The organism is Cyanobium sp. LEGE 06113 (assembly GCF_015207615.1).
In genome coordinates this window covers 1-54,439 of the sequence record NZ_JADEWM010000009.1, presented here as the reverse complement: position 1 = coordinate 54,439, position 54,439 = coordinate 1, and the positions used below count along the sequence as shown (strand labels likewise).

Annotated in this window: 56 protein-coding genes, 1 tRNA gene and 2 pseudogenes (1 of these 59 cut by a window edge); 34 read left to right on the top strand and 25 right to left on the bottom strand. The window is 70.3% G+C overall.

The window, feature by feature from the left end:
• The 6 genes and pseudogenes from IQ220_RS13660 to IQ220_RS13635 all read left to right on the top strand — a co-directional run.
• Positions 1-891 carry the 3' portion of a YcjF family protein gene (locus IQ220_RS13660; protein ID WP_228009232.1) on the top strand. It extends 543 nt beyond the left edge of the window, so 891 of the gene's 1,434 nt are visible here — the last part of the coding sequence; the start codon falls outside the window, past its left edge; the stop codon is at positions 889-891.
• Positions 892-1,056: 165 nt separating this feature from the next.
• A complete protein-coding gene (gene psbA / locus IQ220_RS13655) occupies positions 1,057-2,133 on the top strand; it encodes a photosystem II q(b) protein (protein ID WP_186696524.1) in 1,077 nt (358 codons plus the stop codon).
• A 218-nt stretch (positions 2,134-2,351) separates the two neighbouring features.
• Positions 2,352-3,335, top strand: a complete 984-nt coding sequence (locus IQ220_RS13650) for a metal ABC transporter substrate-binding protein (RefSeq protein ID WP_193915749.1) — start codon at positions 2,352-2,354, stop codon at positions 3,333-3,335.
• On the top strand, positions 3,332-4,126 hold the full coding sequence (locus IQ220_RS13645) for a metal ABC transporter ATP-binding protein (RefSeq protein ID WP_193915746.1): 795 nt from the start codon (positions 3,332-3,334) through the stop codon (positions 4,124-4,126). Before IQ220_RS13650 ends, IQ220_RS13645 begins: the two co-directional genes overlap by 4 nt.
• A pseudogene (locus tag IQ220_RS13640) lies at positions 4,123-4,982 on the top strand (metal ABC transporter permease). Before IQ220_RS13645 ends, IQ220_RS13640 begins: the two are co-directional and overlap by 4 nt.
• 36 nt (positions 4,983-5,018) lie before the next feature.
• Positions 5,019-6,212, top strand: a complete 1,194-nt coding sequence (locus IQ220_RS13635) for a DUF4336 domain-containing protein (RefSeq protein WP_193915743.1) — start codon at positions 5,019-5,021, stop codon at positions 6,210-6,212.
• 30 nt (positions 6,213-6,242) lie between these two features.
• Here IQ220_RS13635 and IQ220_RS13630 read toward each other — a convergent pair whose 3' ends face one another.
• Complete coding sequence (locus IQ220_RS13630; protein WP_186696519.1) at positions 6,243-6,605, bottom strand: DUF760 domain-containing protein; 363 nt, start codon at positions 6,603-6,605, stop codon at positions 6,243-6,245.
• Between the two features lie 31 nt (positions 6,606-6,636).
• Positions 6,637-7,260, bottom strand: coding sequence for a signal peptidase I (lepB, locus tag IQ220_RS13625; protein ID WP_370561475.1), 624 nt, complete (start codon positions 7,258-7,260; stop codon positions 6,637-6,639).
• 95 nt (positions 7,261-7,355) lie between these two features.
• Between lepB and menD the strand changes: the two genes are divergently transcribed.
• The 6 genes from menD (at position 7,356) to murF (ending at position 14,307) form a co-directional block, all read left to right on the top strand.
• Positions 7,356-9,119, top strand: coding sequence for a 2-succinyl-5-enolpyruvyl-6-hydroxy-3-cyclohexene-1-carboxylic-acid synthase (menD, locus tag IQ220_RS13620; protein ID WP_370566489.1), 1,764 nt, complete (start codon positions 7,356-7,358; stop codon positions 9,117-9,119).
• Entirely contained in the window at positions 9,116-9,961 is an 846-nt protein-coding gene (gene menB / locus IQ220_RS13615; protein ID WP_193915736.1) for a 1,4-dihydroxy-2-naphthoyl-CoA synthase, read from the top strand. Before menD ends, menB begins: the two co-directional genes overlap by 4 nt.
• Positions 9,962-10,050: 89 nt before the next feature.
• Positions 10,051-10,533 carry a L,D-transpeptidase gene (locus IQ220_RS13610; RefSeq protein ID WP_193915845.1) on the top strand — a complete coding sequence of 161 codons (483 nt, stop codon included), beginning with the start codon at positions 10,051-10,053 and terminating at the stop codon, positions 10,531-10,533.
• A 42-nt stretch (positions 10,534-10,575) separates the two neighbouring features.
• Entirely contained in the window at positions 10,576-12,048 is a 1,473-nt protein-coding gene (glgA, locus tag IQ220_RS13605) for a glycogen synthase GlgA (protein WP_186696516.1), read from the top strand.
• Between the two features lie 31 nt (positions 12,049-12,079).
• On the top strand, positions 12,080-12,874 hold the full coding sequence (locus IQ220_RS13600) for a hypothetical protein (protein ID WP_193915733.1): 795 nt from the start codon (positions 12,080-12,082) through the stop codon (positions 12,872-12,874).
• Positions 12,875-12,882: 8 nt separating this feature from the next.
• Positions 12,883-14,307 carry a UDP-N-acetylmuramoyl-tripeptide--D-alanyl-D-alanine ligase gene (murF, locus tag IQ220_RS13595; protein WP_193915730.1) on the top strand — a complete coding sequence of 475 codons (1,425 nt, stop codon included), beginning with the start codon at positions 12,883-12,885 and terminating at the stop codon, positions 14,305-14,307.
• A 25-nt stretch (positions 14,308-14,332) separates the two neighbouring features.
• Here the strand turns inward: murF and glmU are convergent, their stop codons facing one another.
• The 5 genes from glmU to IQ220_RS13570 are packed head-to-tail and all read right to left on the bottom strand — an operon-like array spanning position 14,333 to position 19,996.
• Positions 14,333-15,685 carry a bifunctional UDP-N-acetylglucosamine diphosphorylase/glucosamine-1-phosphate N-acetyltransferase GlmU gene (gene glmU, locus IQ220_RS13590; protein WP_193915727.1) on the bottom strand — a complete coding sequence of 451 codons (1,353 nt, stop codon included), beginning with the start codon at positions 15,683-15,685 and terminating at the stop codon, positions 14,333-14,335.
• Between the two features lie 26 nt (positions 15,686-15,711).
• Entirely contained in the window at positions 15,712-16,638 is a 927-nt protein-coding gene (locus IQ220_RS13585; protein ID WP_193915724.1) for an MnmC family methyltransferase, read from the bottom strand.
• Positions 16,613-17,935, bottom strand: coding sequence for a 3-phosphoshikimate 1-carboxyvinyltransferase (aroA, locus tag IQ220_RS13580; RefSeq protein ID WP_193915721.1), 1,323 nt, complete (start codon positions 17,933-17,935; stop codon positions 16,613-16,615). The genes IQ220_RS13585 and aroA overlap by 26 nt, the downstream gene beginning before the upstream one ends.
• A 43-nt stretch (positions 17,936-17,978) precedes the next feature.
• On the bottom strand, positions 17,979-18,410 hold the full coding sequence (locus IQ220_RS13575; protein WP_193915718.1) for an Rrf2 family transcriptional regulator: 432 nt from the start codon (positions 18,408-18,410) through the stop codon (positions 17,979-17,981).
• Positions 18,410-19,996 carry a UbiD family decarboxylase gene (locus IQ220_RS13570; protein ID WP_193915715.1) on the bottom strand — a complete coding sequence of 529 codons (1,587 nt, stop codon included), beginning with the start codon at positions 19,994-19,996 and terminating at the stop codon, positions 18,410-18,412. The genes IQ220_RS13575 and IQ220_RS13570 overlap by 1 nt, the downstream gene beginning before the upstream one ends.
• A 144-nt stretch (positions 19,997-20,140) precedes the next feature.
• Here IQ220_RS13570 and IQ220_RS13565 point away from each other — a divergent pair, with 144 nt between their 5' ends.
• From IQ220_RS13565 to sds, 5 genes are read left to right on the top strand one after another with little or no spacing between them, the layout of a single operon-like run.
• Positions 20,141-20,896 (top strand): 2-phosphosulfolactate phosphatase family protein, encoded by a 756-nt coding sequence (locus IQ220_RS13565; RefSeq protein WP_186700445.1) that lies wholly within the window; start codon positions 20,141-20,143, stop codon positions 20,894-20,896.
• Positions 20,897-20,938: 42 nt separating this feature from the next.
• Complete coding sequence (locus IQ220_RS13560) at positions 20,939-21,757, top strand: carbon-nitrogen hydrolase family protein (RefSeq protein ID WP_186696508.1); 819 nt, start codon at positions 20,939-20,941, stop codon at positions 21,755-21,757.
• 12 nt (positions 21,758-21,769) lie between these two features.
• A complete protein-coding gene (locus IQ220_RS13555) occupies positions 21,770-22,873 on the top strand; it encodes an N-acetylmuramoyl-L-alanine amidase (RefSeq protein ID WP_186696507.1) in 1,104 nt (367 codons plus the stop codon).
• Positions 22,873-23,697, top strand: coding sequence for a glutamate racemase (gene murI, locus IQ220_RS13550; RefSeq protein WP_186696506.1), 825 nt, complete (start codon positions 22,873-22,875; stop codon positions 23,695-23,697). The genes IQ220_RS13555 and murI overlap by 1 nt, the downstream gene beginning before the upstream one ends.
• A 23-nt stretch (positions 23,698-23,720) precedes the next feature.
• Complete coding sequence (gene sds / locus IQ220_RS13545; RefSeq protein ID WP_186696505.1) at positions 23,721-24,692, top strand: solanesyl diphosphate synthase; 972 nt, start codon at positions 23,721-23,723, stop codon at positions 24,690-24,692.
• 28 nt (positions 24,693-24,720) lie between these two features.
• Here the strand turns inward: sds and IQ220_RS13540 are convergent, their stop codons facing one another.
• The gene (locus IQ220_RS13540; RefSeq protein ID WP_186696504.1) at positions 24,721-25,386 is read right to left on the bottom strand and encodes an HAD family phosphatase; all 666 of its coding nucleotides are present in this window, start codon (positions 25,384-25,386) and stop codon (positions 24,721-24,723) included.
• A gap of 27 nt (positions 25,387-25,413) precedes the next feature.
• Positions 25,414-25,884, bottom strand: coding sequence for a hypothetical protein (locus tag IQ220_RS13535; protein ID WP_193915712.1), 471 nt, complete (start codon positions 25,882-25,884; stop codon positions 25,414-25,416).
• A 19-nt stretch (positions 25,885-25,903) separates the two neighbouring features.
• Here IQ220_RS13535 and acs point away from each other — a divergent pair, with 19 nt between their 5' ends.
• On the top strand, positions 25,904-27,871 hold the full coding sequence (gene acs, locus IQ220_RS13530; protein WP_186696502.1) for an acetate--CoA ligase: 1,968 nt from the start codon (positions 25,904-25,906) through the stop codon (positions 27,869-27,871).
• Positions 27,872-27,891: 20 nt separating this feature from the next.
• Here the strand turns inward: acs and IQ220_RS13525 are convergent, their stop codons facing one another.
• Positions 27,892-28,659: a DUF1350 family protein gene (locus IQ220_RS13525; RefSeq protein ID WP_186699970.1), complete on the bottom strand. Its 768-nt coding sequence runs from the start codon at positions 28,657-28,659 to the stop codon at positions 27,892-27,894.
• Positions 28,660-28,689: 30 nt separating this feature from the next.
• Positions 28,690-29,148, bottom strand: a complete 459-nt coding sequence (locus IQ220_RS13520) for a peroxiredoxin (protein ID WP_186699969.1) — start codon at positions 29,146-29,148, stop codon at positions 28,690-28,692.
• 92 nt (positions 29,149-29,240) lie between these two features.
• Between IQ220_RS13520 and IQ220_RS13515 the strand changes: the two genes are divergently transcribed.
• Together IQ220_RS13515 and IQ220_RS13510 are read left to right on the top strand one after the other, a co-directional pair.
• On the top strand, positions 29,241-30,137 hold the full coding sequence (locus tag IQ220_RS13515) for an exonuclease domain-containing protein (protein ID WP_225875882.1): 897 nt from the start codon (positions 29,241-29,243) through the stop codon (positions 30,135-30,137).
• Positions 30,138-30,276: 139 nt separating this feature from the next.
• Positions 30,277-30,633, top strand: a complete 357-nt coding sequence (locus IQ220_RS13510; protein WP_225875921.1) for a hypothetical protein — start codon at positions 30,277-30,279, stop codon at positions 30,631-30,633.
• Here IQ220_RS13510 and IQ220_RS13505 read toward each other — a convergent pair.
• The 7 genes and pseudogenes from IQ220_RS13505 to IQ220_RS13475 form a co-directional block, all read right to left on the bottom strand.
• Positions 30,615-30,688 (bottom strand) — tRNA-Pro (locus IQ220_RS13505). The two genes, IQ220_RS13510 and IQ220_RS13505, sit on opposite strands and share 19 nt — an antisense overlap.
• A 15-nt stretch (positions 30,689-30,703) precedes the next feature.
• Entirely contained in the window at positions 30,704-31,060 is a 357-nt protein-coding gene (locus IQ220_RS13500) for a Rho termination factor N-terminal domain-containing protein (RefSeq protein ID WP_186699967.1), read from the bottom strand.
• Complete coding sequence (locus IQ220_RS13495) at positions 31,057-31,239, bottom strand: hypothetical protein (RefSeq protein WP_186699965.1); 183 nt, start codon at positions 31,237-31,239, stop codon at positions 31,057-31,059. The genes IQ220_RS13500 and IQ220_RS13495 overlap by 4 nt, the downstream gene beginning before the upstream one ends.
• A 22-nt stretch (positions 31,240-31,261) precedes the next feature.
• On the bottom strand, positions 31,262-31,561 hold the full coding sequence (locus IQ220_RS13490) for a hypothetical protein (RefSeq protein WP_186699963.1): 300 nt from the start codon (positions 31,559-31,561) through the stop codon (positions 31,262-31,264).
• Between the two features lie 10 nt (positions 31,562-31,571).
• Positions 31,572-32,300 (bottom strand): peptide-methionine (S)-S-oxide reductase MsrA, encoded by a 729-nt coding sequence (msrA, locus tag IQ220_RS13485; protein ID WP_193915709.1) that lies wholly within the window; start codon positions 32,298-32,300, stop codon positions 31,572-31,574.
• A 28-nt stretch (positions 32,301-32,328) separates the two neighbouring features.
• The gene (locus IQ220_RS13480; RefSeq protein ID WP_186699959.1) at positions 32,329-32,616 is read right to left on the bottom strand and encodes a hypothetical protein; all 288 of its coding nucleotides are present in this window, start codon (positions 32,614-32,616) and stop codon (positions 32,329-32,331) included.
• 117 nt (positions 32,617-32,733) lie between these two features.
• Positions 32,734-34,526: pseudogene (locus IQ220_RS13475) on the bottom strand (ABC transporter ATP-binding protein).
• A gap of 73 nt (positions 34,527-34,599) precedes the next feature.
• Here IQ220_RS13475 and IQ220_RS13470 point away from each other — a divergent pair.
• From IQ220_RS13470 to IQ220_RS13430, 9 genes are all read left to right on the top strand, one after another.
• Complete coding sequence (locus IQ220_RS13470) at positions 34,600-34,905, top strand: DUF3288 family protein (RefSeq protein ID WP_193915706.1); 306 nt, start codon at positions 34,600-34,602, stop codon at positions 34,903-34,905.
• Positions 34,906-35,094: 189 nt separating this feature from the next.
• On the top strand, positions 35,095-36,177 hold the full coding sequence (gene trpD / locus IQ220_RS13465; RefSeq protein ID WP_186699954.1) for an anthranilate phosphoribosyltransferase: 1,083 nt from the start codon (positions 35,095-35,097) through the stop codon (positions 36,175-36,177).
• A gap of 164 nt (positions 36,178-36,341) precedes the next feature.
• The gene (gene carA / locus IQ220_RS13460) at positions 36,342-37,481 is read left to right on the top strand and encodes a glutamine-hydrolyzing carbamoyl-phosphate synthase small subunit (protein WP_193815661.1); all 1,140 of its coding nucleotides are present in this window, start codon (positions 36,342-36,344) and stop codon (positions 37,479-37,481) included.
• Between the two features lie 115 nt (positions 37,482-37,596).
• Complete coding sequence (locus tag IQ220_RS13455) at positions 37,597-37,935, top strand: STAS domain-containing protein (protein ID WP_370561729.1); 339 nt, start codon at positions 37,597-37,599, stop codon at positions 37,933-37,935.
• Positions 37,916-38,350, top strand: coding sequence for a ribonuclease III domain-containing protein (locus tag IQ220_RS13450; protein WP_370566483.1), 435 nt, complete (start codon positions 37,916-37,918; stop codon positions 38,348-38,350). The genes IQ220_RS13455 and IQ220_RS13450 overlap by 20 nt, the downstream gene beginning before the upstream one ends.
• Before the next feature lie 486 nt (positions 38,351-38,836).
• On the top strand, positions 38,837-39,973 hold the full coding sequence (gene rlmB / locus IQ220_RS13445; RefSeq protein ID WP_370566482.1) for a 23S rRNA (guanosine(2251)-2'-O)-methyltransferase RlmB: 1,137 nt from the start codon (positions 38,837-38,839) through the stop codon (positions 39,971-39,973).
• Between the two features lie 63 nt (positions 39,974-40,036).
• Positions 40,037-40,276 carry a DUF1816 domain-containing protein gene (locus IQ220_RS13440; RefSeq protein WP_186699950.1) on the top strand — a complete coding sequence of 80 codons (240 nt, stop codon included), beginning with the start codon at positions 40,037-40,039 and terminating at the stop codon, positions 40,274-40,276.
• A 30-nt stretch (positions 40,277-40,306) separates the two neighbouring features.
• Positions 40,307-41,767, top strand: coding sequence for an Asp-tRNA(Asn)/Glu-tRNA(Gln) amidotransferase subunit GatA (gene gatA / locus IQ220_RS13435; protein ID WP_193915703.1), 1,461 nt, complete (start codon positions 40,307-40,309; stop codon positions 41,765-41,767).
• A gap of 61 nt (positions 41,768-41,828) precedes the next feature.
• On the top strand, positions 41,829-45,365 hold the full coding sequence (locus IQ220_RS13430; protein ID WP_193915700.1) for a DNA polymerase III subunit alpha: 3,537 nt from the start codon (positions 41,829-41,831) through the stop codon (positions 45,363-45,365).
• Here the strand turns inward: IQ220_RS13430 and IQ220_RS13425 are convergent.
• From IQ220_RS13425 to ruvA, 3 genes are all read right to left on the bottom strand, one after another.
• Positions 45,362-45,808 (bottom strand): PAM68 family protein, encoded by a 447-nt coding sequence (locus IQ220_RS13425; protein WP_186699947.1) that lies wholly within the window; start codon positions 45,806-45,808, stop codon positions 45,362-45,364. The two genes, IQ220_RS13430 and IQ220_RS13425, sit on opposite strands and share 4 nt — an antisense overlap.
• 35 nt (positions 45,809-45,843) lie before the next feature.
• Positions 45,844-46,113 carry a 30S ribosomal protein S15 gene (gene rpsO / locus IQ220_RS13420; RefSeq protein WP_186699945.1) on the bottom strand — a complete coding sequence of 90 codons (270 nt, stop codon included), beginning with the start codon at positions 46,111-46,113 and terminating at the stop codon, positions 45,844-45,846.
• 97 nt (positions 46,114-46,210) lie between these two features.
• A complete protein-coding gene (gene ruvA / locus IQ220_RS13415; RefSeq protein WP_193915697.1) occupies positions 46,211-46,855 on the bottom strand; it encodes a Holliday junction branch migration protein RuvA in 645 nt (214 codons plus the stop codon).
• A gap of 21 nt (positions 46,856-46,876) precedes the next feature.
• Here ruvA and IQ220_RS13410 point away from each other — a divergent pair, with 21 nt between their 5' ends.
• Positions 46,877-47,323, top strand: a complete 447-nt coding sequence (locus IQ220_RS13410; protein ID WP_193915694.1) for a hypothetical protein — start codon at positions 46,877-46,879, stop codon at positions 47,321-47,323.
• Here IQ220_RS13410 and IQ220_RS13405 read toward each other — a convergent pair.
• Positions 47,301-48,536, bottom strand: coding sequence for a YbfB/YjiJ family MFS transporter (locus tag IQ220_RS13405; RefSeq protein ID WP_193915691.1), 1,236 nt, complete (start codon positions 48,534-48,536; stop codon positions 47,301-47,303). The genes IQ220_RS13410 and IQ220_RS13405 overlap by 23 nt on opposite strands.
• A 2-nt stretch (positions 48,537-48,538) precedes the next feature.
• Complete coding sequence (locus tag IQ220_RS13400) at positions 48,539-49,513, bottom strand: DMT family transporter (protein WP_370566481.1); 975 nt, start codon at positions 49,511-49,513, stop codon at positions 48,539-48,541.
• On the opposite strand from IQ220_RS13400, the gene dnaG reads away from it, so the two are divergent.
• Entirely contained in the window at positions 49,443-51,593 is a 2,151-nt protein-coding gene (gene dnaG / locus IQ220_RS13395; RefSeq protein ID WP_193915685.1) for a DNA primase, read from the top strand. The two genes, IQ220_RS13400 and dnaG, sit on opposite strands and share 71 nt — an antisense overlap.
• Here the strand turns inward: dnaG and IQ220_RS13390 are convergent.
• Complete coding sequence (locus IQ220_RS13390; RefSeq protein WP_193915682.1) at positions 51,506-52,555, bottom strand: AI-2E family transporter; 1,050 nt, start codon at positions 52,553-52,555, stop codon at positions 51,506-51,508. The genes dnaG and IQ220_RS13390 overlap by 88 nt on opposite strands.
• A gap of 55 nt (positions 52,556-52,610) precedes the next feature.
• Positions 52,611-52,829 carry a hypothetical protein gene (locus tag IQ220_RS13385; protein ID WP_193915679.1) on the bottom strand — a complete coding sequence of 73 codons (219 nt, stop codon included), beginning with the start codon at positions 52,827-52,829 and terminating at the stop codon, positions 52,611-52,613.
• Between the two features lie 170 nt (positions 52,830-52,999).
• Here IQ220_RS13385 and IQ220_RS16140 point away from each other — a divergent pair, with 170 nt between their 5' ends.
• The 3 genes from IQ220_RS16140 (at position 53,000) to IQ220_RS13375 (ending at position 54,111) form a co-directional block, all read left to right on the top strand.
• Complete coding sequence (locus IQ220_RS16140) at positions 53,000-53,134, top strand: hypothetical protein (RefSeq protein WP_255510977.1); 135 nt, start codon at positions 53,000-53,002, stop codon at positions 53,132-53,134.
• Positions 53,135-53,380: 246 nt separating this feature from the next.
• Positions 53,381-53,734, top strand: a complete 354-nt coding sequence (locus IQ220_RS13380; protein WP_228009231.1) for a hypothetical protein — start codon at positions 53,381-53,383, stop codon at positions 53,732-53,734.
• Positions 53,731-54,111, top strand: coding sequence for a hypothetical protein (locus tag IQ220_RS13375; RefSeq protein ID WP_193915676.1), 381 nt, complete (start codon positions 53,731-53,733; stop codon positions 54,109-54,111). The genes IQ220_RS13380 and IQ220_RS13375 overlap by 4 nt, the downstream gene beginning before the upstream one ends.
• Positions 54,112-54,439: the final 328 nt, after the last annotated feature.

Sequence of the window (54,439 nt, the reverse complement as noted above, 5' to 3'; positions counted from 1 at the left end):
TGGAGTGACAGCTGGACCTGGCCTGAGCCCCTGGCATCGGCCGACGCTCTCATCTACTGGCTGCGGATGCCCCTGGGGGCTGCAGACCTGCGCTGGATTGAGGCCCTGCCGCCGGGCCTGCCCACCTGGCTGCTGGTGGAGCACGACGAGGGCTCCGAGCCCGCCGCCCTGGCCGAGGAGCTGAAGGCCCAGCTGCCCCTGGGACCAGCCCACAATCTTCTGTTCTGGTCGCCCCAGGCGACGTCGCTGCAGCGGCTGCTGGCGCCCCTGGCCACCCAGCTCGGACGGCGGGCTGCGGCCCTGCGCCATGACCGCCAGCTGCGGGGGCTGCGCAATCTGCACGACCGCTGGCAGGTGGAGCTGGAAGCGCTGCGGCGCCAGCGCTTCATCAGCTTGCAGCAACGCACCCAGTGGCTGGTGGCCGCTGGCGTGGTGGCGGCACCGCTGCCCTCTCTGGATCTGGTGGTGCTGGCGGTGGCCAACGGCCTGATGCTGCAGGAGATGGCCAGGCTCTGGCAGTGTCCCTGGACGGCGGAGCAGCTGCGCGCGGCCGCGCTCGAGCTCGGCCGCGCCTCCCTGGCCCTGGGGGTGGTGGAGTGGAGCACCCAGATGCTGGCCTCGCTGATCAAGCTGCATGGCGCCACCTGGTTGGTGGGCAGCGCCATTCAGGCCCTCAGCGCCGCTTATCTCACCCGGGTGGTGGGCCGGGCCATGGCCGACATGCTCGCCCTCTCAGCGGGGGTGACGGAGCCGGACCTGCAGCGCATCAAACGGGAAGCGCCGCTGCTGGTCGCCCGGGCGGCCGAGGCGGAAAAACTCGACTGGAGCGGCTTCCTGCAGCAGGGTCAGCAGTGGTGGCGAGCGCGGCAGGCGAGCTCCGCCTCGGCCTGAACCATGTGAAGCCTTTGTTGCAGCCGCAATTAAGTTATACGAAGCATTCCCACGTTTGTTGAGATTCGGGGTTCCTTCAGGGCGTTCTGCGTAGGGTTTTGAAGAGCTTCTGATCAAGAAGCCCGTCCTGTTCCTCCATACCCGACCCTTCGGGGTCCTCCTGCCATGACCACTGCTGTACGCAGCGGCCGCGCAACAAGCTGGGAAAGCTTCTGCCAGTGGATCACCTCCACCAACAACCGCATCTATGTCGGTTGGTTTGGCGTGCTGATGATTCCCTGCCTTCTGGCGGCCACCATCTGCTTCATTGTGGCGTTCATCGCCGCTCCCCCCGTTGACATTGACGGGATCCGTGAGCCCGTAGCCGGCTCCTTCCTGTATGGCAACAACATCATCTCCGGTGCTGTTGTGCCCTCCAGCAATGCCATCGGCCTGCACTTCTATCCCATCTGGGAAGCCGCCAGCCTCGACGAGTGGCTCTACAACGGCGGTCCCTACCAGCTGGTTGTGTTCCACTTCCTGATCGGCATCTCGGCCTACATGGGCCGTCAGTGGGAGCTCAGCTACCGCCTCGGCATGCGGCCCTGGATCTGCGTGGCCTACAGCGCTCCGCTTTCTGCTGCTTTTGCCGTGTTCCTGATCTATCCCTTCGGTCAGGGCTCCTTCTCGGACGCCATGCCCCTTGGCATCAGCGGCACCTTCAACTTCATGCTGGTGTTCCAGGCCGAGCACAACATCCTGATGCACCCGTTCCACATGCTGGGTGTGGCCGGTGTGTTCGGTGGCTCGCTGTTCTCCGCCATGCACGGCTCGCTGGTCACCTCCTCGCTTGTGCGTGAAACCACCGAGAGTGAGAGCCAGAACTACGGCTACAAGTTCGGCCAGGAGGAAGAGACCTACAACATCGTGGCTGCCCACGGTTACTTCGGTCGTCTGATCTTCCAGTACGCCAGCTTCAACAACAGCCGCAGCCTGCACTTCTTCCTGGCGGTGTGGCCGGTGGTGGGCATCTGGTTCACCAGCCTCGGGGTGAGCACGATGGCCTTCAACCTGAACGGCTTCAACTTCAACCAGTCGATCCTGGATGCCCAGGGCAAGGTGGTGCCCACCTGGGCCGATGTGATCACCCGCGCCAACCTGGGCATGGAGGTGATGCACGAGCGCAACGCCCACAACTTCCCCCTGGATCTGGCTGCGGTGGAGTCCATCCCCGTGGCGCTCACGGCTCCGGCGATCGGCTGATCCAGCCACCCTGCTGATCCAGCCCCAGTGCGCCGTCACCAGGTGGCCGCTGTCCCCTCCCCTGCTTCGGCAGGGGTTTTTCATGGGCGTCTGACGTCGCATCCGCCCAAGCACTGACAACCAGGGCCGTCATGTTGCAGAGCGTTGCGCGCTCCGGGGCCACCGCAGGGGCCAGGGCCGTGTTTTGTATCGTCCCTAACGAAAGACCACGCTGGGGCATGGACCCACGACCGGCTCGTGCCTGCGGCCCCCTGAAGGCGTGGAGCGGCTTTGGGCGCCCCCTGGCGGCGACGCTGGCTTCCCTGCTGCTGGCCGCCTGCGACGCCCCCAGCCCCGAAGCGCGCCAGGACCCCGCGGACGACCGCCCGGTGGTGCTCACCACCTTCACGGTGCTGGCGGACATGGCCCGCCAGGTGGCCGGTGATCGCCTGCAGGTGGACTCGATCACCAAGCTGGGCTCGGAGATCCATGGCTACGAACCCACCCCCAGTGACGTCGAGCGCGCCAGCCGGGCCGACCTGATCCTGGAGAACGGCCTCAACCTGGAGCTCTGGTCCCGCAGGTTCACCGCGGCGGCCGGCAACGTGCCCGTGGCCACGCTCACCGAGGGGATCGCACCCCTGCCCATCGCCGAGGATGCCTACGCCGGCAAGCCCAATCCCCACGCCTGGATGTCGCCCCGGAAGGCCAAGCGCTACATCGACAACATCGTGAGCGCCTTCAGCCGGTTGGACCCCGAGGGCGCCGCCAGCTTCCAGGCCAATGGTGAGGCCTACAAGCAACAGCTGGCCCAGCTGGATCAGGAGTTGCGTGCCTCCCTGGCCACGATTCCGGAATCGCGGCGGGTGCTGGCCACCTGCGAGGGCGCGTTCACCTATCTCGCTCACGACTACGGCCTCACTGAGGCCTATCTCTGGCCGGTGAACGCCGAGAGTCAGGTCACCCCCAAGCGGATGGCCCGCCTGATCGACACCGTCCGCGACCGTCAGGTGCCCGCTGTGTTCTGCGAGAGCACCGTGAGCGACGCCTCCCAGCGGGAGGTGGCCAGGGCCGCCGGTGCCACCTTTGGCGGCACCTTCTACGTGGACTCGCTCTCCACACCCGATGGGCCGGCTCCCACCCTGCTCGCCATGCAGCGCCACAATGTGGGTCTGATCCAGCGGGGTCTGGGCACCCCTCAGAGCAACGGAGTGACCCCATGAGGGCAGCCCGACCACCGCTGGGCGCCGAGCGGCTGCGGATCGAGGCCGACCAGGTCTGCGTTGACTACAACGGCACCATGGCCCTGCACGACGCCAGCCTGCGGCTGGAAGCAGGCTGCATCTGCGGCCTGGTGGGCATGAACGGTGCCGGCAAGACCACCCTGTTCAAGGCCTTGATGGGGTTTCTGAGGCCCTCCAGGGGCTACATCCGCATCAATGGTCTGCCGGTGCACCAGGCCCAGCGCCAGCAGGCGGTGGCCTATGTGCCCCAGAGCGATGGCGTCGACTGTGCCTTCCCCGTGTCGGTGTGGGATGTGGTGATGATGGGCCGTTACGGCTCGATGAACCTGCTGCGGCTGGCCCGCGCCTCGGACCGGGCCGCCGTGCGCCATGCCCTGGAGCGCGTCGAGCTGCTGGAGCTGCTCGATCGGCCGATCGGCTCCCTCTCGGGTGGCCAGCGCAAGCGGGCCTTCCTGGCCCGGGCCATTGCCCAGGACGCCTCGGTGCTGCTGCTGGATGAACCCTTCAATGGCGTGGACGTGCGCACGGAGAAGCTGATGGCCGATCTGTTCATGCAGTTCCGCAAGGAGCAGCGCTCGATCCTGATCTCCACCCACGACCTCAGCCACGTGCGCAACTTCTGCGACCGGGTGGTGCTGATCAACAAGACGGTGCTGGCCTACGGCGAGACCTCCGAGGTGTTCACCCCGGAGAACCTCTCGCTCACCTTCGGGGGCCTGCCGCCCAATCTGCTGATGGGCCCCACCCCCTCCCGCGAGAACGAGCGATGACGGCCTCCCTGGCAACGGGCCTGCCGCTCACCTGGCTGCTCGAGCCGATCAGCCATGGCTTCATGGTGCGGGCCCTGCTGGTGAGTGCCCTGGTGGGGGGGGTGTGTGGCCTGCTGTCGTGTTACATGACGCTCAAGGGCTGGGCGCTGATGGGGGATGCCGTGTCCCACGCGGTGATGCCCGGCGTGGTGGTGGCCTACGCCCTGGGCCTGCCGTTCTCGGTGGGGGCCTCGTGTTCGGGGTGGGCTCGGTGGCCGTGATCGGCTTCGTGAAGCAGAAGTCGCGGGTGAAGGAAGACACGGTGATCGGCCTGGTGTTCACGGGCTTCTTTGCCCTGGGCCTGGTGCTGATCTCGAAGATCCGCAGCAACATCGATCTCACCCATATTCTGTTCGGCAATGTGCTTGGCATCTCTGCCGGCGACATCACCGACACCCTGGTGATCTGCGCCATCGTGCTGGCGGTGTTGCTGGTGCTGCGCCGCGATCTGATGCTGTTCTGCTTCGATCCCACCCACGCCCGCTCGATCGGCATCAACACCGGGCTGCTGCATTACCTGCTGCTCTCGGTGTTGTCGCTGGCGGCGGTGGCGGGCCTGCAGACCGTGGGCATCATTCTGGTGGTGGCGATGCTGGTCACCCCCGGGGCCACGGCCTACCTGCTCACTGACCGCTTCGATCGCATGACCCTGCTGGCGGTGGCCAGCAGCGTGTTCTCCAGCGTGGGAGGGGTGTATGTGAGCTACTGGAGCGACAGTTCCACGGCCGGATGCATCGTTCTGGTGCAGACGTTCCTGTTCCTGCTGGCCTTCTTCTTTGCCCCTCGACACGGCATCTTCAGGCAGCAACAGACCTGAGCCAGCCGGTCACGGCAACCCCCTTCGCCCGCGCCAGTGCCACCTCCCCCTGCCGTCCCCCAGCCTCACCCCGCCCGCGGCGATCAGCGCTGGCCCTGGTGGCCCCTGTTGCCGCTCTACCCCTACGGCCGCCGCCGCACCCTGGTGCGGGAGCTGATCCCCGATCAGGTGTGGAGCTTCGAGCAGCTGCAGGGGCTGCTCTACGTGGCCGTGCCGATTCGCATGACGGTGCTGCGGCTGGCCGGCGGGTTGCTGCTCTACGGCGCCCTGCCGCCCACCCGGGAACTGCGCCGGGCCCTGGAGCAGCTGGAGCAGCGCTACGGGCCTGTGCTGAGCATCGTGTTGCCCACCAGTTCAGGGCTGGAGCACAAGCTGCCCCTGCCGGCCCTGGCCCGGGCCTTCCCCGCCGCCCAGGTGTGGATCAGCCCGCGCCAGTGGAGCTTCCCGCTGCCGTTGCCCCTGGGCTGGCTGGGCTTCCCCCGGGAGCGCACGCGGGTGCTGCTGGAGCAGGGGGTGCCCTTCCCCCAGGAGCTCGACTGGGTGGCCCTGGGCCCGCTGGACCTGGGGCTGGGCACGTTCATGGAGGTGGCCTGCCTGCACCGCAGCAGCGGCAGCCTGCTGGTGACCGATGCCCTGGTGGCGATCGGCCCCCAGCCCCCCGCCCTGTTCGAGGCCGACCCCACCCCCCTGCTGTTCCATGCCCGCGACCGCGGCGATGAGCCCCTGCACGACAGCGCCGAGCGGCGCCAGCGGGGCTGGCAGCGGCTGGTGCTGTTTGCCTCCTACCTCAGGCCCGAGCGGCTCCAGGTGCCTGGCCTGCTGGAGCAGCTGCGCTATGCCATGGCCCCGGGGCTGCGGCGGTCAAAGGCCTACTTCGGGCTCTATCCCTTTCAGTGGCTGCCGGGCTGGCAGGAGGAGTTTGCCTCCCTGGTGCCCTCCGGTGGCCTGCAGCTGCAGGTGGCTCCGGTGCTGGAGCGGCTGGTGTTTCCGCGCTGCCGGCCGGCGCTGCTGGCCTGGATCCGCCGCCTGGCCGCCCTGGAGGGGGTGCGCCAGTTGATCCCGGCCCACTACGAGGCACCCGTGCCCTGTGACGGCGCCGGCCTCGAGGCGCTGGCCACGGCCCTGGAGGCCCGTCCCTGGGCTCCGGCTGAATCCAGCTGGACGTTTCTGGCCAGCGTCGATGCGGCCCTGCTGCGCTGGGGCGTGGTTCCCGAGCAACCGGGCTGCTGAAGGACCCGTTGGGCCCCGCGGATGCCTGCTTCAGAGCCTCAGTTCGCCGGGGTCGGCGTCGCAGGAGTCGGAATCGTCGCCATCGCTGGAGAGCAGGCTGGAGTCCAGCTCCATGCGCTGCTCCATCTGGCGCAGGAAATAGCCGGTCATCATGGCCGAGGCCAGCAGGCCGGCCAGGTTGTCGCGGTTGGTCTGGATCTTCACCTCGAAGTGCTCGCCCGGCAGCATGCCGAGCAGACCCTGCACGTTGTGGCGAATGATGTCCTGGATGTCGCCGCTGGCCGAGCGCGCCACCCGCTGCAACACATCCGGAGACTGTTCCTGGAGGTACTGGATCAGCGAATTGCCACTGATGGCTTCATTGTCCGTGGTCAGGAACTCCGGGTTGAACATCTTCCGGTGTGCTCCGCATCACCACGGAACCTTAACCCAGTCCTTGTGACAAGCCGAGATCATCGGCTGTTCGGGAAAACCGAATCGCACCGAAGCGCTGCAGGGGCCAGTAGCGCCACACCGCCGCCCCGACCAGCTGGTCCTCCGGCAGGGGGCCCCAGAGGTGGGAATCGAGGCTGGCGTTGCGGTTGTCCCCCAGCACCAGCAGCTGCTGGGGCGGCACCAGCACGGGTCCGAAGCTGTAGTCCATCGGTTCGGCGGCCCAGTCGGTCTGAACGGCCTCGCCGTTGCGCCAGAGCCTGCCCTGACGCACCTCCACCTGATCCCCAGCCCGGGCCACGACCCGTTTGATCAGGGCGGCCTCCGGGGCATAGCCCGCCGCCACCAGCACGGCGGGGGGGTGGAACACCACCACGGAACCCACGGGCAGGGGCCGGTGCAGGCGGGTGCGCACCTTCTCCACCAGCACCCTGTCGCCTAGCTCCAGGGTGGGCAGCATCGAACCGGAGGGAATCCAGCGCGGCTCCACCACGGCCCAGCGCAGCAGCAAGGCCACGGCGACCCAGAGCAGCAGAGGCAGCAGCTGGCGGCGCAGCCTCTGCTGCGTCGTGGCCGGCGCCAGGCTGGCTTCGGGCTCAGATGGGGAGGGGGACAAGCCGGTGGCAAGGATGGTGCACCCATCCTGCTCCTGAGAGCGTGGACCTGGCTCGCCGCAATCTGGAGGCCTCCGTTCGCCTGCTGCAGGCGCTGATGGCGGCTGGGCTGGAGCTGGTGGTGGTCTGCCCCGGCAGCCGCTCCGGTCCGCTCGCGGTGGCCGCCGGTCTGCTGGAGGGAGAGCGCCTGCGGCTGCGCACCGCGCTGGATGAGCGCTCGGCGGCCTTTTTCGCCCTGGGCCATGGCCGCGCCTCGGGGCACGCCGCCGCCGTGATCACCACCTCCGGCACGGCGGTGGCCAACCTGCTGCCCGCCTGTGTGGAGGCCGATCTCGGCGCGATCCCGCTGCTGCTGATCAGCGCCGACCGTCCGCAGCGGCTCAAGGGCTGTGGTGCCAACCAGGCCGTGAACCAGGAGCAGTTTCTGCTGGCCAGCGTGCGCCTGCTGCTGCAGGGCCACGCCGAGGGGCTGGCGGCGATGGCGGCCGCGGAGCTCGAGCAGCTGGCGGCCCAGGCGCTGGCCGCCACGACGGTCTGCCCGGGGAGGCCTCCCGGGCCGGTGCATCTGAACCTGCCCATCGAGGAACCCCTGCACGGGGATGGGCCGGCCCTGGAGAGCACCAGGGCCTTGGCGGTCCGGCTTGAGGCTGCGCAGCGGGCTCGGGACACGGGCGCCGGGCCCGAGCCTGGCTCAGCCGGGGCCGGGAACCAGACCTGGACCCGGCCCCTGGGCGTTCCAGCGATCGGCAGCGGTGGTCTGGATCCCGACCAGCCCGGGCTGGTGGTGGCCGGCCCCTGGCGGGGTCTGCCCCAGCACGGCCCGGCCTACCGCGAGGCCGTGGCGGCCTGGCAGCGGCGCAGCGGCTGGCCCGTGCTGGCCGATGGCCTCAGCGGCTTGCGGGGTTGGCCTGGCCTGGAGCTGGTGACGGTGGCGGATCTGCTGCCAGACCCCGTGCCTGCCGCCCTGCTGGCCCCCCAGGTGCTGCGGCTCGGTCCCCTGCCGGCGAGTCGGCGGCAGCAGCAGCTGCTGCGTTGCTGTGGCGGCCGGCAGTTGCTGATCACGGAAGGCGAGCCGCGCCACCTCGATCCGCTCGGCACGGCCTCGGGCCAGTGGCCGGCAGGGCTGGCCGCCTGGATCGCCCAGCTGCCCCCTGAGGCGTGCTGCGGAGCCCCGGGGTCCGCCAGCTTGGCCCTTGCCCGCCGCTGGCACGTCCTGGAGCGGCAGCTGCAGGCCGGGCTCGACACGGCCCTGGCCGCACCGGCCTGGGGCGAGCCGGCCCTGGCGCGCCAGCTGAGCCGGCTGTTGCCGCCCTCCCTGCCGCTGGTGATCGCCAACAGCTCCCCCGTGCGCGATTGGGACAGCTTTGCCGCCGCCGCCGCTCCCTTCCGGGAGGTGTATGCCTTCCGGGGCGCCTCCGGCATCGACGGCACCCTGTCGCTGGCCTGCGGCGTGGCGGAGGCCGTTGGCGCGGCGGTGCTGCTCTGTGGCGATCTGGCCCTGCTGCACGACAGCAACGGCTGGCTGTGGCGGCGCCAGCTGGGCGGGCGGCTCACGGTGGTGTTGATCGACAACGGCGGCGGCGGCATCTTCGAGCAGCTGGCGATCCGTCCGCAGCAACCGGCGCCCCTGGATTTCGAGCGGCTGTTCGCCATGCCCCAGGCCGTGGACCCCCTCGCCCTGGCCGCAGCCCACGGCGTGCCCGGCCGGGAGGTGGCCGCCGCCGCCGAGTTGCCCCTCGCCCTGAGCTGGGCCCTGGAGCAACCGCTGGCCCTGCTGCGGCTCTGCAGCGACCGCCGCCGCGACGCCGCCGCGCGGCAGGCCCTGCGCAGAATGGCCTGCGTCCCGGCCCCGCCTCCATGACCGCCGTTCCCGTGAGCTGGCAAGAGGCCGGTCGCTACCAGGACATCCGCTTTGAGCTCTGCGACGAGGGCATCGCCCGCATCAGCATCGACCGGCCCCACAAGCGCAACGCCTTCCGGCCCCTCACCGTGCAGGAGCTCTGCGATGCCTTTGCCAGGGTGCGCGACAACCCCCGCATCGGCGTGGTGCTGTTCACCGGCGCCGGCCCGGCGGCCGATGGGGGCTGGGCCTTCTGCGCCGGCGGCGACCAGAGCGTGCGCGGTGATGGCGGCTACGTGGATGAGCAGGGCCTGCCCCGGCTCAACGTGCTCGACCTGCAGCGGCTGATCCGCAGCCTGCCGAAGGTGGTGATCGCCCTGGTGGCGGGCTACGCCATCGGCGGCGGCCAGGTGCTGCACCTGCTCTGCGACCTCTCGATCGCCGCCGAGAACGCCCGCTTCGGCCAGACCGGCCCGCGGGTGGGCAGCTTTGACGGCGGTTTCGGGGCCTCCTACCTCGCCCGGGTGGTGGGCCAGCGCAAGGCCCGCGAGATCTGGTTCCTGTGCCGCCAGTACGGCGCCGACCAGGCCCTGGCCATGGGGCTGGTGAATGCGGTGGTGCCGTTGGAGCAGCTGGAGGCTGAGGGCCTGGCCTGGGCCCGGGAGGTGCTGCAGCACAGCCCCACCGCCATCCGCTGTCTCAAGGCCGCCTTCAATGCCGAAACCGACGGCATGGCCGGGCTCCAGGAGCTGGCCGGTCAGGCCACCCACCTCTTCTACCGAACCGCCGAGGCCCAGGAGGGGCGTGATGCCTTCCTGGAGAAGCGCCCGCCGGACTTCTCCGGCTCCGCCTGGCTACCGTGAGTTCAAGTCGCCTGCCCAGGCCCTTGCGCCGTCTGGCCCTGTCTGCCCTTGTCGGCGCTCTGCTGGCCTCCCTGCAGCCGGCAGGGGGCATGGCCGCTCAGCAGGCCGCCCAGGCGGTATCTGAGGACTCCGGGCCGCAACGGGAGCTGGTGCTCGATCGGCGCCGGCGCCATGTGCGGGTGATGGCCGGTGGTCGGGAAGTGCGCCGCTTCCCCGTGGCGGTGGGCCGCCCCGGCTGGGAGACGCCGGTGGGCCGCTTTGAGGTGATCGAGCTGGTGAAGGATCCGATCTGGGAGCATCCCGCCACAGGCCAGCGGGTGCCGCCTGGGCCCGCCAATCCCCTGGGCAGCCGTTGGATCGGCTTTCACCGCGACTGCCTGGGCCGCAGCGGCTTCAATGGCCGCCAGTACCTGGTGGTGGAGGGCTGCGTGAGCTCCGGCTTCCACGGCACCCCCAACCGCGACAGTGTCGGCCAGGCCGTCTCCCACGGCTGTGTGCGGCTGCTCGATGAGCATGCCAGGGAGCTCTACGAGCTGGTCAGCCTGGGCACCCCCGTCACCGTGTTGCCCTGACGGGACCCCCCCTAAAGTTGCGCCCTCCCTGGGCCGATCTGCATGCGGGTTCTGTTTGCAGCTGCTGAATGTGCCCCGCTGGTCAAGGTGGGGGGCATGGGGGATGTGGTGGGTTCGCTGCCGCCGGCCCTGGCCGCCCTGGGCCACGACGTGCGGATCATCCTCCCGGGCTATGGCCGCCTGTGGTCGCGCCTGCAGATTGCCGCTGAACCGGTGTGGCGCGGTCACACCATGGGCAACGACTTCGCGGTGTTCGAGGCGCACCATCCCAGCAACGGTCTGCCGCTCTATCTGGTGGGCCACCCGGTGTTCGATGCCGAGCGCATCTACGGCGGCGACGATGAGGACTGGCGCTTCACCTTTTTCGCCAGTGCCACAGCCGAATTCTGCTGGCACCACTGGAAGCCCCAGGTGCTGCACTGCCACGACTGGCACACCGGCATGCTGCCGGTGTGGATGCATCAGGACCCGGAAGTCAGCACGGTGTTCACCATCCACAACCTCCGCTATCAGGGCCCCTGGCGCTGGAAGCTGGACGGCATGACCTGGTGCCCCTGGTACATGCAGGGGGACCACACGATGGCGGCGGCGCTGCTCTATGCCGACCGCGTCAATGCGGTGTCCCCCACCTACGCCAAGGAGATCCGCACGCCGCAGTACGGCGAGGCCTTGGACGGCCTGCTCAATTTCATCAGCGGCAAGCTGCGCGGCATCCTCAACGGCATCGACACCGAGGACTGGAACCCCGCCACCGATCCCACCCTGCCGGCCCGCTTCAGTGCCGCCGACCTGACCCCCCGGGCCGAGAACAAACAGGCCCTGCAGAAACACTTCGGCCTGACGCCGAGTCCGCGCTCCTACCTGATGGGAGTGGTGAGCCGGCTGGTGGACCAGAAGGGGGTGGATCTGCTGCTGCAGGTGGCTGATCGGGTGCTCGCCTACACCGACAGCCAGATCGTGGTGCTGGGCACGGGGGATCGCAACATCGAATCGGGCCTGTGGCAGATGGCGGCCCGCCATCCCGGCCGCTTCTCGGTGTTCCTCACCTACGACGACGCCCTGGCGCGGTTGATCTATGCCGGCACTGATGCCTTCCTGATGCCCAGCCGCTTTGAACCCTGCGGCATCAGCCAGATGCTGGCGATGCGCTACGGCTCGGTGCCCGTGGTGAGGATGGTGGGGGGTCTGGTGGACACCGTGCCCCCCAACGACCCCCTGGCCGGCACGGGAACGGGCTATGGCTTCGACCGCTTCGAGCCGATCGACTTCTACACCGCGATCGTGCGCTCCTGGGAGGCCTACCGGCACCAGGACAGCTGGCAGCAGCTGCAGCGCCGCGGCATGGGCATGGACCTCAGCTGGGCCAGCTCAGCCCTCGCCTACGAGGCCATGTACCGGGACGTGTGTGGCATCAAGGAGCCCACGCCCGAGGCCGCCGAGGTGGAGCGCTTCTCCCAGGGTCAGGATGCCGACCCCAGCCGCAAGGGGCTGGCGGCCCTGCTGCGCCGCCGCTGAGTGAGATCCGCATCTGCTGGGGGCAGTGCCTGTGGCCGGGTCCAGTCCTGAGGGCGACGGCCCCGGCCGCGTTGATGCCGCGTCGGCCCTGCCGGCTCCCTATCTCGACCCGTGGCGGTTGCTGCGCCGCGATCTGCGGGCTGTGGCGGCCAGCACGCGCCTGCGGTTGCAGGAGCTGGCGAGGCTCAATCGGGAGGGTCAGCTGCCGCGCCCGGGCTTCTGGCCCGCCTCCTGGGCGGCCTGGTTCTGGCCCCTGGTGCTGGCGGCGGCCCTGGGCAGCCTGCTGGTCCTGGCTGCTCTCCTGATGCCGGCGCTGCCCTGGTCGCGACCCGCCGCGATCGCCCCGGCCGAGCCCACCGTCGTGGTGGAGGGCCTGGACACTGCTGGGGATGGGGCTGCGTCCCCGGACGGTTCCCCGCAGCCCGAGCCGCTGCCCCCATCCCTCCCCTCCTCTACGTCGCCAGCGCCTTCCGTGCCGCCTCCGGGCGGCCTCAGCCAGTCCCCTGAGCCTGAAGCGCCCGAAAGCGCCCCCCTTGCCGTGGAGGATCCTCTGCTGGAGGCCTTTCAGGCGGCGATCCCGGGGCGGGAGGATCTCGTGCTCAAACTGGAGCCGGCCGTGGCCGCCCGTCTGCCCCTGCTGCAGCTTCTGCTCGGGCCGGCTTGGCCGGAGCTGGCGGCCGCAGAGCAGCAGCAGCTGGCCGATCGCTGGCTGCTGCTGAGCCGGCAGCTGGACTACGACGCCCTGGAGCTGCGGGATCCGGAGGGCCGGCTGCTGGCCCGATCGGCCCGGGTGGGTTCAGGCATGATCCTGCTTTCTGCGCCCTGAGCTGCACCATGGCCCTGCGCCTCGCCGAGCTGGATGCGATCTGGGCTGAACCTCCGGGTGGGGCAGGGGCTGGCCATCCGGGCAGCCGGCTGGATTCCGAAACGGTCCTCAGTGCCGTGAGCACTGACAGCCGCCGGCTCGAGCCCGGTGGCCTGTTCCTGGCCCTGGTGGGCGAGCGCCACGATGGCCATGCCTTCGTTCAGCAGGCCATCGAGGCCGGCAGCCGGGCTGTCGTGGTGCAACGCGACCGCCTCACTTCTGAAGCCCTCGCTGCCCTGGAGCAGGCCGCCGCCGAGCGCAGCTGCCAGCTCTGGGTGGTGCCCGACAGCCTGGCGGCCTACCAGCAGCTGGCGCGGCACTGGCGCCGGCAGCTGAAGGCCCCGGTGGTGGCCGTGACCGGCTCCGCCGGCAAGACCGGCACCCGCGAGCTGATCCGGGCGGCGCTCGCCCGCCTGGGTCCGGTGCTGGCCGCCAGCGGCAACAACAACAACGACATCGGCGTTCCGCTCACCCTGCTGCAGGCCACCTCCGAGCACCGGGCGGTGGTGGTGGAGATGGGCATGCGCGGGCTGGGGGAGATCGATCGGCTCAGCCGCTGCGCCGAGCCCGATGTGGCGGTGATCACCAACATCGGCACGGCCCACATCGGCCGGTTGGGAAGCCGCGAAGCGATCGGCCAGGCCAAGTGTGAGATCGCCTCTGGCCTGCGCCCGGGCGGCCTGATGGTGATTCCGGCCGGTGACCCTCTGCTGGATGCGGCCCTGGCCAGCAGCTGGGCGGGGCGGGTGGTGCGCGTCGCCCTGGCCGGAGAGGGTTTCGAGGCCAAGGCCGACTGGGTGGGCGAGCTGGATGAAGCGGAGGGCCTGTTGTGGCTCGATGGCCATCGGCTGAGGCTGCCCCTCGAGGGCCGCCACCAGGCCCGCAACCTGATGCTGGCCCTGGCCGTGGCCCGCGAGCAGGGGGTGGGCCCTGATCGCCTAGGCCACCTGGAGGTGGACCTGCCTGGTGGCCGCAGCCGGCGCCTGGAACGGGGCGGCGTGGTGCTTCTCGATGAGACCTACAACGCCTCGCCCGAGGCCGTGCTGGCCTCCCTGGAGCTGCTCGCCCGCCACAGCAGCGGTCGCCGCTTCGCGGTGCTGGGCACCATGCTGGAGCTCGGCGAGCAGAGCCTCAGCCTGCACCGCCAGGTGGCCCAGCGGGCGTTGGACCTGGGGTTGGAGGGTCTGCTGATTGTGGATGGCGGCCAGGAGGGGGCTGCGATGGAGGCGGCGGCCCATGGCCTGGGCCGGCTGGCCAGGGTGAGCAGCCCGGAGGCGGCGGCCGCCGAATTGCGCGGCTGGCTGGCTCCTGGCGACACCGTGCTGTTCAAGGCCAGCCGCGGGGTGGCCCTGGAGCGGGCGTTCCCCCTGCTGCTGGAGCCGCAGAGCAGCTGAGCCTTCGCCGCCTGAGCCTTCGTGTTCAGCCCTGGGGGCCAGCCCAGTTCTCCTTCACCAGCTGGCGGGCGCGACCCAGCGCCAGGGCGCCGGAGGGCACGTTGCGGGTGAGGGTGGAGCCGGCGCCCACGGTCACGTTCTCGCCCAGCTGGATCGGCGCCACCAGCACCGAGTTGGCGCCGGTCTTGCTGCCCGCGCCGATCACGGTGCGGTGCTTGCGCACGCCGTCGTAGTTGGCGGTGATCGTGCCGGCCCCCACATTCACCCCGGCACCCAGGTCGGCGTCGCCGATGTAGCTGAGGTGGTTCACCTTCACGTGGCTGGCCAGGCTGCTGCTCTTGACCTCCACGAAGTTGCCCAGGTGGCAGCGCTCCCCGAGGTTCGAGCCCGGCCGCACCTGGGCGTAGGGGCCGATCGAGCAGCCGGCCCCCACCACCGCGTCGCGCACCACGCTGTAGAGCACCTCCACCCCAGCCCCGAGGCGGGCGTTCTCCAGCAGGCAGCCTGGGCCGATCCGGCAGCCCGAGCCAACTTCGGTGTGGCCGCGGAAATGGCACTGGGGCTCCACCACCACATCCCGCCCGAAGCGGCTGCCCTCGCTGAGGGTGCAGCTGGAAGGATCCACGAAGCTCACCCCCTCCGCCATCCAGTGGCGCCGCAGCCGCTCCTGCAGCACCGCCTCGCACTGGGCCAGCTGGATCCGGTCGTTGATGCCGTTGATCTCGGCCGCGTCGGCCACCTCCAGGTGCGTGGCCGACTCCAGCATCGCCACGGTGTCGGTGAGGTAGAGCTCGCCCTGGTCGTTGTCGCTGCTGAGCCTGGGCAGCACCGCCGCCAGCTGGGCCCAGTTGAAGCAGTAGATGCCGGCGTTGATCAGGGGATTGAGGCGCTGCTCGGGGCTGCAGTCGCGATGCTCGACGATGGCGCTCACCCGCCCGGAGGCATCGGCCATCACCCGGCCGTAGCCACTGGGGTCGTCCAGCCGGGCCGTGAGCAGGGTCACGCCGGCGCCCCTGCTGCGGTGCTGCTCCAGCAGCGCCTCCAGAGTCTCCGGCCGCAGCAGGGGCACATCCCCGTTCAGCACCAGCAGGTCGCCGCTGAACCCCTGCAGGGGCTCCAGCAGTTGCTGCACCGCATGGCCGGTGCCGTTCTGGGGCTGCTGCAACACGAACTCGAGGCCTTCCAGCGCCGCCAGCGAGGCCTCCACCCGTTCGGCCTGGTGACCCACGATCAACAGCTGCCTGTCGGGGGCCAGGTGCCGGCAGCTGCCCAGCACCCGCTCCACCAGCGTGGCCCCGGCCAGCGGCTGCAGCACCTTGGGCAGCTCGCTCTTCATCCGTGTGCCCTTCCCAGCGGCCAGCACGGCAACGGCGAGCATGGGCGTAAGCAACGGCTGGCGGGAATCTACGTGGGCCCAACCACGCCGTTGCGGCGGGGATGGTCCAGGCCCCAGCGGCGCCGCCAGGCCCCCGTGCTGCTGCGGCCGGCCTGGGCCTGCATCTGCAGTCTGCTGGCCTGGATCTCCGTGGCGCCGGCCCGAGCGGAGGGGTCGCGGTATGGCTCACCTGCCCTGGTGAGCAGGTGCTCTTCCTCCATGGCGCTGAGGGGGCGAAGCAGGGTGCTCGGGGCCAGGGGGCGGGGGCCTGCCACCGTGCCCCCACTCCAGCGGGGCCGCAGGCGTGGAGCCCCTGCGGGGGCCTGGAGTGCAGCGAGCTCAAGGCCGGCGTCCCGCAGACTGCCCCTCGCGGCTGCCGCTGAGCAGTACGTGAGCAGCCTGCCGCCTGGGGCCAGCAGGCGGGCCAGCCGCCCCAGGAAGTCCTGGCTCCAGAGCTGGGGGCAGTGCCGGGGAGAGAAGGGGTCGAGCAGCACCAGATCACAGCGGCCCCGCAGCCAGGGCTCCAGGCCAACCAGCTGCTGGCGGGCATCGCCCCAGAGGATCCGCCCGGGCCAGCCGGCCTCACCCCGCAACACCTGGCCCAGCTGCTGCAGGGTGGAGGGCCGCCACTGGGCGCAGAAGCCAGGATCGGCCAGGGCCAGCCGCAGCGGCCGCGGGTCCTGCTCCAGTCCCCACCAGCGCAGCGTCAGGTCCCGCTCCGCCGCGGCTTCCAGCAGAACGGCGCTGTTGTAGCCCAGCCCCACCCCCACATCGAGCACCCGCAGCTCGGCGCCGGCCGCGTAGCGCTGCAGCTCGGCCGGCCCCAGGTAGGTGTGGTCCGCCTCCCAGCGGGCACCCGCCGGGCTGTGGAAGCCCTCAGCGAACGCACCGCTGTGCAGGCTGAAGCTGCCGTCGGCCCCGGCCTCTGGCCTAAGTGCTGAGGCGTTGCAGGTCATCCCAGAAGCCGGGGTAGGACACGGCCGCCGCCTCGGGCCGGTGCAGCAGGCTGTCGCCGCTGGCGAGTCGGCTGGCCACCGCCAGGCTCATGGCCACCCGGTGGTCGGTCTCGCTGTCGAGCTCGGCCCCGTGCAGCGGCACACCGCCCGTGATCGCCAGGCCGTCGTCAAAGGCCTCGATGCGCGCCCCCATCGCCCCCAGCTGACGGGTCATCACGGCCAGCCGGTCGGTCTCCTTCACCCGCAGCTCGGCGGCATCGCGGATACGGCTGATGCCCTCGGCGCAGCAGGCGGCCACCGCCAGCACCGGAATTTCATCCACCAGCCGCGGCACCAGGTCGCCGCCGATGTCAAAGGCCTGCAGTGGACCATGGCTCACCCGCAGATCCCCCACCGGTTCCCCGGCCACAGTGCGCCGCTGCAGCACCTCCAGCCGGGCCCCCATCTGCTCCAGCACGTCCAGGATGCCGGTGCGGCTGGGGTTGAGGCCCACGTTCTCCACCGTGAGCTCGGCACCGGGGATCACGGCAGCGGCCACCAGCCAGAAGGCCGCCGAGCTGATGTCGCCTGGCACCACCACGTGCTGCCCCGTCAGGCTGGCTCCCGGCCGCACGGTGACGCAGGTGCGCGCCTCCCCGCCCACCTCCAGATCGGCCCCGAAGGCCCGCAGCATGCGCTCGCTGTGGTCGCGGCTCTGGGCCGGTTCGATCACCGTGGTGTCGCCCCTGGCCGTGAGCGCCGCCAGCAGGATGGCGCTCTTCACCTGGGCCGAGGCCACCGGGGTGTGCAGGGTGCTGCCCTGGAGTGGGCGGCCCAGCACGGCCAGGGGCGCGAAGTTGCCGCCGCTGCGGCCATGGATCGAGGCCCCCATTGCGGTCAGGGGGTCGCCCACGCGCCGCATTGGCCTGCCCCGCAGGGAGCCATCGCCGTTGAGCACGAAGTGGCGCCCCTGCCGGCCGGCCAGCAGGCCCAGCATCAGCCGCATGGTGGTGCCGGAGTTGCCGCACTCGAGCACCTCGCCCGGCTCCTGCAGCCCATCGAGCCCCACCCCCTGCACCCGCACCAGCTGGCCCGCGGCGATCGGCGACACCTCCACGCCCATGGCCCGCAGGCACGCCGCCGTGCTGAGCGGGTCTTCGGCCGGCAGCAGGCCCTCGATGCGGGTCTCACCGCCGGCGATGGCGCCGAACAGCAGGGCCCGGTGCGAGATCGACTTGTCCCCCGGCACCCGCACGCTGCCGCGCAGGCGGCCTCCGGCCGGCAGGGGGAGCGGCGTGCTGCTGGAGAGCTGGACCAAGGCGGCGGCTTCGCGTTGCGGCGATCCTATGGAGCGCGCCCGCTCAGCCCAGCAGCAGACCGGCCTCGCCGTCGCGGCAGGCCTCGGCACTGCGCAGGTCGAACAGCAGCTCCTCCAGGCTCAGCTCCAGCAGCGCCCGGGTCACGGCCCGCTGCAGCCGGGCCTCCAGGGCCCGGGTCACCTGGTCAGCGGCGGAGCCACCGCTCTCGGCAGAGGGGCTGGAGGGTCCCTGTATGGCGGCGATCACCTCCTGCACGCCGATCTGATGGGGCGGTCGGGCCAGGCGGTAGCCCCCCAGGCGGCCGCGCCGCGCCTGCAGCAGGCCGGCCCGGCGCAGCCTCAGCAGCAGCTGCTCCAGCATCGGCTCGGCCAACTGCTGGGCCTCGGCCAGCTCCCTGGTGGAGCGCCAGCGCTCCGGAGCCTCAGCCAGTTCCAGCAGGGCCCGCAGGGCATCGGTGCTGCCCTTGCTCAGCATCAGCCGCCCAGGCCGGCCTGGCTGAGTCGCTCCAGCACGTGTTCGAGGGTGTAGCCGAACAGGGCGGGGTCCGCCTGCTGGCTGCCCACATCCCCCAGCCCCAGCTCCTGCCAGCGGCCGTCGAGGCGGGCCTCCAGCTCGGCGGGGCGCTGCAGGGGCTCGCCCCAGGGGTGGCGCTTCTCCGGGCCCACCTTGGTGGTGGCATCGATGGCCAGGCGGCCGCCCAGGCCCAGCCGCTCGCTGGCGAAGTCGAGGCTGTCGAAGGGCGTGTCGCCCAGCACGAACAGATCCCGCTGGGGATCCACCAGGGCGCTGATGGCCCAGATCACCTGGCGGGGATCGCGGATGTTGATCGCCTTGTCCACCACCACCACGAACTTCGTGTAGGTGAACTGGGGCAGGGCCGTCCAGAAGGCCATCGCCGCCCGCTTCGCCTGGCCGGGGAAGGCCTTGTCGATGGCGATCACAGCCAGCTTGTAGCTGAGGCCCTCCATCGGCAGGAAGAAATCCACGATCTCCGGGATCTGCTGCCGCAGGATCGGCGTGTAGATGCGGTTCAGGGCGATGGCCAGCATGGCGTCCTCCTTGGGGGGACGGCCGCTGAAGGTGGTGAAGTAGATCGGCTGGCGGCGCTGGGTGACGCACTGGAAGCGCACCAGCGGCGAGGGCTCCTCGCCGCCGTAGAAGCCCATGTGATCCCCGAAGGGGCCATCGGCCAACGCCTCGCCGGGGGTGATCGTGCCCTCCAGCACCACTTCGCTGTGGCTGGGCACTTCGAGGTTCACCGTCTTGCATTTGGCCAGCCGCACGCCTTCGCCGGCGTAGATGCCCGCGAACAGCCACTCGCTGAGCTGCACCGGGATCGGTGTGGCCGCCGCCATCACCAACAGGGGGTGCACGCCGATGGCGATGGCGATCTCCAGCTTCTTGCCCAGGGCCGCCGCCTTGCGCAGGTGGCGGGCACCGCCGCGCACGCTCAGCCAGTGCACGGTCATGGTGTTGATCGACTGCTGCTGCAGCCGGTAGACGCCCACGTTGGGGGTGCCGGTCTCGGGGTCCTTGGTGATCACCAGGCCCAGGGTGATGATCCGGCCGGCATCGCCCGGCCAGGGGCGCAGCATCGGGATGGCATCGAGGTTCACGTCCTCGCCCCGGAACACCTGCTGCTGGCAGGGGGGCAGCAGGTCGAGGTCGGGGCGGGCCTTCACCACGTCCCAGAGCACCCCGCCGAAGCGGGTGGCCTCGCGCAGGCCCTTGGGCGGCCTGGGTTGCTGCAGCAGGGCCAGGCGCTCGCCCAGGGCCTCCAGCTCTTCGGGCCGCTCCATGCCCATGCTCCACAGCACCCGCTCCTGGGTGCCGAGCAGGTTGATGGCCACCGGCATCGAGGAGCCCAGCACGTTCTCGAACAGCAGGGCAGGCCCGCCGCAGCTCAGCACCCGATCGGAGATCGCCGCCAGCTCCAGGTCCGGGTCCACCGGGGCCTGGATGCGCCGCAGCTGCTGGCGGCTCTCCAGCAGCTCCAGGAAACCGCGCAGATCCCGGCGGTTGCGGCGACGGGTGACGGGGGCAGCCTCGGTGGCGGTCATCGCGGAGAGGGAATTCGGTGACATCGAGCCGCGGCACGCCAGGACGCGCCGCCTGATGCACTGTGCCGCAGCCACTCCCGCCGCTGCGGCCTGAGCCTCGTGGGGCACGCTCCCTACGCTGAGGCCGCCAGCGTTGCCGCCTTCGTGCAGATCTCCTACTACCCCACATCCGAGTGCGTGCCACCCGTGGTCGCCGCGGCCGAGGGCGGGCCCGAGGCCGCCGTGGTGATCGATGTGCTGCGGGCCACCACCACCATCGCCTGGTCGCTGCAGAACGGCGCCGAGGCGATCGAGGCCTTCGCCGATCTGGAGGCCCTGGACCGGGCCGCCGCCGCCTGGCCCCCAGCGCAGAGCCTGCGGGCCGGGGAGCGGGGCGGCCAGCGGGTGGCGGGCTACGACCTGGGCAACTCACCCCTGGCGGTGACCGCTGAGCGGGTGGGGGGCAAGCGCATCTTCATGAGCACCACGAACGGCACCCGCTCGCTGCAGGCGGTGCGCGCGGTGCCCCTGCTGGTCACCGCCTGCCTGCCCAACCGCACTGCCGTGGTGCGACGGCTGCTGGAAGCGGGCGTGGAGCGGGTGTGGATCGTGGGCAGCGGCTGGGAGGGCGACTACTCCCTGGAGGACAGCCTGGCGGCGGGGGCCGTGGCCTCAGCCGCCATCGAGCTGGCGGTGGCTCCCCACCGGGGAGTGGACCTGGGCAATGACGAGATGCTGGCCGCCCTGGCCCTCTGGCAGCAGTGGCACAGCGACCCTGAAACCTGCCTGCGGGCCGCCAGCCATGGCAAGCGACTGATCGCCCTGGGCGACCACGACGCCGATTTCGCCTGCTGCAGCGCCGTGGACACCCTGACGATCGTGCCCACCCAGAGCGAGCCTGGGGTGCTCAGAGCCGGCTGAGGGGGAGGCCCTTACAGTGCGGCGATTCTTTTTCGGCATCAGGTGAGCAGTTATCTGGCGGCAGCGGTGCAGCTCACCAGCACTCCGGTCCCGGACGACAACTTCGCCGCCGCCGAGGAACAGATCGAGCTGGCCGCCCGGCGTGGGGCCGAGCTGGTGGGTCTGCCCGAGAACTTCGCCTTCATGGGAGACGACGAGCTGCGTCTGGAGCTGGCCCCCAGCCTGGGGCAGCGCTGCAGCAGCTTTCTGGTGACCATGGCGCGCCGCTACCAGGTGACCCTGCTGGGTGGGGGCTTCCCCGTGCCGGCCGGGGACGGCCAGACCCTGAACCGGGCGGAACTGGTGGGCACCGAGGGCCAGCTGCTGGCCCGCTACGACAAGATCCACCTGTTCGACGTGGACCTCCCGGACGGCAACACCTACCGCGAGTCGGCCACGGTGCGTCCCGGCACCGAGCTGCCCCCGGTTGTGGCGGTGCCGGGGCTGGGTCGCATCGGCATCTCCATCTGTTACGACGTGCGCTTTCCTGAGCTCTACCGCCACCTGGCCGGGGCCGGCGCCGATCTGCTGATGGTGCCCGCCGCCTTCACGGCCTTCACCGGCAAGGATCACTGGCAGGTGCTGCTGCAGGCCAGGGCGATCGAAAACACCGCCTACGTGCTGGCCCCGGCCCAGACGGGCCACCACTACGGCCGCCGCCAGAGCCATGGCCATGCCCTGGTGATCGACCCCTGGGGCACGGTGCTGGCCGATGCCGGCGATGCGCCCGGTCTGGCGGTGGCCCCGGTTGACCCACGCCACGGCGAGCGGGTCAGGGCTCAGATGCCGAGCCTGCAGCACCGTCGTCCGGCCCTGTTCTGAGTGGCGGCCCCCATGCCACTGAGGCGCTCCGGCAGCGCCAGGTCCCCGCGACGCCTCGGCCTGCTGCGGCTGCTGCTGGCCGTGGCCCTGGTGCTCGCCGACCTGCCGGCCCTGGCCTCGAGCCTGGCCGCCTGGCGGATCACCCGTCAGGGTGCCCTGGAGCTGCGCACCAGCCCCAATGTGCGGCTGCAGGCCTTCTTTGAAGACGGCACACGGCTGCGCGGCCCGCGGGTGTGGGTGGATCTGCCGGGGGCTCCTTCCCGCTCCCGCTCGATCCGCGGCAGCGGCGATGTGCGCGAGGTGCGGATCGGCAAGCCCACGCCCACCACCACCCGGATCGTGGTGGAGTTCAGACCGGGCACCCAGCTCGACCCTGCGGACCTGCGCCTGGTGGGCACCGCCTCGGACCGCTGGAAACTGGAGTTCAAGGGTCTGAGCCGGCCGGTGCTGCTGGGCCTGGGCGAGGGGGATGTGGACCGCCGCACCCCGATCGCCTCGAGGCCCGGCCCCGCCTTCCCGACGGCCAGCACACCTCTCTCCGCCGACGGCCTGCCCGTGGTGCCCCGCGGCCGTTTCCGGGTGGTGATCGACCCCGGCCACGGAGGCCCGGACCCCGGCGCTGTCGGGATCCGCGGCCTGCGCGAAACCGACATCGTGCTCGACGTGTCGCTGCAGGTGGCCCGCCTGCTGCAGGCCCGCGGCGTGAACGTGGTGATGACCCGCACCTCGGAAGTGGATGTGGACCTGCCGCCGCGGGTGGCGCTGGCCAACCGCGTGGGTGCCGATGCGTTCGTGAGCATCCACGCCAACGCCTTGAGCATGGCCCGCCCGGATGTGAACGGCGTTGAGACCTTCTATTTCTCCGGAGGTCGGTCGCTGCGCCTGGCGCGGTTGCTGCAGGCCCAGATGATGGCTGTGTCACCGGGTTCGCCGGATCGGGGCGTCAAGGCCGGCCGCTTCTTCGTGATCCGCCGCACCGTGATGCCGGCCTCCCTGGTGGAGATGGGTTTTGTCACCGGGGCCTTCGACGCGCCGCGCCTGGCCGATCCCTCCCATCGCCGCCGCCTCGCCATGGCGCTGGCCACGGGCATCCTGCAGTTCCTGGGGGGGCGCTGATGGAGCTGCTCGTGGGCCTGTTCGACAGTGGCGTCGGCGGGCTCACGGTGCTGCGCCGGGTCACGGAACGGCATCCCCACTCCCGCTGTCTCTACCTGGGGGACACGGCCCGGGTGCCCTATGGGAGCCGCAGCCCGGAGGAGATCCGGCAGATCGCCGCCGAGGTGGTGCGGTGGCTGCGGGCCGAGGAGGTGGGGGTGCTGGTGATGGCCTGCAACACCTGCAACGCCCTGGCGCTGGACGTGGCCGTCTCCGAGGCCGCCGTGCCGGTGCTCGGGCTGATTGACAGCGTGGCCACTGTGATCAAAAGTGATCGGGTGGGCGTGCTGGCCACCCCCGCCACCGCCGCCAGCGGTGCCTACCGCCGGGCCATCCATGCCAGCCGCCCCATGGCCGTGGTCACCGAGGTGGGCTGCCCGGAGTTCGTGGGCCTGATCGAGGCTGGCCACCGCGATTCCGATGTCCTGCGTCGGGTGGCTCAGGCCTACCTGGCACCGCTGCTGGCCGCCGAGGTGGACATGGTGGTGCTGGGCTGCAGCCACTACCCCCTGCTGCGGCCCCTGCTCACCGAACTGCTGCCGGCGGGGGTGGAACTGGTGGATCCGGCCCTGGCGGTGGTGGAGCGGCTCGGCCCCCTGCTCGGCAGCCTCGGCGAATCGCCGGAGGTGGAGCGCCGCAGCGAGCTGGTGCTGCCGCTGCAGCAGCGTTCCCGCCTCTGCGTGACCGGCTGTCCAGACACCTTCGCCGCCGGCGCTGAGGACTGGCTGGGTCATCGCCCCGCCGTGGAGCGGGTGGACCTGCGGACGGCAGCACGTGCCTTCTAGGATCTCGGCACGGCGGAGGTGATGTGGCAACGGTTGCAGAGCTGCTCCAGCCGGTGGAGGCCGATCTCGACACCCTGCTCTCGGATCTGCGCAGCCTCATTGGCGCGGGGCATCCCATTCTTCAAGCGGCGGCCGAGCACCTGTTCGCCGCAGGCGGCAAGCGATTGAGGCCGGGCATCGTGCTGCTGCTCTCGCGGGCGGTGGCTCCGGATGGGGAGCTCACGCCGCGCCACCGGAGGCTGGCTGAGATCACCGAAATGATCCACACCGCCTCCCTCGTCCACGACGACGTGGTGGACGAGGCGGCCACCCGCCGCGGCGTGGACACCGTGCACAGCCGCTTCAACTACCGCGTGGCCGTGCTGGCCGGAGACTTCCTCTTCGCCCAGGCCAGCTGGCACCTCGCCAACCTCGACGACCTCGACGTGGTGAAGCTGCTCAGCCGCGTGATCATGGATCTGGCCGATGGCGAGGTGAAGCAGGGCCTGTTCCGCTACGACACCACCCAGAGCTTCGAGAGCTACCTCGAGAAGAGCTACTGCAAAACGGCCTCGTTGATCGCCAACAGCGCCCGGGCCGCCGGCGTGCTCTCGGCCCTTCCCCCCAGCCACCTGGACGATCTCTACCGGTTCGGCCGCCAGCTCGGCCTGGCCTTCCAGGTGGTGGATGACATCCTCGACTTCACCGGCAGCGACCAGCAGCTGGGCAAGCCCGCCGCCAGCGATCTCGCCTCCGGCTACCTCACGGCACCGGTGCTCTACGCCCTGCAGGAGCGGCCTGCCCTGGCGGGGTTGATCGAGCGCGAGTTCTCCGAGGACGACGATCTCGACCAGGCCCTGGACCTGGTGCGGGGCTGCGAGGCCATCCCCCGCTCCCGGGCCCTGGCGGAGCAGTTTGCGCGGGAGGCGGCCGAGTCGATCGACTGGCTGGCCCCATCCGAGCCGCGCAGTGCCCTGCGAGGTCTGCCGGATTTTGTGCTCAGCCGGCTCTACTGATCACCTGCGCACTGATCCCCCAGCAGAGCTACTCGAGCAGCACGTCCTCGAGTGAGCGCAGGCACTGCACTGCCGCTGGATAGTGCTCCCTGAGGGCTCCATCGGGCAGCAGCACATACACCTGGCAGCCGGCCCCCAGGGCCGCCTGGCTGCCGGCAAGGGAGTCCTCGAAGGCCCAGCAGTCGCAACTCGGCACCCCGAGACGTTGCGCTGCCATCAGGAACGGATCAGGCGCCGGTTTGCCGGCGCTGAGCTCGGGGTCATCGCCATAGACGCAGGTCTTCATGCCGCCCAGCCAGTCGTGGGGGGCGCACTTGAGCGCCACGGAGGCTTCGGCGCTGCTGGTCACCAGCGCCATCGGGATCGCCCGCTCGCGGCAGCGCTGCAACAGCTGCGGGGCTCCCTGGATCGGAGGGGCCTGCACCAGCAGGGCCTCCGCGATCGGCTGGCGCACGGCCAGCAGTTCGGCCACAGCGGGCTTGGCAGCTGGGCTGGCGTTGGGGCTGGCGCTGATCCAGGCGCACACCTGCTCGGCGCAGTCCAGGCGGCGCCGTCCCCGCAGGCTGCTCAGCTCCTCGGGGCTCAGGGGTCGGCCGAAGCGGCTGGCGGCCTCCTGCCAGGCCCTGGCATGGAGCGGTTCGGTGTCGAGCAGGAGCCCGTCGAGATCGAACAGGCAGGCCGCGGGACGGTTCATGGCGCCATTCTCTCAGGGCGGTTGCCCTCACGGCGCTGGCGCCGGCCGGCTGAACGACACTGCAAACCGCCCCGGCTGGCCACAGGCCTCGGGGTGGAGCCAGCTCCAGCGGGTCCAGATCAGTAGTGAGAGCTGGGTGTTCTCGGGACCCTCGGCCCAGTCGCTGCCGAGGTAATGCCCCCAGACCACGGGTGGGCCGCTGCCCTGGGAGGACTGGGCCGGGCCCCTGGCCAGCTCGCTCCTGTGCAGGATGACCCGGCCGTTGTAGGTGAACACGGGCTGCAGACCTTTCAGCGCCCCACGATCCACCCGGAACCACACCCTCTTGCTGGTGCGGAGGTACCAGAACCCCCAGGCGTGCCCGCTCACGGCATGGTTGCCGTAGGTGGAATACACAATGCCGCGGGCCTGGTAAGGGTGGGCACTGGCCGCTTCAGTGGTTCCTGCTGGTGCCAGTGGCTGTTCCTCTGGGTCGGGTCGTCGCAGCTCAGAATGCATCCTGACTGCTGCCATGGCGATGTCTGAGGTCACGATCGAATCGGTGCTCCACGAGGAGCGGGTCTTTGCGCCGCCGGCAGAGCTGGCCGCCAGCGCTGGGATCGGTTCCATGCAGGCCTACCGCGATCTCGTGGCCGAGGTGGAGGCGGATCCGGATGGCTTCTGGGGCCGGCAGGCCCGCGAGCACCTGCACTGGTTCGAGCCGTTCCACACGGTGCTCGACTGGAGCGATCCGCCCTTTGCCCGCTGGTTCGAGGGTGGCCGCACCAACCTCAGCTACAACTGCCTCGACCGCCACCTGGCGGGGCCCCGGGCCGACAAGACGGCCCTGATCTGGGAGGGAGAGCCCGGCGATACCCGCCGCTTCAGCTACCGCGAGCTGCATGGGGCGGTGTGCCGGGCGGCCAATGCCCTCAAGGCCCTCGGCATCGGCAAGGGCGATCTGGTGGCCCTGTACATGCCGATGGTGCCGGAGGCGGCCATCGCCATGCTGGCCTGCGCTCGCATCGGGGCACCCCATTCGGTGGTGTTCGGGGGGTTCTCGGCCGAGGCCCTGCGCGACCGGCTGATCGACGGCGACGTGAAGCTGGTGATCACCGCCGACGGCGGCTTCCGCAAGGACAAGCCCGTGGCCCTCAAGCCGGCGGTGGATGCGGCCCTGGCGGGCGGTGCCGCCCCCAGCGTTGAGCATGTGCTGGTGGTGCGGCGCACGGGCGAGAACTGCGCCATGGAGCCGGGGCGGGATGAATGGTGGCAGGAGCTGGTGGATCCCCAGGCCGACAGCTGCCCGGCCGAGCCGATGGCCAGCGAAGACCGGCTGTTCGTGCTCTACACCTCCGGCTCCACCGGCAAGCCCAAGGGGGTGGTACACACCACCGCCGGCTACAACCTCTGGGCCCATCTCACCTTCCAGTGGATCTTCGACCTGCGCGAGGACGACATCCACTGGTGCACCGCCGATGTGGGCTGGATCACGGGCCACAGCTACATCGTCTACGGGCCCCTCTCCAACGGCGCCACCACGGTGATGTACGAGGGGGCACCGCGTCCTTCCAAGCCGGGTGCCTTCTGGGAGGTGATCGAGAAGCACCGGGTGACCCTCTTTTACACGGCCCCCACGGCGATCCGGGCCTTCATGAAGAGCGGACGCGAGGTGCCCGATCAGCACGACATGAGCAGCCTCAGGATCCTCGGCACGGTGGGCGAGCCGATCAACCCCGAGGCCTGGATGTGGTATCGGGAGGTGATCGGCGGCAACCGCTGCCCGGTGGTGGACACCTGGTGGCAGACCGAGACCGGTGGGGTGATGGTGAGCCCGCTGCCGGGGGCCACCCCCACCAAGCCCGGCTCCTGCACCCTGCCCCTGCCGGGCATCGTGGCCGATGTGGTGGACCATGAGGGGGTGTCTCAGCCCGCCGATGCCGGCGGCTACCTGGCGGTGCGGCGCCCCTGGCCGGGGATGATGCGCACGGTCCACGGCGACCCGGAGCGCTTCCGCAGGAGCTACTGGGAGGAGATCCGCCCGGCCGACGGCTCCTGGCTCTACTTCGCTGGCGACGGTGCCCGCCGCGATGCCGACGGCTACTTCTGGGTGATGGGCCGCGTCGATGACGTGATCAATGTGAGCGGTCACCGCCTGGGCACGATGGAGATCGAATCGGCCCTGGTGAGCCATCCGGCCGTGGCGGAAGCCGCCGTGGTGGGCCGGCCCGATGACCTCAAGGGCGAGGGGGTGGTGGCCTTCGTGACCCTCGAAAGCGGGCGCGCCGGCGACCAGGCCCTGGTGGCTGAGCTGCGCGCCCACGTGGGCCAGGAAATCGGCCCGATCGCCCGCCCCGATGACATCCGCTTCAGCGATGCCCTTCCCAAGACCCGCAGCGGCAAGATCATGCGGCGCATCCTGCGCTCCCTGGCGGCGGGCCAGGAGGTGAGTGGCGACACCTCCACCCTGGAGGACCGCTCCGTGCTCGATCAGCTGCGGGTGTGAGGCTCCGGGCCGATAGGCCCTCAGCTTCGCGCCAGGCGGGTGGCCACGGCGTCACTCCAGCTGCTGATCTGCCCCACCAGCCGCTCCATGCCCCGCTGGCGGGCCGGATCATCGGCCCAGGCCCCGAGCACCTGCTTGCGCAGGCCACCGCTGGCCGGCGTCAGGTGGTCGCCGGGCAGCTCCAGCAGGGTGGAGTCGTCGCCGGCACGGGCCTGCAACACCCCCAGCAGGCGGCTGCTCTGGTCGATGCCGTCGCGGCTGAAGCGCACCAGCAGGTTGTGGGGCTGCAGATAGGTGGCGCTGATCTGGCTCAGCGTCTGCTCCGGCGAGGGGCTGAACTCACTGCGGAAGCGCAGCTGCTGGCCGAGTTCCGCCAGCAGCGGCACGGAGCGCTCGGCTGAGAAGTTGTTGAAGCTCAGGGCCACCAGAGCGGCGTTGCGGCGGCCGCCATCCGGCGCCAGCAGGTGCAGCTTGCAGCCGAGGCTGTGGCCCAGGCGCAGCACCGGCAGCCGGGCCGCCGCCGCCGATTCCAGCAGGGCGCCGTCGCCGGCCCGGCTGAGCCGAAACAGGCGCCAGGCCTGATTGGCCTGGGCCTGGTGGTCGAAGCCCGGCACGTAGCTCCAGGCATGCACCCGCCAGCCCTGGGCGGCCAGGGCCTCCAGCAGGCGGCGATAGCTGAGCTGGGGGCTGGCGGCCAGATAGCTGCCCCCGATGAACTCGATCAGACCGCGGGGCCTGCCCGCCGGCTCCAGGCACCAGAGCTTGTCCCGTTGTTGCCAGGGCGCCATGGCGCTCGCTCCGTGTCGGTGGTGGGCTCTCTAGGTCGGCTGCAGCGCCTGCAGGGCCTGCAGGGCCTCGCGGCGATGGGCTGGGCCATCGAGCAGGTTGTTGAACTGGTGGCGCACCACCCCCGCCCCATCGATCACATAGGTGACCCGGCCGGGCAGCAGGCCCAGCACGCTCGGTACCCCGTAGGCCTTGCGCAGGGCATTGCCCTGATCCACCAGCAGCGGGTAGGGGAGGTTGTGGCGCTGGGCGAAGCGGCTGTGGCTGGCGGCGTCATCGCCACTCACGCCCCACACCTCGGCGCCGAGGGCCTGCAGGTCGGCGAAGCTGTCGCGGAAGGCACAGGCCTCCATGGTGCAGCCAGGGGTGTCGTCCTTGGGGTAGAAGAACAGCACCAGGGCCCGGCCCCCCAGCTGGTCGCTGCGCCGCTCGCAGCCGCTCTGGTCGGGGAGGGCGATCAGGGGGGCCCGATCGCCGACGGCAACACCCATGGTCAGCAGTCGTGGTGCCCAGACCCTAAGCAGCGGCAGGGGCTCATCGCTTGCCGGGGCTGGGAGGATGGAGGGGCGCGACCGCCAGCCCTGTGAGTGGACCTCCTCCGGAACAGGACAGCCTGTGGCAGCAGCAGGACCTGCTGGGGAGTCTGCTGGCTGCTCCCGCTTGCGCAGAGCCTGAGCCCACACCAGCTCGGGGCCCTGAGGCCGAGCTGCAGCTGCTGCCGAGCGCCGAACCCGAACCCGAACCGCAACTGGACCGAGGGCCTTCAGGGGAACAGCGGGCTGTGCCCGAGTTTCTGCTGATCCTTGACACCGAAACCAGCGGGCTGGATCCCCGCGAGCACGTCTGCCTCGAGGTGGGGGCCATTCTGTTTCACGTGAGCGGCCGGGCTGTGCTCAACCAGGTGTCTTTCCTGCTGCCGGCCCACAGCAATCCGGCCGAGGCGATCAATGGCATCGCCCCGGCCATCACCCGGCTGCCCCAGCCCTGGCGGCAGGGCCTGGCCTGCTTCGAAGCGATGGCGGCCCACGCCGATGCGGCCCTGGCCCACAACGCCCGCTTCGATCGGCAGTGGTTTGGCCGTCAGGAGCTGCCGGAGCTGGCGCTGCCCTGGATCTGCTCCATGGACGATATCCGCTGGCCGGCCGAGCGTCAGCTGCGGCCCAGCCCCTCGGTGCGCGATCTGGCCCTCGCCTATGGGGTGCCGGTGTGGGCCGCCCACCGGGCGCTCACCGACTGCATCTACCTGGCGGAGGTGTTCGCCCGCTGCGACGATCTGGAGCCCCTGCTCGAGGCAGCCCTGGAACCGAGGCAGCTGTTCCGGGCCCAGCTGCCCTATGCGGAACGTCATCAGGCCAAGCAGGCCGGATTCCGCTGGAACAACCCCGTGGCCGGCGCCTGGACGCGGCGCCTGAGTGCCCGGGAGGCCATGGCCCTGCCCTTTGCCGTGGAGCCCGTGGCGGAGGGCAGCGCCGCGGCCTGATGGCCAGCCTGTTGCCCGGCCTCCTGATGGGCCGCCTGCACCGTTTTGCTTCCAGTGGTTGAAGCGCAGCGGTGGGTTCCGGCCTCAGCCGCAGCGTGCTCTGCATCCTGGGGCTAACAGGGTTGTTCAACCGATGGTCATGCCCTATCGACCCTGCCGCCGGGCCGGCAGGCCTTCGCCGCGGCTGCGGCTCAACCGCTGGCAGGTGAGCCGCTCCTGGGCCCGGCTGATCCGGGAAGCCGAAGGGCTCTGGCGCGTGGATGTGCGGGCGCTGCATCGCCTGGCCGCCCAGGAACTGGGCCAGCTGCACGAGGAGGTGCCCGGCCTCCTGCGCGGCCGGGTGAACCGCTGGCTGGTGGGTTTCAGGGTGCGCACCCGCCTGGTGCCCAGCCCAGCAAAAAGCCGGCTGGGGAAGCCGGCGGAGGAAGACATCACAGCTGAGCGGGCTCAGGCTGGGCCCTCAAGGGGCCGGTTGAATCGGAGCGGCGGGATTTGAACCCACGACCCCCACTACCCCAAAGTGGTGCGCTACCAAGCTGCGCTACGCCCCGGCAGAACAGAAGCTATCACAGCGCTTTGCGCCTTCTCAGCCGCCTCAGCAGCCGGGCCGCGAGCTGCTGGCGCGACAGCCCCGCGTAGCCGGGAAGGCGGAGTTGCCGAGCCAGCAGCCTCAGCTCCGCCAGGGACATGCCGGCCAGCCGCAGTTCCGGCAGCCGCCTCCAGGCTGCGGAGGCCGGAGCCAGCAGCTGCCCGCTGCGCTGGTCGCGGAAGCCGCTCAGCACGCTGCCGGCCATCCACTCGGGCACCAGCACGAACAGCACCGCCAGCAGGCCGTAGAGCTCCACCAGCCCCCGCGGCAGGGGGTGCAGCTGGCGCTCGCCTCTCTCCTGCTCGGTCTGCTGGGGGTCGGGGGCAGGGGTCACAGCAGCCGGCCGCGGTCGCCAGTCGGCCAGGCCGGGCTCTCGGCGGCTGGGGCATCTCGCCACTGCATCGGCAGCTCGAGGCGGGGATTGAGCTTCACGGTCCAGAGCACCAGGGCAAAGCACACCCCGATGGTGCTGACCACGGCCACGATCACGACACGGTCCGGCAGGGGGGTCATGGGCTCAGGGGCAGAGGTGGGCTCAGACCCGCTCGGTGCGGGTGCAGTCAATGCGGCTGGGCAGCTGCTCGAGGGTGAGGATGTCGCCCCGCAGAATCAGGGTGCGGCTGCGGTTGCGGTAGCGCAGGCCCGGCAGCTGGGACGACTCCCTGAAGAAGGTGGCCCGGGTGCCGCCGCTGATCAGCGAGGCCTGGGAGTCGTTGCGCTCCACCAGCACCCGGCCCTTGTTCGGGCAGATGAAACTCTCGGTGCTGTCGTAGTTCTCCCACCAGGGGGAGAACTGGCTCAACAGCAGCATCGACGACAGCAGCAGGCTGGACATCAGGGCGGGATCAGTCGAGGCGGATGGGCGCGTTGTCGCCCCGCAGCACGCAGTGGCTGATCGACCAGTCGTAGGCCTGCCAGACCCTGGGGTCAAGCCTGTAGTCGGCGTCCACGAACGCCCCCAGCGGCACGCCGGTGGGCTGGGCCGAGCAGTAGGGCCTGCTGCCGGGTTTGGCCAGGTACTGCTGGTGGTAGGTCTCGGCGGGCCAGAAGGGAACGTCCTGACGCAGTTCGGTGGTGATCGTGCCCAGGCCGGCGGCGCTGAGCAGAGCCTGGTAGCTCTCACGGCTGGCCTCGGCCAGCTGCAGCTGCTCGGCGCTGGTCACGAAGAGGGCCGAGCGGTACTGGGAGCCGCGGTCGTTGCCCTGGCGATCGCCCTGGGTGGGGTCGTGGCATTCCCAGAAGAGCTTGAGCAGGTCGGCAAAGCCGATGGCGCTGGACTCCCACACCACCCGCACCACTTCGCTGTGGCCGCTGCGGCCCGAGCACACCTGCTGGTAGCTGGGGTCTGTGAGGGAGCCACCGGCATAGCCCACGGCGGTGGTGACCACCCCTGGCAGGCGCCAGAACCCCTTCTCCGCTCCCCAGAAGCAACCGCAGCCGAAGAACACCTCCTGCTGGCCGTCGGCCACGGGGGCGTCAATGGGGGTGCCCAGCACTGCATGCAGCCGCTCCTGCTGGACCCCCGGCTGCTGGCTGCTGGTGGAGGAGTCGGGCTTCTGGAAGAGGCCGAACAACGGCTTCAGGCAACTGGTTTCAGCCTAGTCAGGGTGAGGGGGCGGCCGGCCTCGGCTCCAGGGCGATGTGGTTGAGCAGGGTGGTGGTGAAGGCGAACAGCAGGAACGGCAGCGACAGCACCAGGATCAGGCCCACCCCCACCAGGGCCACGATCGGTTTGCTGGCCCCCATCAGCGCCAGGCCCGCCGCCAGGCTGGCGAAGATCACCGCCATCCAGATCAGGATCTGGCCGTAGATGTCCCCGAAGGTGAGGGTGCAACGCAGGGCGTAGGCCTGGGTGTCGAGCCGGGGTTGCAGGCTGCTGGCGGACGACATGGCGGGGTGGGGGCGAGGGGCAGAAGGTCCCACCCCACTCAAGCCAGCTCCGGGGGACCTGGCCGTGGCGCTCAACAACTGTTTGGAGAAGGCCCCCTGAGCTCCGAGCAGCGGGCCTCAGCCGGCGGCGCGCAGCTGCTCGGAGGCCTGCTCGCGGGCCCACAGCCGCCGGTAGGTGCCGGGCTGGGCCAGCAGGGCGTCGTGATGGCCCTCCTGCACCAGGCGGCCCTGCTCCAGCACCAGGATCCGATCACAGGCAGCCGCCGCCGAGAGCTGGTGGCTGATCATCAGGATCGTGCGGTCGGTGACGCCACCGGTGACCCCACTGGTGCCGCCGCCCCCCTGCTGCCCCCGGCGGATGGTGCGCAGGATCTCCGCGGCGGTGGTGTTGTCCACGCTGGCCAGGGCGTCATCGAGCACCAGCAGCGGCGCATCCACCAGCAGGGCGCGGCCCAGGGCTGTGCGCTGGCGCTGGCCGCCGCTGAGGGTGATGCCCCGCTCGCCCACCAGGGTGCGGTAGCCGTCGGGGAAGGCCTTGATGTCGCCCTCCAGCCGGGCGTCGCGGGCGGCCTGCTCCACCGCCTGCAGCGGCGCCTGGGGTTCGCCGTAGCGCAGGTTGTCGGCCAGGCTGGCGGTGAACAGGTAGCCCTCCTGGGGTACCAGGGCCACCTGCCGGCGCAGGTCGCTGAGGCTCAGGCTGGTGATGTCGTAGCCATCGATCCAGAGCTCGCCGGGGTCCACCTCCACCATCCGGCCCAGGGCGCGGGCCAGGGAGGTCTTGCCGCAACCCACAGGCCCCACCACTGCCACCAGCTCGCCGGGCCGGATCCGGAAGCTCACGTCCACCAGGGCAGGCCGCACGGCCCCCGGATAGCGCACGGTGAGGCCGCGTGCCTCGACGGCGCCGCGTCCGCGACCGCGGAAGGGCACCGGATCGGGGGGCGACTCCACCAGGGGCTTGCGGCGCAGCAGGTCCTCCACCCGCTCCAGGCTCACCTGCCCGGTCTGGAAGGTGTTGAGGGTGAAGCCCAGCAGGGCGGTGGGGAACACCAGCCGCTCCACGAACAGGATCAGGGCCACCAGGTTGCCGATGCTGAGCCGGCCGCTCTCCAGCTGGCCACTGCCCAGGGCCAGCAGCAGCAGCAGGCTGATCGAGGAGATGCCCTCCAGCAGGGGGAAGAGGGTGCTGCGGGTGCGGGCCAGGCCCAGGGCGGCATCGCGGTAGAGGCGGTTGCGCCAGGCGAAGGCCTCCTGTTCGGTGGCCTCCTGGCCGTAGATCTTGATGGCGCTGATGCCGGAGAGGTCTTCCTGGATCAGATCGCTCAGGCCGGCCAGGGCCTCCTGCTGGCGGCGCTGCTGGCGCATCATGCGGCCGCCGAACAGGCGCACCGTGATCAGCATCAACGGGTAGAGCCCCACGGCCGCCAGGGTCAGCCAGGGGTCGATGCTCAGCATCGCCGGCAGGGTGAGGGCGTAGGCCAGGGCGGTGTTGGTGAGGCTGAGCACGGCGAAGCCGAGCAGGCGGCGCACGTTCTCCACGTCACTGGTGGCGCGGCTGATCACCTCGCCGCTGCCGGTGCTCTGCACCCAGCCGGGCTCCTGCAGCAGCAGGTGGTCGAAGATCTGCTGCTTGAGGTCGGCCTCCACCTGGCGCCCCACCCCGAACACCAGCACCCTCGAATAGAGCCGCACGGCGCCCATGGCCGTGGCCAGGGCCATGATCAGGGCGGCCTGCAGGTACACATCGCGCAGGGCGAAGCGTCCTGGAGGTCGTCGATCACCCCGCGCACCAGCAGCGGAATGCTCACGCTCAGCAGGTTCACCACCACCAGGGCGGCCGCCCCGATCAGCACGGTGCGCCGGTGGGGCCGCAGATAGCGCCTGATCAGATCGAGCCGGAACCCGCCCACGCGGCCTTCGCCAAAGTGGGACCAACCTAGGGATCGCGGCCATGCACCCCGCGCCTGCCTCCCCCCTCCTCCCATGTCCCAGCCCCAGAGCCATCCCCTCCATGCCCTCGATCGGGTGGTGGTGGATCGGCTGCTGGCGGCCGCCGAACCAACCGATGCGGATCTGGTGGATGCGGCCCGGTTGCTGATGCGTTACGAAGGATTTCCGGGTGCTCAGGACATCCAGGACGACCTGGCCAAGGTGCTGCGCTTCTGGACGCTCAGCCGTGCCGCCCTGCACGAGCGCACCCGCGCCATCTGGGCCGCCGACTTCCGGCCATCGCCCAGCGGCGGCGAGGCCGTGGGATCGGGCTTTGACACCTCCGCCCAGGAGAGCTGAGGCCCCTGGCCCCAGGTGCTCACGGCTCGGCCCGAGGGCCTTTTCGCCTGTCAGCTGGTCCTGGGCTGAGCATGTTGCGGCATGGGTGTGTCCCGGAGAGCCCCGCTTCGGGTGATAGTGGGTGGGTCCCCATCACCCGGCCCGGAGTGCTCTGCACCCGGGCTTTTTCTTGCCGATTTCTGCCCAGCCATGGCCGCCACTCCCCCTCCTGCCAGTCCGTCTTCCGGTTCCGCTGCGTCGGGCAGCCCGGCCGCCTGGAGCGCTTTGCTGGAGCAGCTGCTGGCCGGCGAGGCCCTGTCGGCGCAGCAGGCCACGGCCCTGATGCGCGGCTGGCTGGATGAGCAGATTCCAGCGGTGCTCACCGGCGCCCTGCTGGCCGCCCTGCGGGCCAAGGGGGTGGAGGCGGAGGAACTGGCGGCGATGGCTGAGGTGCTGCTGGAGGCCTGCGCCCTGCAGCTGCCGCGGCCGGCCCTGGCGCTGGTGGACACCTGCGGCACCGGTGGCGATGGCGCCGACAGCTTCAACATCTCCACCGCGGTGGCCTTCGTGGCCGCCGCCTGCGGTGCGGCCGTGGCCAAGCACGGTAACCGCAGCGCCAGTGGCCGGGTCGGCTCGGCGGACGTGCTGGAGGCCCTGGGCATCCACCTGCAGGCGCCGCAGGAGCAGGTGCTGGCCGCCCTGCCCCGGGCCGGACTCACCTTTCTGTTTGCCCCCGGCTGGCACCCCGCCCTGGTGGGTCTGGCCCCCCTGCGCCGCAGCCTGGGGGTGCGCACCGTGTTCAACCTGCTGGGGCCCCTGGTGAATCCGCTGCGGCCGCAGGCCCAGGTGCTGGGGGTGGCCCGCGCCGACCTGCTCGACCCGATGGCCGGCGCCCTGGCCCGCCTCGGCCTGCGCCGGGCCGTGGTGGTGCATGGGGCCGGCGGGCTCGATGAGGCCTCCCTGGCCGGGGTGAATGACCTGCGGCTGGTGGAAGACGGCCAGGTGCGCCATGAGTGGCTCGACCCGGAAGCGCTCGGCATGGCCAGCGCCCCGATCACGGCGCTGGCGGGTGGCGATCTGGCCACCAACCGGGCCATTCTCGAAGCGGTGCTGCAGGGCCGGGGCAGCCAGCCCCAGCGCGATGTGGTGGTTCTCAATGCCGCCCTGGTGCTGTGGGCGGCCGGCCTGAGCGAGACCCCGGCAGCGGGCTGTGAACCGGCCCGGCGGGCGCTGGCCGACGGCGCCGCCTGGCGCAGCCTCGAGGCCCTGCAGGAGGCCCTGGCACCGGGCTGAGCCCTGCTGTGCCCTGAAGTGCCCATGCACACCGGCGGCGGTGGTGACCCAGGGCATGATCGATGCAGGGAGAACGCTTCCGCTGCGCCCGTTGCTTCCCGCCACCCTCCGTCCGCCAGCCCGTGCCCGACACCGCCCTTCTCGACACCGCTCTGCCCGAGGCCATGACCGCTTCCCCGCGCGCGGCCCTGCTGGTGCTCGCCGACGGCACCCTGTTGCGCGGTGAGGCCTTCGGCGCCGTGGGCACGGCCATCGGCGAGGTGGTGTTCAACACCGGCATGACCGGTTACCAGGAGGTGATGACCGATCCGAGCTACTCCGGCCAGCTCGTGACCTTCACCTACCCCGAACTGGGCAACACCGGCGTCAACGCCGCCGATCAGGAAGCCCCCCGGCCCCATGTGCGCGGCGTGATCGCCCGCCAGCTGGCGCCCGTGGCCAGCAACTGGCGGGCCGAGGCCAGCCTCGACTCCTGGCTGCAGCAGCACGGCGTGGTGGGCATCCGTGGCGTTGACACCCGGGCCCTGGTGCGCCATCTGCGCGAAGGCGGAGCGATCAATGGGGCGATCAGCAGCGATGGCCGCTCTGCCCAGGAACTGCTGGCCGAGATCACGGCGGCACCGTCGATGGAGGGGCTGGATCTGGCCTCCAGGGTCAGCACCCCTGAGCCCTACACCTGGACCTCCACCTGCCAGGCCGGCTTCGACGAGCGGCTCCAGCCCAGCCCCGACCAGCGCTACCGGGTGGTGGCGATCGATTTCGGCATCAAGCGCGCCATCCTCGATCGCCTCGTGGCCCACGGCTGCGACGTCACCGTGCTGCCCTCCAGCTCCACCCTGGAGCAGGTGCTGGCCCACCGCCCCGAGGGGGTGTTCCTCTCCAATGGCCCCGGCGACCCCGCGGCCGTCACCACGGGCGTGGAGCTGGTGACGGGCCTCCTGAAGCAGGCCGATCTGCCCCTGTTCGGCATCTGCATGGGCCACCAGATCCTGGCCCTGGCCCTGGGGGGACGGAGCTTCAAGCTCGGCTACGGGCACCGGGGCCTCAACCATCCCTGCGGCAGTCCGGGCCAGGTGGAGATCACCAGCCAGAACCACGGTTTTGCCATCGCGGCCGACTCCCTGCCGCCGGAGCGGGTGTCGATCACCCACCTCAACCTCAACGACGGCACCCTGGCCGCTCTGGCCCTGCGCGACCAGCCGGTGTTCGGCATCCAGTACCACCCGGAGGCCAGCCCGGGCCCCCACGACGCCGACCATCACTTCGGCCGCTTCGCCGGCCTGATGGCCGAGCGCCGGGCCTGAAGCCCCAGCCCAGGCGCACTTTTGTTGTGGCTTGCTGCAAGAGCGGTGGACCTCTCTACACTCCCCGCAGTCACGTCTTGGGGGCAGTGCTATCACCGACCTGCAGCGTCTCACGGTGTCTCTTCGCGGCGGCTTTGAGCAGCAGGCCCGCTGTCAGTTGTTCCGTTTCACGGGCCAGCTGGATGCCTATTCCGACAAGCAATTCGGCACGTTCATCGCCGAGCATCGCAGCCCGGGCCAGCCCCTGGTGGTTGATCTGAGCAGCATCGACTTCATCGATTCCTCAGGACTCGGCGCCCTGGTGCAGCTCGCCAAACAGTGCAACACCGACAAGCAGCAGTTCCTGGTGGTGGGCAATGCCCGGGTGGTACAGACCGTGAAGCTGGTGCGCCTCGAGGAGTTCCTGCACCTGCAGCCCGACCTGCCCACAGCCCTTGAGCGCCTCGCCCCCTGAGCCGGCCGTCCCAGCCCGGTTGAGCTGGTTGGCGGATCTGCAGGCCCGCCCCCCTGACTCAGACCTGGGCCCGCTGCAGCTGGCCTGGCTCGGCGATGCCGTGTGGGAACTGCACCAGCGGCTGGAGCGCTGCCGCACGCCGGCCCGGGCCAGGGATCTGCATCGGCAGGTGGTGGACGAGGTGCGCGCAGAAGCCCAGGCGCGGCTGCTGGCCAAGCTGGAGCCTCGGCTGACGCCGGCGGAAGCGGATCTGGTGCGCCGGGCCCGCAACCGCGCCGGCCGCGGACCGCGCGGCAGCGACCCAGCCACCTATGCCAGGGCCACGGGTTTTGAGGCCTTGCTGGGCTGGCTGTTCCTGCACGATCCGCCCCGGCTGGTCGTGCTGCTAGATCACTTGCAGCACCACAACCCCTGATCGCACAGACCATGAGCCCTCGATTTGATCGCCGTCCGGACAAGCGGACGGGCAGTGGGGGCCGAGGGGCCGCGCGCCGGGCCGGGATGGAGGGCGTCTGTATGGCCGCGACCGGGAGCGCTCCAAGGGGGGCTCCAGAGAGGGGCCCCGCGAGGGCAGTCGCCCTGGCCGGGACGACGCGGCGGAAGGTCGCAGCCGAGCAGCCGACTCGGGCTGGGAGCGCGCCCGTCCTGCGGCCGCCCGCCGGCTCGGAGGCCCCCGCAGCCAGGGGGAGCGCAGCTCCTTCTCGCGCCGCAGTCCGGATCGCCCTGGCAGCGCGGCCGTTCCAGCTGGAACCGGGAGGGGCCGCCCCGAGACGGCGCCGCCGCCGGCGGCAGCCGCGACTGGAGCCGCCCGCCCGCCCGCCGTGAGAGCAGCAGCCGTGGTCCGGCCCGCAGCTACAGCGGCCCACGTCGCCCCGGAAGCTCCGAGCGCCCCGCCCGGGTGGTGGCGGTGGACGCCGACCAGGCCCGTCCCCTGCCGGAGGCCGAGCGCCATGGCGAGGACAGGACCCCGGATGACCTGATCTGGGGCCGCCATCCAGCCCAGGCGGCCCTGGAGGGCGGTCGGCCGGTGCACCGCATCTGGTGCACGCCGGAGCTGCGCTTCAGCCCACGCTTTCTGCAGTTGCTGCGGGAGGCCAAGGCCTCGGGTGTGCTGGTGGAGGAGGTCACCTGGGCCCGGCTCGGCCAGCTCACCGGCGGCGCCGTGCACCAGGGCATCGTGCTGCAGGTCGCTGCCGCCGAAACCCTCGACCTCACCTCCCTGATCGAGGGCTGCCGCACGGTGGGCGAGCCGCCCTTGCTGATGGCCCTCGATGGCATCACCGACCCCCACAACCTCGGCGCCATCGCCCGCAGCGCCGAGGCCCTGGGAGCCCACGGCATGGTGCTGCCCCAACGCCGCAGTGCCGGCCTGACCGGCTCGGTGGCGAAGGTGGCCGCCGGCGCCCTGGAGCACCTGCCGGTAGCCCGGGTGGTGAACCTCAACCGGGCCCTCGAGACCCTGAAGGAGGAGGGCTACCGCGTGGTGGGCCTGGCGTCCGAGGGCACGGTGAGCCTGGAGCAGGCCGACCTGGAGGGTCCGCTGGTGATCGTCACCGGTTCCGAATCCGACGGCCTGGCGATGCTCACCCGCAAGCACTGCGACCAGCTGGTGAGCATCCCGCTGCGGGGCGCCACCCCCAGCCTCAACGCCTCGGTGGCCACGGCGATGTTGCTGTACGAGGTGGCCCGCCGCGGCTGGATGCAGGGCCTCAAGGGGGGCCAACCCGCGCCCCGGCTGCGTCGGCCCCAGCTGCCGGTGCCCCAGCCGCTCGCCGAGGCCCAGCCCTCTGCTCTCGATGCGACTCCTGCTGAGGAACAGACCCTGGAGTCGGTTGCGCCTGAGGCGACCGAACCGCAGGAGCTCTCGGCAGCCTTGCCAGAGGCTCTCTCAGAGGTGTTGTCGGTGCTCGAGTCAGAAGGGCTGATCCAGGCCGATTCCGTGGAGCAGCCCGAAGTCCTGTCTGAGCCCAGCTCTGGGCCCCAGCCCATGGCTGAGCCCAGCTCAGATCCGGCCTTCGGCTCCGACATCACCCTCTGAGCCCGGTCTGGGAGGAGCCGTCCCAGCGGACGGGCACAATGGGCGCTTGAGAGGCTTCTGTGCATGAACCTGCTGCTCTGGCCTTTGCGCAGCTGCGCCAACGGTCTGGGTCTGGCCTGGTGGGGACGGGTTCGTACCCAGTCTCCCGAGGTCACGTACTGGTTCGGCCCCTTTCTGCGGCGCAGCAGCCTCGAGGCCCGGCTGCCGGCCTTTGTGGCCGACCTGCAGGCCGAAGCGCCCGGTTCCCTGGACGTGCAGCTGCTGCGCCTCCGCCGCGGCGAGCCGCTCACTGAGGTTGGCTGATAGCGTCGCCGCAAGCACCTGAGCGGTTGGATGGGTATCGCCGAATGGCGTGGGCAGCTGGAGCGGGGCGAGGTGTCGGCCCGGGAGCTCACGGACCGCCATCTGGCCCGGATCGACGCCGTGGACGGCACCGTGAAGGCCTTCCTCACCGTGACGGCTGAACGGGCACGGGCCGATGCCGACCGCGTCGATGCCGCCCGGGCCGCGGGCGAGCCGCTGCCTCCCCTGGCCGGGATTCCGCTGGCGATCAAGGACAACCTCTGCACCGCCGGCATCGCCACCACCTGCTCCAGCCGCATGCTGGAGGGCTTCGTGCCGCCCTACGAGTCCACCGTGACCGAACGGCTCTGGCAGGCCGGCGCGGTGCTGGTCGGCAAGACCAATCTCGATGAGTTCGCCATGGGCAGCTCCACCGAGACATCCGCCTTCGGGCCCAGCCACAACCCCTGGAACCCCGAGACGGTGCCTGGTGGCAGTTCGGGTGGCAGCGCCGCCGCCGTGGCCGCCGGCGAGTGCCTCGGTGCCCTCGGCTCCGACACGGGCGGTTCGATCCGTCAGCCCGCCTCCTTCTGCGGCGTGGTGGGGTTGAAGCCCACCTACGGCCGCGTCAGCCGCTACGGGCTGGTGGCCTTCGCCAGCTCCCTCGATCAGGTGGGCCCCTTCAGCCGCAGCGTTGCCGATGCGGCGGAACTGCTGCAGGTGATCGCCGGCCCCGATCCCCGCGACTCCACCTGCCTGCGCCTGCCGGTGCCCGACTACCGCGCCGCGCTGCAGCAGCCGGTGGCGGGGCTGCGGGTGGGCATCGTGCGCGAGTGCCTGGAGGCCGAGGGCCTGGCCCCCGAGGTGAAGGCGTCGGTGCTGGAGGCCGCCGCCACCCTGGAGCGGCAGGGCTGCGAGCTGGTGGAGGTGAGCTGCCCCCGCTTCAACGACGGCATCGCCACCTACTACGTGATTGCCCCGTCGGAGGCCTCGGCCAACCTGGCCCGCTACGACGGCGTCAAGTATGGCTATCGGGCCGAAGGGGCCGCCAACCTGGCCGAGATGACCGCCCGCAGCCGCGCCGAGGGCTTCGGCGATGAAGTGCAGCGCCGCATCCTGATCGGCACCTATGCCCTCTCGGCCGGCTATGTGGATGCCTACTACAAGAAGGCCCAGCAGGTGCGCACCCTGATCCGGCGGGACTTCGACCGGGCCTTCGAGGCGGTGGATGTGCTGCTCACCCCCACCTCCCCCACCACCGCCTTCGGCTTCGGCGCCCACACCGACGACCCCCTGGCCATGTACCTGGCCGACCTGCTCACGATCCCGGCCAACATGGCCGGCCTGCCGGCGGTCAGCCTGCCCTGCGGCTTTGACGAGCGCGGCCTGCCGATCGGCGTGCAGCTGATCACCAACGTGCTGGAGGAGGGTCTGCTGCTGCAGGTGGCGCACCACTACGAGCTGGCCGCCAGGGTGATGGAGCGCCGTCCTGAGGCGGCCCTGGCCGTCTGAGCCATCCCACCCCAGATCTGGTGGTGCGGCCCTACTCTGACCACCACAGATGCGGTTGTCCGTGGCCTTCGTCCCCCTCCACAACCACAGCGACTACAGCCTTCTGGATGGGGCCAGCCAGCTGCCGGCCATGGTGGAGCGGGCCGTGGCCCTGGGCATGCCGGCCCTGGCCCTCACCGACCACGGCGTCATGTATGGCGCCATTGAACTGCTGAAGCTCTGCGCCAGGGCCGGCATCAAGCCGATCATCGGCAATGAGATGTACGTGATCAACGGCTCTCTGGACGATCCCAACCCGCCCAAGAAGGAGCGGCGGTATCACCTGGTGGTGCTGGCCAAGAACGCGGTGGGCTACCGCAATCTGGTGAAGCTCACCTCCCTCAGCCACCTGCGCGGCATGCGCGGCCGGGGCATCTTCGCGAGGGCCTGCATCGACAAGCAGCTGCTGCGCCAGCACAGCGAGGGGCTGATCGTGGCCACGGCCTGCCTGGGCGGCGAGATCCCCCAGGCGATCCTGCGGGGCCGGCCCGAGGTGGCCCGCGAGGTGGCGGCCTGGTACCAGGAGGTGTTCGGCGACGACTTCTACCTCGAGATCCAGGACCATGGCGGCCTTGAAGACCGCATCGTCAACAGCGGCATCGCCCGCATCGGCGCCGAGCTGGGCATTGAGCTGATCGCCACCAACGACGCCCACTACCTCAGCGTGGGGGATGTGGAGGCCCATGACGCCCTGCTGTGTGTGCTCACCGGCAAGCTGATCAGCGATGAGAAGCGGCTGCGCTACACCGGCACGGAATACATCAAGAGCGAGGCCGAGATGCTCGGCCTGTTCGCCGATCACCTGGAGCCGGAGCTGATCCAGCGGGCGGTGGCCAACACGGCCCGGGTGGCCGAGAAGGTGGACGACTACGACATCCTGGGCCGCTACCAGATGCCCCGTTTCCCGATTCCGGAGGGCCACACCGCCGTGAGCTATCTCACCAGCGTGGCGGAGCAGGGCCTGCGCGATCGGCTGGAGCTGGCCGCCGGGGCGCCTTTCGATCCTGCCTATGGCGAACGGCTGCACTTCGAGCTGCAGGTGATGGAGCAGATGGGCTTCCCCACCTATTTCCTGGTGGTGTGGGACTACATCCGCTTCGCCCGCGACAGTGGCATCTCAGTGGGGCCGGGACGGGGCTCGGCGGCGGGTTCCCTGGTGGCCTATGCCCTGGGCATCACCAACATCGATCCGGTGGTGCATGGGTTGCTGTTCGAGCGTTTCCTCAACCCGGAGCGCAAGTCGATGCCTGACATCGACACCGACTTCTGCATCGAGCGCCGCGGCGAGGTGATCGATTACGTGACCCAGCGCTACGGCGAAGACAAGGTGGCCCAGATCATCACCTTCAACCGCATGACCTCCAAGGCCGTGCTCAAGGACGTGGCCCGGGTGCTGGATATTCCCTATGGCGACGCCGACCGGCTGGCCAAGCTGATCCCGGTGGTGCGCGGCAAACCGGCCAAGCTCAAGGAGATGATCGGCCCTGAATCGCCGGCGCCGGAATTCCGCGAGAAGTACGAGAGGGATCCGCAGGTGCGCCGCTGGGTGGACATGGCGATGCGCATCGAGGGCACCAACAAGACCTTCGGCGTGCACGCCGCCGGCGTGGTGATCGCCGCCGATCCCCTCGATCAGCTGGTGCCGCTGCAGCGCAACAACGACGGCCAGGTGATCACCCAGTACTTCATGGAAGACGTGGAGTCGATGGGGCTGCTGAAGATGGACTTCCTCGGCCTCAAGAACCTCACCATGATCGACAAGACCCTGGCCCTGGTGGAGGAGAGCACCGGCGCCCGGGTGGACCCCGACCGCCTTCCCCTCGATGATCCCGCCACCTACAGCCTGCTGGCCCGCGGCGATCTGGAGGGCATCTTCCAGCTGGAATCGAGTGGCATGCGCCAGATCGTGCGCGATCTGAAGCCCTCATCCCTGGAGGACATCTCTTCGATCCTGGCGCTCTACCGGCCAGGTCCCCTGGATGCGGGGCTGATTCCCAAATTCATCAATCGCAAGCACGGCCGCGAAGCGATTGAGGTGGTGCACGCGGCCCTGAAGCCGATCCTGAGCGAAACCTACGGGATCATGGTGTATCAGGAGCAGATCATGAAGATCGCCCAGGACCTGGCCGGCTATTCGCTCGGTGAGGCGGATCTGCTGCGCCGGGCGATGGGCAAGAAGAAGAAGAGTGAGATGGAGAAACACCAGAGCCTGTTTGTGAAAGGGGCCACCGATCGCGGTGTGGAGCCCCGGGTGGCCGAAACCCTGTTCGAGCAGATGGTGCTGTTCGCCGAGTACTGCTTCAACAAGAGCCACTCCACGGCCTATGGCGCCGTGACCTTCCAGACCGCCTACCTCAAGGCCCACTACCCGGTGGCCTACATGGCGGCGCTGCTCACGGTGAATGCCGGCGCCTCCGACAAGGTGCAGCGCTACATCGCCAACTGCAATGCCATGGGCATCGAGGTGATGCCCCCCGATGTGAATGCCTCCGGCATCGACTTCACGCCGGTGGGTGATCGCATCCTGTTCGGCCTCTCCGCTGTGCGCAATCTGGGCGATGGCGCCATCCGCCAGCTGCTGGAGAGCCGCAGCAGCGACGGCCCGTTCCAGGGCCTCGCCGATCTCTGCGACCGCATCCCCGGCCACCAGCTCAACCGCCGCGCCCTCGAGGCCCTGATCCACTCCGGCGCCCTCGATGCCCTCGAGCCCGCCGCCAACCGGGCCCAGCTGATGGCCGATCTGGATCTGGTGCTCGACTGGTCCAGCTCCCGGGCCAAGGACCGGGCCAGCGGCCAGGGCAACCTGTTCGACCTGATGGGCAGCGCCAGCGACCCGGGCCCTGACGCCGCCGCCGGCCGGGCCGATCTGAGCACGGCCCCGAAGGCCGCGCCAGTGAAGGACTACCCCCCCACCGAGAAGCTGCGGCTGGAGAAGGAGCTGGTGGGCTTCTACCTCTCGGACCATCCGCTCAAGCAGCTGGCCCGGCCGGTGAAACTGCTCTCACCGCTGGCCCTGGCCCACCTGGAGGAGCAGGCCGACAAGGCCAAGGTGAGTGCCGTGGTGATGGTGCCGGAGCTGCGCCAGGTGAACACCCGCAAGGGCGATCGCATGGCCGTGCTGCAGCTCGAAGACCTCACCGGCAGCTGCGAGGCCGTGGTGTTCCCGCGCAGCTACGCCCGCCTGGTCGACCACCTGATGGTGGATGCCCGCCTGCTGGTGTGGGCCACGGTGGATCGCCGCGATGACCGGGTGCAGCTGATCGTGGATGACTGCCGCTCGATCGATGACCTGCAGCTGCTGATGGTGGAGCTGCCCGCCGACCAGGCCGGCGACATCGCCATCCAGCACCGCCTGCGGGAATGCCTGCACCGGCACCGTCCGCCCCAGGACGAAGCCGGCCAGCGGGTGCCGGTGGTGGCCCTGGTGCAGCAGGGGGAGGCGGTGCGCTTCGTGCGGCTCGGGTCCCAGTTCTGCGTTTCCGATCCCGCCGCAGCCCTCGACACGCTCACGGCTGCGGCGTTTCAGGCGCGGATCAGCGCGCCCCTGCTGGCGGCCTAGCTGCCGCTGCGCAGGCTGCGCAGCGACTGGCGCAGACGGCCGATGTTCAGGCCCAGCTGCTCCTGGCCCAGCAGGCTGCCGGGCTGGTCTTCCCAGCTGGCGGAGAGCACGCCGTAGCTCAGGCCCACCAGCCCCAGCAGGAAGCAGCCGCCGGAGGCGGCCAGGGTGAGGCCGGGGGAGATGTCTGCGATCTGGCGGCTCACCAGCAGGTAGCTGCCCACGAACACCCCCATCCCCATCACGGTGGGGATGCCGGTGGCGATGGCCACCCGGCGTGCCATGCGATTGGCCACCACATCGGGAATGGCCCGGGCCGGGGCCTTCTTGCTCGGCACCGCGGCGGCTTTCTTGCTCGGAACAGCCGACGGCTTGGAGCGGCCGGAGGATGACCCCTTGCGGCTCGCGCGGGCGGCCGCGTCATCTCCCAACCCCTTACCGGCCATGGACTCGCTCTGCGGTGGCGTGCTGCTGGACGGCTTCAGCCGCGGATGCCGAGCTTGGCGATCAGATCGGCGTAGCGCTGCTGGCTGATGCCCTTGAGGTAGCCCAGCAGCCGCTTGCGGCGGCCGATCATCTTGAGCAGCCCCTGGCGGGAGGAGAAGTCGTGCTTGTTCTGCTGCAGATGGCCGGTGAGCTGGCTGATCCGCTCACTCAGCATCGCCACCTGAACCTCCACGGAACCGGTGTCGGTGCCATGGGTCTGGTGACCGTTGATCAGGTCCTGCTTCTGGGCGGTGGTGAGCGGCATGGAGTGTGGGAAGTGGCGGAGCGCGAGCCTGCAGCCTGGTGGCCCCGGCAGGGCCTGCCCCGGCCTCTGCGGTGCAAACCGATACTTTACCGCCCTGTCAGGCGGCGGATCGGGCCAGCCAGCGCAGGCAGCAGCGGATCCACTCCTCGGCGCTGGCGTCGGCGGCCAGCCCCTGGGCGGCCACGCCCCGCACGGCCCGGTGGATCTCCAGCCCCTCGTAGCCCAGGGCAGCGAGGGTGGCGTGCAGGTCGTCGCGGCTGCCGTCGCTGAGGGCGGGCAGGGGTTCGAGCTCGGCCTCGCCGCCCGGGCCCGGCCCGCCCAGGAAGCGCTCCTGCAGCCGCACCCGCAGCTCCACCGCCAGCCGCTCGGCGGTGCGCTTGCCCACCCCAGGCGCCTGGCAGAGCTGGCGCAGGTCGGCTTGCACGATCGCCAGCACCAGGGCGGTGGGCTCCAGCACCCCCAGCAGGCCCAGGGCCATCTGGGGCCCCACCCCGCTCACGGCCACCAGCTCCCGGAACAGATCCCGCTCCTGGCGCTCGGCAAAGCCGAACAGCGTCCAGCCGTCCTCGCGGATGCTCTGGTGGATGTGCAGGCCAAGGCTGCCGCCCTGGGGCGGCAGCCGCTGCCACTGGCGCTGGCTCACCTGCACCTCGTAGCCCACGCCGCCGCAGACCAGCAGCAGGCCGCAGCGCTTGTCGTGCTGCCACGGATCGGTGATGTCCCCTTGCAGCCAGCCGATCATGGGGGAAGTGAAACCGCCCCCATGCTGCCCGCCCTGCGGACCCTTGCCCAGCGGCTGCTGCCACCGCTGCTCTCACCGCTGCTCTGCCTGCTGCTGCTGTTGCCGATCAGCGGCTGCGGCGGCGTCGGCCAGCCGCCCCGGGGGGTGCTGCTGAGCGCCCTGGCCCTGCAGATCCAGCTCACCCAGGGGTCGATTGCCCAGTCGCTGGGTCTTGAGCCCGACGGCATTCCGGAAGTGAGCCGGGTGCGGGTGAGTGAGCAGCAGGCGGTGGCGATCGGCGAGGCCCGCGGCCTGCGGCTCAGCGGCAGCTTCGACTGGCGCCTGCCGGGGGACCGGGTGCGGGTGGACAGCCCCTTCGAGCTCTACCTGCAGCGCGGCGAGCGGGGCGAGAGCTGGCGGCTGGCCCGCCCCAGCGGCGCCATCGGCGGCGACACCCAGCTCTGGCTCACCGATCCCCTGCCGTCCTGAGCGGGAGCCCCTGATCCGGCAGGGCTGGAGCGCGGCACTGCAGCAGCTCGAGCACGGCATGCAGGAGGATCAGGCCCAAACAGATCACCAGCACCAGCTGCAGGTTGCTGCTGGCCAGGCCGGAGCTGGCGAAGGAGACCAGCATCAGTCCCAGGCCATAGAGCAGGGTGCAGGTGGCCCAGCAGCGGCGGTGCGCCTGGCTGGGGACGAAGTCGTGGATGCGCAGGTGGGTGAGGCTCACGATCATCCAGGTCCAGCAACCCAGCAGAAAGGAGCCCAGCACCACCAGCTCCTGGCTCTCTCCCCAGGCGAACAGGGCCGCCGCCGCCACCCCGGCCAGGGCCACCCCCACCAGACAGTGCCGGGTGGCCCAGGCGCGCGGCAAACACACCACCAGCAGGGAGCCGCCCATGGCACCGGCCCCGAAGATCGCCAGGCCGTGGCTGTCCGCCACCGGTCCGGCGCCGAAGCGCTGGCTGAGCAGCAGCGGCTCGTAGAACACGCTGGGCACCGACCCCATCGCCGCCACGGCGTAGGCCGCCGCCAACAGGATCAGGCCGGCGGGCCAGACGGCGCGGTGGGTCTGGCCCGGGGATGGCCCCGGCTGGCCCTTGGGACTGGCTGGGGACACCGGCGGATGCCGCCGGTTGCGCAGCAGCAGGGCCACGATCGGCAGGGAGAGCAGCAGGCTGAGGCCGGCCAGCAGGATCCAGGCAAGCCGGGGCGAGGAGGGGGCGAACAGCCCCACCGCCAGGGCCCCCAGCAGGCCACCCAGGCCCGCTCCTCCCATCACGATGGCCGTGCTCAGGCGCAGTTGCCTGGCCGGCACCCGCCGCAACGCCAGGCTCGGCACCCCGGTCATCAGCTGGGCCGCCGCCCAGCCCCCCACAAACCGCCAGACGGCCTGAGATCCCGTGCTGCTCCAGAACCCCTCGGCCAGCATCGAGACCACGGTCAGCACCAGGGCCAGGGCAATCACGCCAAGCACATGCTGGTGCCGGCGCAGCCGCGACTGGTGAAAACAGCCGATCAGATAGCCGATCAGATTGCCGCCGGAGAGGTCGCCGATCGAGGCTGTGTCGATCCAGCCGGCGGTGGCCATCTGCTTGGCCAGGATCGAGAAGTCGAAACGGGCCAGGCCGATGCCGATGGCGATGGCACAGGTGCCCGCCAGCACGTCCGCCCCGATGCCCAGCTCTGTTCTGGTGGTCATCCTCAGCCCGCCCGGATGCTGAGCAGGGTCGCACCCAGCACCAGGGCGGCGGCCAGCAGCAGGGAGGGAGCGAGGGTCTCCTGGAACCAGAACACGCCCCACAGCGCCGCCAGGGGCACCTGCACGTAGCTCATCGCCGTGGCCCGGCCCGCGGCCATGCCCATCAGCCCATAGGTGAGGCCCAGCTGCCCCAGCTGGGTGAACAGGCCCACCCCCAGCAGCCAGGCGAACTCCACGGCCGTGGGCTGCACCGGATCCAGCAGCACCAGGGGCAGGCTGATCGGCAGGGCCATCAGCGGGAAGTAGAACACCACCACCAGGGGATGCTCACTGCGGCGCAGGGCCCGCACGCTCACGTAGGCCAGGGCCGAGAGCAGGGCTCCGGCCAGGGCCAGCAGCAGGGGCAGCGTCGGCAGCTGGTCGGAGAGGGCCGCCAGCCCATCACCGGCCGGGATGGTGAGCACCCCCACCCCGAGCAGGCCCAGCAGCACAGCCCCTCCCACCCGCCAGCCGGGCCGTTCGCCCAGCAGCGGCCAGGCCAGCACCGCCGTGAAGGTGGGATGGAGGTACTGCAGCAGCGTGGCCACCGCCAGGGGCAGGCCGGCGATCGCCTGATAGATGCAGTAGAGCCCCGCTGTTCCCAGCAGACCCCGCCCCATCAGCAGCCCGCGGCGGTTGCCCCAGGGATCGATCCCGGCCCTGCCCAGCAGCCACCAGCTGATCAGCACGCTCACCACGGCCCGGGCCAGCACCACCTCCGACACCGGCAGGCGCCCGCCGAGGGCCTTGACGCACACCCCCATCAGGCTGAAGGCCAGGGCGCTGGCCAGCATCCACAGGGGCGCCCAGTTGTGGTGGTGTCCGGCAGAATGGGGGCGATCCAACCCCCATCGGTAGCGCCACTCCTTGAGCCAGCCCGCGCTCCATCCCCGCCTGCATCCGCGCACGATCGAGGCCGTCAAGGAGCGTGCGGACATCGTCGATGTGGTGGGAGAGCACGTGGTGCTCAAGAAGAAGGGGCGCGAGTTCGTGGGGATCTGCCCTTTCCACGACGACACATCGCCGTCGATGACGGTGTCGCCCGCCAAGCAGTTCTACTACTGCTTCTCCTGCGGCGCCGGCGGCAACGCCATCAAGTTCCTGATGGAGCTGCAGCGCCACAGCTTCAGTGATGTGGTGCTGGAGCTGGCGCGCAAGTACCAGCTGCCGGTGGAAACGCTGGATGGCCCCCAGCAGGAGCGGCTGCGCAAGCAGCTCTCCCGGCGCGAGCAGCTGCACCGGGTGCTGAGCCTGGCCTCGGGCTGGTTCCGCAGCCAGCTGCGTGCCCCGGGCGGGGCGGCCGCCCTGGCCTATCTGCGCGAGCAGCGGGGCCTCAGTGAGGGCACGATCGAGAGCTTCGAGCTGGGTTTTGCCCCCGACCGCTGGGATGGGCTGCTGAACCACCTGGTGCAGGTGGAGGGGGTGGCCCCGGAATGGCTGGAGGCCGCCGGTCTGGTGGCGGCCCGCAAGGGGGAGGCCGGCGACAGCCGCCGTGGGCACTACGACCGCTTCCGCGGCCGGGTGATGGTGCCGATCCGCGACCGCCAGGGGCGGGTGATCGGCTTCGGCGGCCGCAGCCTTGAGGGCGGCGAGCCCAAATACCTCAACTCCCCGGAAACGGAGGTGTTCGAGAAGGGGCAGCACCTGTTCGGCCTGGATCGGGCCGCCAACGAGATCCGCCGCGATGACCGGGCGGTGGTGGTGGAGGGCTACTTCGATGTGATCGCCCTGCATGCCGCCGGCATCACCAATGCGGTGGCCTCCCTGGGCACGGCCCTCAGCCGCCAGCAGATCACCCAGCTGTGCCGCTGCTGCGAGAGCCGCCGCCTGATCCTCAACTTCGACAGCGACGGCGCCGGCGTGAGGGCGGCCCAGCGGGCGATCGGCGAGGTGGAGCAGCTGGCGCTGCAGGGGCAGCTGGAGCTGCGGGTGCTGCACCTGCCCGCCGGCAAGGATCCCGATGAATTCCTGAAGCAGAACGGCGCCGGTGATTACCGCGCCCTGCTGGATCAGGCGCCCCAGTGGCTCGACTGGCAGATCGCCCAGGTGCTGGAGGGCAAGGACCTGGCCCGCTCGGATCAGTTCCAGCAGGCCGTGAGCGCCCTGGTGGCCCTGCTCGGCAAGCTGCCCCAGAGCGCCGTGCGCAGCCACTACCTGCAACAGGTGGCCGAGCGGCTCAGCGGCGGCCAGGCGAGGCTGGCGATCCAGCTGGAGGACGACCTGCGCCAGCAGGTGAAGGGCCAGCGCTGGCACGGCCGCTCCCAGAAGTGGGAGCAGCCCGGTGAGGCAGGTCTGCGGGAGCGGGCCGAGGCGGAGGTGCTGCGGCTCTACCTGCACTGCCCGCCGGAACGGCCCCGCATCCGCGCCGAGCTGCGCCGCCATGAGCTGGAGGACTTCGGCCTGGCCCACCACCGCCAGCTCTGGGCCGCCATCTGCTCCCTGGAGGAGGACAACCTGGGCGCCGGCCGGCTGGAGGCGGTGAGCCGCGGCCTCGATCCTGGCCTCGATCTGGCCGACCTGGAGCTGCCCCGCCTGCTCAGCGACCAGCTGCTGGTGGAGGAGAGCAGCCTGCTGACACGGCTCACGCCCCTGATCGAGCCCAGCGAACTGCAGCAGCTGCAGCTGGGCCAGCCGCAACTGCAGCTGCGCGGCGCCCTGGCCTCATTGGAGCGCCAGCGCAGCCTGAAGCGCTGCCGGCATCTGCTCGACGCCTGGAGCAGCCAGCGGCTGGAAACCCTGGAGCGCTGCATCGCCCGCCTGCTGCAGTTGGAGCGCAGCGAAGAGGATGCCGGCCTGGTGCCGATCAGCGACATGGAGGGCCGCATCGAGCAGCTGTTCGCCGAGCTCAACAGCGACGCCCTGCGCTTTCAGGAGCTGTATTACAACGAGCGCCGCTACCTCGAGGCCCTCGACGCCAGGCGGCGGGCGGGCTATGCCGAGCTGGAGGCCGGCTCGGCTGAGTCGAGCAGCAGCGACTTGACGGTGGCGGCGATCGGCACGGCGGTGATCACCCCGTAGAAACTGGCGAGGGTGGCGCCCACCATCACCGAAAACAGGATCACGATCGGGTTGAGGCCGGTGAGCTTGCCCAGCAGCCGCGGCGGCAGCACGTTCTCGATCACCTGATCCACCACGATCAGCACGGCGAAGATGCGCAGCCCCAGCCAGAAGCTCTTGAGCATGAACAGCACACTGAACAACAGGATGCCGAGGATGGCCCCGAACGGGATGAAGCCCATCAGACCGATGCTCACCCCTGAAAGGATGGGGAACGGCGCCCTCAGCAGCCACAGGGTGGGTGTGAGTACAGCCATCAGCACAGCTGAGAGGATGAGCTGGTTGAAGATGTAGCTGTTGAAGTTGCGGCGCAGCACGGCCAGTGCCTTGAGGCCGTTGTCGCCAGGCAGCCAGGAGGTGAGGCAGTTGCGCACGAAATCACCGCCATAGATCAGGAAGAAGATCGTGAGCACAAACAGGAAGAAGAGGCTGAAGAAGTTCCCCAGCGATCCGGTGATGAAGGCGGGGATGTTGAGCAGCAATCCCTCCAGCTGCGCGGTGAGCCCCGCCGCCAGGCCCTCGATGATTTCGCTGACCTCGATCGGCACGCCCAGATAGGAGGCCCTGCCCCTGACGGCGTCGAGCTGCTGGGCGGTGGCGGAGATCCACTCCGGCAGCACCTGCGTGAAGGCCAGAAACCGCACCACCAGAAGCGGCAGCAGGGTGGCGGCGATCAGGCCGGCCAGGGCCAGGAACAGCCCCACCACCAAACCGATCGCCCAGCTGCGCCCCAGCCCCAGGCGCCGCTGCAGCAGGCGCACCGGCAGGTTGAGGATCAACGCGATCACCCCGGCGAGGATGAAGGTGGAAGCGATGCCCTCAAAGGCCCTGTAGAGCGAGGCGAACACCCACAGGTTCAGCACCACGAGCGGGAAGGACAGCCCCAGCACCAGCGGGCGGGGCAGGCCGGAGGGCAGGGGCATGGGGAAGGTCTCCTGGGCAGGGGCTGGTGGCGGCATCATGGCCGCTGGCCAACGCTCAGGGCTCCCGCCGCTGGAACCGGTAGCCGTCGTAGCTGAAGCTGGTCGCCCGGCCGTCGGGGCTGGTGTTGAAGGTCTCGCCGTCCCAGGGGGTGAGTGGGGCCCGGTAGCGGGCCGCTCCCGCCAGCACCTCCAGGGCTCCCTCCTGCTCTGCCACCGTCCAGGTGCCGAACAGGGGGTTCTCTGGTTGCGGCGTCCACCCCACTGCCGGGGGCATAGCCCGGCAGACCGTCGCCGGCCCGGGCGGCGGGCAGGGCGGCGGGCAGGGGGGCTGCCAGAGCCAGGGCGGCGAGCCCAAACAATGGCGTCAGGGTCCGAACCACGGGCCTCGGCAGCAACGAAGGCTTGGAGGGGGCTTGGGCCGACCCTGCATTCCAGGCAGCTGTGGTGCTGCAGGTTGACCATGGCCATGCGGTGACCTGCCTGGCGCCCCTTGACTTCGGCGGCCCGGACCTGGGCGAGCGGGTGCTGGCGGGCGATCGGGAGGATGCCATTCTTGAGCATCTCATTGATGCTGCCTGACGACTTCCGGGGCGCTTACAACATCAATGAGATGAATTCGTCGATCAATGTGAAACGGAATCTCAGGGTCAGCGACAGCTGGCCGTTCCCGCCTTCTGGGTAGACAGCAAGGCGGCAGTGCCCAGAATCGGTAGACCTGAAGCCACCCGTTCGATCTTCGATGCCACTCCGCTCAGCCAGCGAATTTCCTGTGAGTCCAGAGCCTGAGGCGCTGCAGGACACCTATCAGGCTGTCGCGCGGCCCTGGTGTCGGCCAACCGCTCCCGCGGGATCCTCAAGGCCCAGAGCGATCGCCGTGGGGTGGTGATCTCTGAGCTGCAACGGGAGTTGGTGGAGCTGGAGAGAGATCTGGCTGATGAGGCCCGGACCAAGGCGCGGCTCCATGCCCTCAACGCCAGGCTCGGCAGCGTGATCCGCGAGCTGGAGGAAACGGGCGATGCGATGGTGGGACTGATTGAGGAGAGCGAACGCCAAAGCGGCTTCTGGCTGGTGGAGATGTTCCGGCGGTTGATCCAACAGGCGAGGCGCTGGCGCACGGTGAAAGCCAAGGCCGCTGCGATCCAGCCTGGCGGCTACGACCAGCTCGGTGAAACGCCATGAGCGCTCGGCCTTCGATCGCCGATCTGCTGGAGCAGACCAACAGGGAACTGGCTGGCACCGATGCCCGGGTGTACCGCCGGATGGCAGACCATCTGCAGCGCTCCAGTGCTGCCCTGGATGACCTCCGGGATCCCCAGCCTGTAGACCACAGCAACCCAAGGGCCTTGCTGGGCAAGGGGAGTTTTCTGCAGCAGTCGGTGGCCAGCCTCAAGCGGCTGTGCAAGGAGCACAGGATCAAGGGCACCTCCAAGCTCAGGAAGGCTGATCTGGCCAAGGTTCTCGAACGCCATGGCGTGACGCCCCCATCGCCGCCCCTGGAGAGCTTCACGAAGAAGGAATTGATTGCTCTGGTGCGGCAGCTGCTGGAGCAGGGCTGAAGGATGTAGACCCGGCGCGGGCTGGGCACGGTGGTGGAGTGTGACGCCTACGAGAAGGTCATCCTGTTCGGCTCGTTAGCCCGTGGTGATGCCCTTCGAGGGTCGCTACAGGGGGGGGGGATCCGGTCGTGCGCGAGGCGCTCGACTCGCCATCGGCCGCTCGCCCTCATGGCTCACGTCGTCGGCAAAACCAAGGCAGTGTGTCCGACGACAATCTGGTTGAGGGGTCGCGCCAAACAGGTTGACCGCTCTGGAGTGGATCAGCTGAATCCGGTTGCCATGCGCAGGGCACCGGGCCATGCCTGCTCCCCTCAACGCTCACCAGATT

Bases quoted from the DNA above. Each gene is read 5' to 3' on its own strand.
- ruvA (WP_193915697.1), bottom strand. From the start codon at position 46,855: ATGATCGGCTGGCTGCAAGGGGACATCACCGATCCGTGGCAGCACGAC.
- IQ220_RS13400 (WP_370566481.1), bottom strand. From the start codon at position 49,513: ATGTCCGCACGCTCCTTGACGGCCTCGATCGTGCGCGGATGCAGGCGG.
- IQ220_RS13610 (WP_193915845.1), top strand. From the start codon at position 10,051: ATGGCCGCTCAGCAGGCCGCCCAGGCGGTATCTGAGGACTCCGGGCCG.
- rpsO (WP_186699945.1), bottom strand. From the start codon at position 46,113: ATGCCGCTCACCACCGCCCAGAAGCAGGACCTGATCAACGGTCACCAG.
- IQ220_RS13385 (WP_193915679.1), bottom strand. From the start codon at position 52,829: ATGCCCCCGGCAGTGGGGTGGACGCCGCAACCAGAGAACCCCCTGTTC.
- menB (WP_193915736.1), top strand. From the start codon at position 9,116: ATGACCGCCGTTCCCGTGAGCTGGCAAGAGGCCGGTCGCTACCAGGAC.
- glmU (WP_193915727.1), bottom strand. From the start codon at position 15,685: ATGCTCGCCGTTGCCGTGCTGGCCGCTGGGAAGGGCACACGGATGAAG.
- IQ220_RS13490 (WP_186699963.1), bottom strand. From the start codon at position 31,561: ATGTCCAGCCTGCTGCTGTCGTCGATGCTGCTGTTGAGCCAGTTCTCC.
- IQ220_RS13405 (WP_193915691.1), bottom strand. From the start codon at position 48,536: ATGACCACCAGAACAGAGCTGGGCATCGGGGCGGACGTGCTGGCGGGC.
- IQ220_RS13630 (WP_186696519.1), bottom strand. From the start codon at position 6,605: ATGTTCAACCCGGAGTTCCTGACCACGGACAATGAAGCCATCAGTGGC.
- psbA (WP_186696524.1), top strand. From the start codon at position 1,057: ATGACCACTGCTGTACGCAGCGGCCGCGCAACAAGCTGGGAAAGCTTC.
- IQ220_RS13495 (WP_186699965.1), bottom strand. From the start codon at position 31,239: ATGACCCCCCTGCCGGACCGTGTCGTGATCGTGGCCGTGGTCAGCACC.
- glgA (WP_186696516.1), top strand. From the start codon at position 10,576: ATGCGGGTTCTGTTTGCAGCTGCTGAATGTGCCCCGCTGGTCAAGGTG.
- IQ220_RS13650 (WP_193915749.1), top strand. From the start codon at position 2,352: ATGGACCCACGACCGGCTCGTGCCTGCGGCCCCCTGAAGGCGTGGAGC.
- murI (WP_186696506.1), top strand. From the start codon at position 22,873: ATGGAGCTGCTCGTGGGCCTGTTCGACAGTGGCGTCGGCGGGCTCACG.
- IQ220_RS13575 (WP_193915718.1), bottom strand. From the start codon at position 18,410: ATGCTGAGCAAGGGCAGCACCGATGCCCTGCGGGCCCTGCTGGAACTG.
- IQ220_RS13375 (WP_193915676.1), top strand. From the start codon at position 53,731: ATGAGCGCTCGGCCTTCGATCGCCGATCTGCTGGAGCAGACCAACAGG.
- IQ220_RS13390 (WP_193915682.1), bottom strand. From the start codon at position 52,555: ATGCCCCTGCCCTCCGGCCTGCCCCGCCCGCTGGTGCTGGGGCTGTCC.
- IQ220_RS13535 (WP_193915712.1), bottom strand. From the start codon at position 25,884: ATGCATTCTGAGCTGCGACGACCCGACCCAGAGGAACAGCCACTGGCA.
- menD (WP_370566489.1), top strand. From the start codon at position 7,356: ATGGCGGCTGGGCTGGAGCTGGTGGTGGTCTGCCCCGGCAGCCGCTCC.
- IQ220_RS13525 (WP_186699970.1), bottom strand. From the start codon at position 28,659: ATGGCGCCCTGGCAACAACGGGACAAGCTCTGGTGCCTGGAGCCGGCG.
- IQ220_RS13480 (WP_186699959.1), bottom strand. From the start codon at position 32,616: ATGTCGTCCGCCAGCAGCCTGCAACCCCGGCTCGACACCCAGGCCTAC.
- IQ220_RS13555 (WP_186696507.1), top strand. From the start codon at position 21,770: ATGCCACTGAGGCGCTCCGGCAGCGCCAGGTCCCCGCGACGCCTCGGC.
- IQ220_RS13570 (WP_193915715.1), bottom strand. From the start codon at position 19,996: ATGACCGCCACCGAGGCTGCCCCCGTCACCCGTCGCCGCAACCGCCGG.
- IQ220_RS13540 (WP_186696504.1), bottom strand. From the start codon at position 25,386: ATGAACCGTCCCGCGGCCTGCCTGTTCGATCTCGACGGGCTCCTGCTC.
- IQ220_RS13520 (WP_186699969.1), bottom strand. From the start codon at position 29,148: ATGGGTGTTGCCGTCGGCGATCGGGCCCCCCTGATCGCCCTCCCCGAC.
- IQ220_RS13425 (WP_186699947.1), bottom strand. From the start codon at position 45,808: ATGGCCGGTAAGGGGTTGGGAGATGACGCGGCCGCCCGCGCGAGCCGC.
- IQ220_RS13410 (WP_193915694.1), top strand. From the start codon at position 46,877: ATGCTGCCCGCCCTGCGGACCCTTGCCCAGCGGCTGCTGCCACCGCTG.
- IQ220_RS13585 (WP_193915724.1), bottom strand. From the start codon at position 16,638: ATGACCTGCAACGCCTCAGCACTTAGGCCAGAGGCCGGGGCCGACGGC.
- carA (WP_193815661.1), top strand. From the start codon at position 36,342: ATGACCGCTTCCCCGCGCGCGGCCCTGCTGGTGCTCGCCGACGGCACC.
- trpD (WP_186699954.1), top strand. From the start codon at position 35,095: ATGGCCGCCACTCCCCCTCCTGCCAGTCCGTCTTCCGGTTCCGCTGCG.
- IQ220_RS13470 (WP_193915706.1), top strand. From the start codon at position 34,600: ATGTCCCAGCCCCAGAGCCATCCCCTCCATGCCCTCGATCGGGTGGTG.
- acs (WP_186696502.1), top strand. From the start codon at position 25,904: ATGTCTGAGGTCACGATCGAATCGGTGCTCCACGAGGAGCGGGTCTTT.
- IQ220_RS13645 (WP_193915746.1), top strand. From the start codon at position 3,332: ATGAGGGCAGCCCGACCACCGCTGGGCGCCGAGCGGCTGCGGATCGAG.
- IQ220_RS13440 (WP_186699950.1), top strand. From the start codon at position 40,037: ATGAACCTGCTGCTCTGGCCTTTGCGCAGCTGCGCCAACGGTCTGGGT.
- gatA (WP_193915703.1), top strand. From the start codon at position 40,307: ATGGGTATCGCCGAATGGCGTGGGCAGCTGGAGCGGGGCGAGGTGTCG.
- murF (WP_193915730.1), top strand. From the start codon at position 12,883: ATGGCCCTGCGCCTCGCCGAGCTGGATGCGATCTGGGCTGAACCTCCG.
- IQ220_RS13510 (WP_225875921.1), top strand. From the start codon at position 30,277: ATGCCCTATCGACCCTGCCGCCGGGCCGGCAGGCCTTCGCCGCGGCTG.